Annotated in this window: 60 protein-coding genes (2 of these 60 only partly in view); 40 read left to right on the forward strand and 20 right to left on the reverse strand. The window is 68.8% G+C overall.

Going from position 1 to position 55815, the window contains the following annotated elements:
- A protein-coding gene (locus tag EV651_RS02895; RefSeq protein WP_238156612.1) for an NAD+ synthase crosses the window boundary here: on the reverse strand, window positions 1-797 show its 5' end (the start). 934 nt of this gene lie to the left of the window's left edge; only the first 797 of its 1731 coding nucleotides appear in the window; its start codon is at window positions 795-797; its stop codon lies off the left edge, out of view.
- Between the two features lie 94 nt (window positions 798-891).
- Entirely contained in the window at window positions 892-1413 is a 522-nt protein-coding gene (locus EV651_RS02900) for an AAA family ATPase (RefSeq protein WP_166658472.1), read from the reverse strand.
- 103 nt (window positions 1414-1516) lie between these two features.
- Between EV651_RS02900 and EV651_RS02905 the strand changes: the two genes are divergently transcribed.
- On the forward strand, window positions 1517-2704 hold the full coding sequence (locus EV651_RS02905) for a DUF418 domain-containing protein (RefSeq protein ID WP_133781631.1): 1188 nt from the start codon (window positions 1517-1519) through the stop codon (window positions 2702-2704).
- Here EV651_RS02905 and EV651_RS02910 read toward each other — a convergent pair.
- On the reverse strand, window positions 2650-3327 hold the full coding sequence (locus EV651_RS02910) for a peptidoglycan recognition family protein (RefSeq protein WP_133781633.1): 678 nt from the start codon (window positions 3325-3327) through the stop codon (window positions 2650-2652). The two genes, EV651_RS02905 and EV651_RS02910, sit on opposite strands and share 55 nt — an antisense overlap.
- A gap of 56 nt (window positions 3328-3383) precedes the next feature.
- Here EV651_RS02910 and EV651_RS02915 point away from each other — a divergent pair, with 56 nt between their 5' ends.
- Entirely contained in the window at window positions 3384-3854 is a 471-nt protein-coding gene (locus tag EV651_RS02915; RefSeq protein ID WP_238156613.1) for a hypothetical protein, read from the forward strand.
- Window positions 3855-3930: 76 nt separating this feature from the next.
- Window positions 3931-4857: an HTTM domain-containing protein gene (locus tag EV651_RS02920; protein ID WP_133781637.1), complete on the forward strand. Its 927-nt coding sequence runs from the start codon at window positions 3931-3933 to the stop codon at window positions 4855-4857.
- Here the strand turns inward: EV651_RS02920 and EV651_RS02925 are convergent.
- Window positions 4783-5190 carry a hypothetical protein gene (locus EV651_RS02925; protein WP_133781639.1) on the reverse strand — a complete coding sequence of 136 codons (408 nt, stop codon included), beginning with the start codon at window positions 5188-5190 and terminating at the stop codon, window positions 4783-4785. The genes EV651_RS02920 and EV651_RS02925 overlap by 75 nt on opposite strands.
- Window positions 5191-5507: 317 nt before the next feature.
- Here EV651_RS02925 and glnA point away from each other — a divergent pair, with 317 nt between their 5' ends.
- Window positions 5508-6848, forward strand: coding sequence for a type I glutamate--ammonia ligase (glnA, locus tag EV651_RS02935; RefSeq protein WP_133781641.1), 1341 nt, complete (start codon window positions 5508-5510; stop codon window positions 6846-6848).
- Between the two features lie 12 nt (window positions 6849-6860).
- Here the strand turns inward: glnA and EV651_RS02940 are convergent, their stop codons facing one another.
- From EV651_RS02940 to EV651_RS02950, 3 genes are all read right to left on the reverse strand, one after another.
- Window positions 6861-7409: a hypothetical protein gene (locus tag EV651_RS02940; RefSeq protein ID WP_133781643.1), complete on the reverse strand. Its 549-nt coding sequence runs from the start codon at window positions 7407-7409 to the stop codon at window positions 6861-6863.
- Window positions 7406-7903, reverse strand: coding sequence for an RNA polymerase sigma factor (locus EV651_RS02945; protein WP_133781645.1), 498 nt, complete (start codon window positions 7901-7903; stop codon window positions 7406-7408). The genes EV651_RS02940 and EV651_RS02945 overlap by 4 nt, the downstream gene beginning before the upstream one ends.
- Before the next feature lie 85 nt (window positions 7904-7988).
- Entirely contained in the window at window positions 7989-8483 is a 495-nt protein-coding gene (locus tag EV651_RS02950; RefSeq protein WP_133781647.1) for a hypothetical protein, read from the reverse strand.
- Window positions 8484-8726: 243 nt separating this feature from the next.
- Here EV651_RS02950 and EV651_RS02955 point away from each other — a divergent pair, with 243 nt between their 5' ends.
- From EV651_RS02955 to trmB, 4 genes are all read left to right on the forward strand, one after another.
- Window positions 8727-11633 carry a bifunctional [glutamine synthetase] adenylyltransferase/[glutamine synthetase]-adenylyl-L-tyrosine phosphorylase gene (locus tag EV651_RS02955; RefSeq protein ID WP_238156646.1) on the forward strand — a complete coding sequence of 969 codons (2907 nt, stop codon included), beginning with the start codon at window positions 8727-8729 and terminating at the stop codon, window positions 11631-11633.
- A gap of 134 nt (window positions 11634-11767) precedes the next feature.
- Complete coding sequence (locus tag EV651_RS42170; protein ID WP_133781651.1) at window positions 11768-12082, forward strand: helix-turn-helix transcriptional regulator; 315 nt, start codon at window positions 11768-11770, stop codon at window positions 12080-12082.
- The gene (locus EV651_RS42175; RefSeq protein WP_133781653.1) at window positions 12079-12525 is read left to right on the forward strand and encodes an SRPBCC family protein; all 447 of its coding nucleotides are present in this window, start codon (window positions 12079-12081) and stop codon (window positions 12523-12525) included. The genes EV651_RS42170 and EV651_RS42175 overlap by 4 nt, the downstream gene beginning before the upstream one ends.
- Before the next feature lie 176 nt (window positions 12526-12701).
- A complete protein-coding gene (gene trmB / locus EV651_RS02970; protein WP_202870126.1) occupies window positions 12702-13397 on the forward strand; it encodes a tRNA (guanosine(46)-N7)-methyltransferase TrmB in 696 nt (231 codons plus the stop codon).
- Here the strand turns inward: trmB and EV651_RS02975 are convergent.
- Entirely contained in the window at window positions 13394-15982 is a 2589-nt protein-coding gene (locus EV651_RS02975) for a family 78 glycoside hydrolase catalytic domain (protein ID WP_238156614.1), read from the reverse strand. The genes trmB and EV651_RS02975 overlap by 4 nt on opposite strands.
- Before the next feature lie 154 nt (window positions 15983-16136).
- Between EV651_RS02975 and EV651_RS43190 the strand changes: the two genes are divergently transcribed.
- The 6 genes from EV651_RS43190 to EV651_RS03000 all read left to right on the forward strand — a co-directional run bounded on the left by EV651_RS43190 (window position 16137) and on the right by EV651_RS03000 (window position 20509).
- Complete coding sequence (locus tag EV651_RS43190) at window positions 16137-16223, forward strand: putative leader peptide (RefSeq protein WP_370342797.1); 87 nt, start codon at window positions 16137-16139, stop codon at window positions 16221-16223.
- Between the two features lie 54 nt (window positions 16224-16277).
- The gene (locus EV651_RS02980) at window positions 16278-17186 is read left to right on the forward strand and encodes a sulfite exporter TauE/SafE family protein (protein ID WP_133781659.1); all 909 of its coding nucleotides are present in this window, start codon (window positions 16278-16280) and stop codon (window positions 17184-17186) included.
- A 32-nt stretch (window positions 17187-17218) separates the two neighbouring features.
- Window positions 17219-18292, forward strand: a complete 1074-nt coding sequence (locus EV651_RS02985; protein ID WP_133781661.1) for an ABC transporter substrate-binding protein — start codon at window positions 17219-17221, stop codon at window positions 18290-18292.
- Between the two features lie 135 nt (window positions 18293-18427).
- Complete coding sequence (locus tag EV651_RS02990; protein WP_133781663.1) at window positions 18428-19207, forward strand: ABC transporter ATP-binding protein; 780 nt, start codon at window positions 18428-18430, stop codon at window positions 19205-19207.
- Window positions 19197-20069: an ABC transporter permease gene (locus tag EV651_RS02995; protein ID WP_133781665.1), complete on the forward strand. Its 873-nt coding sequence runs from the start codon at window positions 19197-19199 to the stop codon at window positions 20067-20069. The genes EV651_RS02990 and EV651_RS02995 overlap by 11 nt, the downstream gene beginning before the upstream one ends.
- Window positions 20070-20095: 26 nt before the next feature.
- Window positions 20096-20509, forward strand: coding sequence for a PLD nuclease N-terminal domain-containing protein (locus EV651_RS03000; RefSeq protein ID WP_133781667.1), 414 nt, complete (start codon window positions 20096-20098; stop codon window positions 20507-20509).
- Between the two features lie 41 nt (window positions 20510-20550).
- Here the strand turns inward: EV651_RS03000 and EV651_RS03005 are convergent, their stop codons facing one another.
- From EV651_RS03005 to EV651_RS03015, 3 genes are all read right to left on the reverse strand, one after another.
- Complete coding sequence (locus EV651_RS03005) at window positions 20551-20844, reverse strand: WhiB family transcriptional regulator (RefSeq protein WP_130380423.1); 294 nt, start codon at window positions 20842-20844, stop codon at window positions 20551-20553.
- Between the two features lie 228 nt (window positions 20845-21072).
- Window positions 21073-21621, reverse strand: a complete 549-nt coding sequence (locus tag EV651_RS03010; RefSeq protein WP_133781669.1) for a histidine phosphatase family protein — start codon at window positions 21619-21621, stop codon at window positions 21073-21075.
- 9 nt (window positions 21622-21630) lie between these two features.
- Entirely contained in the window at window positions 21631-21987 is a 357-nt protein-coding gene (locus EV651_RS03015; RefSeq protein WP_370351947.1) for a hypothetical protein, read from the reverse strand.
- A 326-nt stretch (window positions 21988-22313) separates the two neighbouring features.
- On the opposite strand from EV651_RS03015, the gene EV651_RS03020 reads away from it, so the two are divergent.
- On the forward strand, window positions 22314-23402 hold the full coding sequence (locus EV651_RS03020) for a 3-deoxy-7-phosphoheptulonate synthase (protein ID WP_133781671.1): 1089 nt from the start codon (window positions 22314-22316) through the stop codon (window positions 23400-23402).
- 16 nt (window positions 23403-23418) lie between these two features.
- Here the strand turns inward: EV651_RS03020 and EV651_RS03025 are convergent, their stop codons facing one another.
- Window positions 23419-23847: an SRPBCC family protein gene (locus EV651_RS03025; RefSeq protein WP_133781673.1), complete on the reverse strand. Its 429-nt coding sequence runs from the start codon at window positions 23845-23847 to the stop codon at window positions 23419-23421.
- A gap of 132 nt (window positions 23848-23979) precedes the next feature.
- Between EV651_RS03025 and EV651_RS03030 the strand changes: the two genes are divergently transcribed.
- On the forward strand, window positions 23980-24786 hold the full coding sequence (locus EV651_RS03030; protein WP_133781675.1) for an AraC family transcriptional regulator: 807 nt from the start codon (window positions 23980-23982) through the stop codon (window positions 24784-24786).
- Between the two features lie 195 nt (window positions 24787-24981).
- Window positions 24982-27096: a phosphocholine-specific phospholipase C gene (locus EV651_RS03035; RefSeq protein ID WP_133781677.1), complete on the forward strand. Its 2115-nt coding sequence runs from the start codon at window positions 24982-24984 to the stop codon at window positions 27094-27096.
- Here the strand turns inward: EV651_RS03035 and EV651_RS03040 are convergent.
- On the reverse strand, window positions 27093-27755 hold the full coding sequence (locus tag EV651_RS03040) for a nucleoside/nucleotide kinase family protein (RefSeq protein WP_238156615.1): 663 nt from the start codon (window positions 27753-27755) through the stop codon (window positions 27093-27095). The genes EV651_RS03035 and EV651_RS03040 overlap by 4 nt on opposite strands.
- Window positions 27752-28798 carry a LacI family DNA-binding transcriptional regulator gene (locus EV651_RS03045; RefSeq protein ID WP_133781679.1) on the reverse strand — a complete coding sequence of 349 codons (1047 nt, stop codon included), beginning with the start codon at window positions 28796-28798 and terminating at the stop codon, window positions 27752-27754. The genes EV651_RS03040 and EV651_RS03045 overlap by 4 nt, the downstream gene beginning before the upstream one ends.
- 141 nt (window positions 28799-28939) lie before the next feature.
- Here EV651_RS03045 and EV651_RS03050 point away from each other — a divergent pair, with 141 nt between their 5' ends.
- The 3 genes from EV651_RS03050 to EV651_RS03060 are packed head-to-tail and all read left to right on the forward strand — an operon-like array spanning window position 28940 to window position 31778.
- Window positions 28940-29971, forward strand: coding sequence for a substrate-binding domain-containing protein (locus tag EV651_RS03050; protein ID WP_133781681.1), 1032 nt, complete (start codon window positions 28940-28942; stop codon window positions 29969-29971).
- Between the two features lie 5 nt (window positions 29972-29976).
- Window positions 29977-30987 (forward strand): ABC transporter permease, encoded by a 1011-nt coding sequence (locus tag EV651_RS03055; RefSeq protein ID WP_238156616.1) that lies wholly within the window; start codon window positions 29977-29979, stop codon window positions 30985-30987.
- On the forward strand, window positions 30984-31778 hold the full coding sequence (locus EV651_RS03060; protein WP_133781685.1) for an ATP-binding cassette domain-containing protein: 795 nt from the start codon (window positions 30984-30986) through the stop codon (window positions 31776-31778). Before EV651_RS03055 ends, EV651_RS03060 begins: the two co-directional genes overlap by 4 nt.
- On the opposite strand, the gene ybaK is transcribed toward EV651_RS03060, so the two are convergent.
- On the reverse strand, window positions 31779-32264 hold the full coding sequence (ybaK, locus tag EV651_RS03065; RefSeq protein WP_133781687.1) for a Cys-tRNA(Pro) deacylase: 486 nt from the start codon (window positions 32262-32264) through the stop codon (window positions 31779-31781).
- Between the two features lie 9 nt (window positions 32265-32273).
- Window positions 32274-32951, reverse strand: coding sequence for a metalloregulator ArsR/SmtB family transcription factor (locus tag EV651_RS03070; RefSeq protein WP_133781689.1), 678 nt, complete (start codon window positions 32949-32951; stop codon window positions 32274-32276).
- A 75-nt stretch (window positions 32952-33026) separates the two neighbouring features.
- Here EV651_RS03070 and folE point away from each other — a divergent pair, with 75 nt between their 5' ends.
- On the forward strand, window positions 33027-33638 hold the full coding sequence (folE, locus tag EV651_RS03075; RefSeq protein WP_133781691.1) for a GTP cyclohydrolase I FolE: 612 nt from the start codon (window positions 33027-33029) through the stop codon (window positions 33636-33638).
- Window positions 33639-33762: 124 nt separating this feature from the next.
- Here the strand turns inward: folE and EV651_RS03080 are convergent, their stop codons facing one another.
- A complete protein-coding gene (locus EV651_RS03080) occupies window positions 33763-34086 on the reverse strand; it encodes a hypothetical protein (protein WP_133781693.1) in 324 nt (107 codons plus the stop codon).
- A 217-nt stretch (window positions 34087-34303) separates the two neighbouring features.
- On the opposite strand from EV651_RS03080, the gene EV651_RS03085 reads away from it, so the two are divergent.
- From EV651_RS03085 to EV651_RS43075, 12 genes are all read left to right on the forward strand, one after another.
- Window positions 34304-35713, forward strand: a complete 1410-nt coding sequence (locus tag EV651_RS03085) for a 3' terminal RNA ribose 2'-O-methyltransferase Hen1 (RefSeq protein WP_133781695.1) — start codon at window positions 34304-34306, stop codon at window positions 35711-35713.
- A complete protein-coding gene (locus EV651_RS03090) occupies window positions 35710-38250 on the forward strand; it encodes a polynucleotide kinase-phosphatase (protein WP_133781697.1) in 2541 nt (846 codons plus the stop codon). The genes EV651_RS03085 and EV651_RS03090 overlap by 4 nt, the downstream gene beginning before the upstream one ends.
- Before the next feature lie 93 nt (window positions 38251-38343).
- Entirely contained in the window at window positions 38344-40281 is a 1938-nt protein-coding gene (locus EV651_RS03095) for a glycoside hydrolase family 127 protein (RefSeq protein WP_133781699.1), read from the forward strand.
- The gene (locus tag EV651_RS03100; RefSeq protein WP_238156617.1) at window positions 40281-41975 is read left to right on the forward strand and encodes an ABC transporter substrate-binding protein; all 1695 of its coding nucleotides are present in this window, start codon (window positions 40281-40283) and stop codon (window positions 41973-41975) included. Before EV651_RS03095 ends, EV651_RS03100 begins: the two co-directional genes overlap by 1 nt.
- Window positions 41972-42919 (forward strand): ABC transporter permease, encoded by a 948-nt coding sequence (locus tag EV651_RS03105; protein ID WP_133781701.1) that lies wholly within the window; start codon window positions 41972-41974, stop codon window positions 42917-42919. The genes EV651_RS03100 and EV651_RS03105 overlap by 4 nt, the downstream gene beginning before the upstream one ends.
- Window positions 42920-43037: 118 nt before the next feature.
- The gene (locus EV651_RS03110; RefSeq protein ID WP_133781703.1) at window positions 43038-44021 is read left to right on the forward strand and encodes an ABC transporter permease; all 984 of its coding nucleotides are present in this window, start codon (window positions 43038-43040) and stop codon (window positions 44019-44021) included.
- A complete protein-coding gene (locus EV651_RS03115; protein ID WP_133781705.1) occupies window positions 44018-44833 on the forward strand; it encodes an ABC transporter ATP-binding protein in 816 nt (271 codons plus the stop codon). The genes EV651_RS03110 and EV651_RS03115 overlap by 4 nt, the downstream gene beginning before the upstream one ends.
- A complete protein-coding gene (locus EV651_RS03120; RefSeq protein WP_202870127.1) occupies window positions 44830-45654 on the forward strand; it encodes an ATP-binding cassette domain-containing protein in 825 nt (274 codons plus the stop codon). The genes EV651_RS03115 and EV651_RS03120 overlap by 4 nt, the downstream gene beginning before the upstream one ends.
- Window positions 45655-45769: 115 nt before the next feature.
- A complete protein-coding gene (locus tag EV651_RS03125) occupies window positions 45770-47050 on the forward strand; it encodes an alpha/beta fold hydrolase (protein WP_133781707.1) in 1281 nt (426 codons plus the stop codon).
- Window positions 47051-47089: 39 nt separating this feature from the next.
- Complete coding sequence (locus tag EV651_RS03130) at window positions 47090-47779, forward strand: GntR family transcriptional regulator (RefSeq protein ID WP_133781709.1); 690 nt, start codon at window positions 47090-47092, stop codon at window positions 47777-47779.
- A 771-nt stretch (window positions 47780-48550) separates the two neighbouring features.
- On the forward strand, window positions 48551-48931 hold the full coding sequence (locus EV651_RS03135; RefSeq protein WP_133781711.1) for a hypothetical protein: 381 nt from the start codon (window positions 48551-48553) through the stop codon (window positions 48929-48931).
- A gap of 39 nt (window positions 48932-48970) precedes the next feature.
- Entirely contained in the window at window positions 48971-50731 is a 1761-nt protein-coding gene (locus EV651_RS43075; RefSeq protein WP_133781713.1) for an HNH endonuclease signature motif containing protein, read from the forward strand.
- Here the strand turns inward: EV651_RS43075 and EV651_RS41765 are convergent.
- The gene (locus EV651_RS41765; protein ID WP_133781715.1) at window positions 50705-51046 is read right to left on the reverse strand and encodes a hypothetical protein; all 342 of its coding nucleotides are present in this window, start codon (window positions 51044-51046) and stop codon (window positions 50705-50707) included. The two genes, EV651_RS43075 and EV651_RS41765, sit on opposite strands and share 27 nt — an antisense overlap.
- A 117-nt stretch (window positions 51047-51163) precedes the next feature.
- Here EV651_RS41765 and EV651_RS41175 point away from each other — a divergent pair, with 117 nt between their 5' ends.
- Window positions 51164-51361, forward strand: coding sequence for a hypothetical protein (locus tag EV651_RS41175; RefSeq protein WP_202870128.1), 198 nt, complete (start codon window positions 51164-51166; stop codon window positions 51359-51361).
- A 43-nt stretch (window positions 51362-51404) separates the two neighbouring features.
- Window positions 51405-51632 (forward strand): hypothetical protein, encoded by a 228-nt coding sequence (locus EV651_RS41770; RefSeq protein WP_202870129.1) that lies wholly within the window; start codon window positions 51405-51407, stop codon window positions 51630-51632.
- Between the two features lie 67 nt (window positions 51633-51699).
- Here the strand turns inward: EV651_RS41770 and EV651_RS03155 are convergent, their stop codons facing one another.
- Window positions 51700-52293: a TetR/AcrR family transcriptional regulator gene (locus tag EV651_RS03155; RefSeq protein ID WP_133781717.1), complete on the reverse strand. Its 594-nt coding sequence runs from the start codon at window positions 52291-52293 to the stop codon at window positions 51700-51702.
- Between the two features lie 75 nt (window positions 52294-52368).
- Here EV651_RS03155 and EV651_RS03160 point away from each other — a divergent pair, with 75 nt between their 5' ends.
- Both EV651_RS03160 and EV651_RS41775 read left to right on the forward strand, forming a co-directional pair.
- Window positions 52369-52788: an ester cyclase gene (locus EV651_RS03160; RefSeq protein WP_133781718.1), complete on the forward strand. Its 420-nt coding sequence runs from the start codon at window positions 52369-52371 to the stop codon at window positions 52786-52788.
- Window positions 52789-52864: 76 nt separating this feature from the next.
- Entirely contained in the window at window positions 52865-53353 is a 489-nt protein-coding gene (locus EV651_RS41775) for a hypothetical protein (RefSeq protein WP_202870130.1), read from the forward strand.
- Here EV651_RS41775 and EV651_RS03170 read toward each other — a convergent pair.
- Entirely contained in the window at window positions 53350-54333 is a 984-nt protein-coding gene (locus EV651_RS03170; RefSeq protein ID WP_133781720.1) for a carbohydrate kinase family protein, read from the reverse strand. The two genes, EV651_RS41775 and EV651_RS03170, sit on opposite strands and share 4 nt — an antisense overlap.
- 94 nt (window positions 54334-54427) lie before the next feature.
- On the opposite strand from EV651_RS03170, the gene EV651_RS03175 reads away from it, so the two are divergent.
- The 3 genes in view from EV651_RS03175 to EV651_RS03185 are tightly spaced (at most 10 nt apart) and all read left to right on the forward strand, a layout consistent with a single transcriptional unit that may run on beyond the window.
- Complete coding sequence (locus EV651_RS03175) at window positions 54428-55063, forward strand: O-methyltransferase (RefSeq protein WP_133781722.1); 636 nt, start codon at window positions 54428-54430, stop codon at window positions 55061-55063.
- Between the two features lie 10 nt (window positions 55064-55073).
- Window positions 55074-55718: an ABC transporter ATP-binding protein gene (locus EV651_RS03180; protein WP_133781724.1), complete on the forward strand. Its 645-nt coding sequence runs from the start codon at window positions 55074-55076 to the stop codon at window positions 55716-55718.
- Window positions 55715-55815 carry the start of a DUF6297 family protein gene (locus EV651_RS03185; RefSeq protein WP_133781726.1) on the forward strand. Its footprint extends 1507 nt past the window's final position, so the window shows 101 of its 1608 coding nt (coding positions 1-101); it begins with the start codon at window positions 55715-55717; its stop codon lies off the right edge, out of view. Before EV651_RS03180 ends, EV651_RS03185 begins: the two co-directional genes overlap by 4 nt.

Below are 55815 nucleotides of genomic sequence, written 5' to 3' on the forward strand. Positions count from 1 at the left end.
TGCACGATCTCGATGCCCTCGTGGGTGCCGGACGGCGTACCCGAGGCGGCCGGGAGGTCGAGGTCGACGACCATGCTGCCCTGCTCGAACTGCGGTGCACGGGCGAAGATCTCGCCGTCCGCGTCGGCGATCAGCGAGTCGCCGTCGAACACGAGTTCGTCCTGGCCGCCGACGAGGTTCACGTAGGCGAGCGCGCAGCCGGCCTCGCGGGCACGGCGCCGTACGAGATCACCGCGGACGTCGTCCTTGTTGGCCTCGTACGGCGAACTGTTGACGACGAGCAGGAGACCGGCACCGGCCTCGCGGGTGACCGCGACGGGGCCGCCGTCCTGCCAGAGGTCCTCGCAGATCACGAGGGCGACGTCGACGCCGTGGATGCGGACGACCTGCAACGTGTTGCCGGGGACGAAGTGCCGGAACTCGTCGAAGACGCCGTAGTTCGGCAGGTGGTGCTTCACGGCGCTCGTGACGACGCGGCCCTGGTGGATGACGGCGGCGGCGTTGGTGGGGGAGCCCTTCGGGCGGCCGAGGCGGTCGACGCCCATCGCCGTACCACCGGCCCGGTCGAGGTAGCCGCAGATCACCACGATGTCGCCGAGTCCTTCGTCGGCGAGCCGCTTCGCGAGCGAATGGATCCGGTGCTGCGAGGCGTCCACGAACGACGCGCGCAGCGCGAGGTCCTCCACCGGGTAACCGGTCAGCCCGAGCTCCGGGAACGCGACCACGTGCGCACCTCGCTCGACCGCGTTCCGGGTCCACGCGACGACCTTGTCGGTGTTCCCGTCGATGTCACCCACGGTCACATTGAGTTGAGCAAGCGCTACCCGAAGCTGAGGCACGAGAGCACATTACTGGTTCTCCCGGCCCGACCCCACGCCCGTCGCCAACCTCTTACGAATGCCGAAGGAAACTCCGCACCCGATCGAGGTTCCCGTCCACCGTCTCCATGGCGTCCACGGTCAGCCGCTCACCCTGCAACTGGGGGTACTCACTCCGCATCCGCAGCACGTGATCCCACCCCACCTCGTGCCATCCCGGAATGCCCCGTCGCCGTCCTTCCAGGCGCCGGCGGTGCTCACCTTCATCGCTGCAGACACACTCGACGATCCGCAACCGCGCGTCGTACCTCGCGGCCAGTTCGCACCACCGCTCCGCGATTTCGGAGTTGACCAAGCAGTCCACGATCGCAGACTGCCCGAGCATCAACTGCCGTTCGACGAGGGTCCCGAGAAGGTCGTAGCACATCGCCAGGAAGGCCGCACGGTCGAGGCCGCCGAGGACGCCGTGCGGTCTGAGAGCTCCGAGCAACCAGTCGCCGGCGAAAGCCGGGACTCCGGATTCGGTGGCCAGCTGTTCGGCCAGCGTCGACTTCCCGGTTCCCGGCAGGCCGGTGAACGCGATGATCTGCTGCACCGTGATGACGTTAGCCGTGCAGCCGTCGAACAGCGACGAAGGTTCACTCGGCAGGGACTTTCGTCGGATGTACCGTCGGCGCCGCATGGATTGACTGGGAACCATGACCACCCAAGGCGGACCGACCGGGCTCAGTGAACGCGCCTTGGGTCCCGACCTCGCGCGCGGTTTCATGCTGCTCTTCATCGCGTTGGCGAACTCGCACTACTTCGTCGGCGGCCACGCGTACTTCGGCGGATTCCCGACCGCAGGATCGCCCGTCGACCGCGGCCTCGGTCTGCTGATCGCGACCTTCGTCGACGGTCGCGCCTTCCCGATGTTCGGCGTGCTCTTCGGGTACGGCGTCGCGCAGATCGTCCGCCGGCAACGCGAGGCCGGCAAGGAGTGGTGGCCGATCCGCAGGTTGCTGTGGCGGCGCAGTCTCGTCCTGGTCGTGCTCGGGTTCCTGCACGCGATGCTGCTCTACATCGGCGACATCCTCGCGGCGTACGGCGTACTGCTGTTCCTCGGCGTCTGGGCGCTGCGCTGGAAGGACCGTTGGCTGTTCGTCGTCGCCACTGTCGTCCTCGTCCTCACCGCACTGCCCAGCGGCGACTCCCTCGCCGGCTCTGCCGAAGGTCCCGATCCGTCGATGCTCCCGGCAACCTTTCTCGGCCAGTTCCCCGACCGGTTGGTCGTGCAGCCGTTCATCGCCGGCCTCGGCTGGATCGGCTTCGTCACGCCGTTCCTGATCGGCCTGTGGGCAGGCCGCCGGCGCATCCTCGAACGCCCGGCCGAGCACCTCACCCTGCTCCGTACGACGGGCCTGCTCGGCCTCACGATCGCGATCCTCGGTGCGCTCCCGGTCTCGCTCGTCGTCGGCGGCGCCATCACCCGGCCGAGCGACCACGCGGTGACGATCTTCGGACCGTTGCACGACGCAACCGGCGTCTTCGGCGGATTCGGGTACGCCGCTCTCATCGTCCTGATCGCACACCGGATGGGCGATCGCCAGGGTCCTGTGACCGTGGCGATCGCCGCTGTCGGACAACGATCGTTGACGTGCTACCTCGCCCAGTCCGTCGTCTGGGCCGTCGTGTTCACGCCGTACCTGCTCGACCTGTCGGACGCACTCACCACGACCACGACAGCTCTGCTCGCGGTCGCGACCTGGCTGGCGACAGTAGTGCTCGCCGACCGGATGCGACGCGCCGGCTACCGCGGACCGTTCGAGCTCCTGATCCGACGGATCACGTATCAGCCCTGGACGATCTCGGACACGCGATCGCGCAACTCCGGGAGCCGTGCGTAGAACACGTCACCCGGGCACTGCGTCGTGTTGTAGTCCCGGTGCCCGACGATCGCGACCTGCGGGTCCAGGCCGTACTTCGTGCACAACCACGCGCACGTCAGCGCCGACATGTCGAACAGCGCGACCGGCACGTTCTCGCTCACGTAGATGCCTTCGTGCTCGATGCCGATCGTGTGGCTGTTGTTGTTCGCGGTCTGCGCGCCGAGCACGTTCTGCCCGTTGTTGATCGACGACAGTGACTTGCTGCGGCCCTCCATCAGGAACCCGCCGCGGCTGATCGTGAGCTGGTTGCCGATGTCGATCCAGCCGTTGGTGTCCATGTGCAGATCCTGGATCCAGTGCTGGACCTTGTACGCCGCGGCGAGCGAATAGTCGGTGACGTTCGGGCTCGCGGTGTGGTGGATGACGATGTGATCGGGCTTGGCGATCACCTGTGTCGGGGACTTGGGCGGGCGCGCCGACCATTCGGTGCGCGTGTAGCAGCGCGGCGCGGGGGCGGCATGCGCTGCTGTCGGGACGGTGATGCCGCCGAGCAGTACGCCGCCGGCGGTAGCGCCGAGGACGGTACGCCGGGACACCAGTGTCGATTTCTGTCCACGTTGGAAATTTTCTGGGGCGGTCATGTTATAGAAAATCCCCTACGAACGACGCCGCCAAACCGGAATGATCTAATGACGTGGTGACACAGAGTCAGGCGCCGGAAGTGGTGCGGGTCGGGCGGGTCGGTAAGGCGGTGCGGGTGCTCGTCGCGGTCGCCGGGATCGGCCTGCTGATCAACGGGTCGGTGCGCGCCAGCGACGACGCCTGGCCGTTCGGTCCGATGTCGCAGTACGCGATGTCGGTCCCGGACGACGCCAAGATCGACTACACCCGGATCAGTGCGGTCACGGACGCCGGCACGACGGTCGACGTACCGCTGAACATCGAAGGTGCCGGGGTGGCACGCGCCGAGATCGAGGCGCGGTCCGGAGAGATCGTCAAGGACCCGTCGTTGCTGCAGCAGGTCGCGGACGGGTGGGCCCGCAAGCATCCTGACCAGCCGAAGTACGTGAAGCTTGAACTGATCCGCGACACGACCCAGCTGGTGAAGGGCCGGGTCGAAGGACCGCCGACGTCCCAGGTGCTCGCGACCTGGGAGGTACGCCCATGAACGAGCGAAGCGAGCTCGTCATCAAGCACAGCGGGCCTCGTGTCTCAGCCGCGCCCGGAGCGAAGCGAGGACGTGGATGAGCATCGCGAACTGGTTCACGCCGGCGATCGCGCTGGCGCGGATCGCCTGGTTGCGGACGGTCCTGTACCTGTTCGTCATCCTCGACATGCACGCGTTCGTCCGCGACACCCGTGACAAGGGCGAGCACCCCGGGCTGTACCAGCCGTTGCTCCTCGCCCGCCTCCTCGACCTGCCCAAACCGTCGGTCGCGAACACGACGGTCCTGTACGTCGTCCTCATCGGCGCGTGCCTGATCGGGGCGACGAACTACTTCCCGCGGGTGGCCGGCTGGATCGTCGCGCCGGCGTTCACCTGGTGGGTCTTGATCGGGATGAGCGACGGCAAGGTCGACCACGATCACCTCGCGCTGGTGATCGCGCTCTGGGTTCTGCCTACCGTCAAGGCGGGCAGCCGGGGCATCACGTCGTACGGCGACCAAACTCGGTCGGAGGCGGCCGGGTGGGCGATTCGGTGCATCCAGATCTGCGTGATCGCGACGTACTTCCTGTCCGCGGTCGCGAAACTGCGCAGTGCCGGCTGGGCGCTGACGTGGCCCGGCAGCGCCGTACTGACCTGGGCGATCGTGCGGCGACCGCACCCGGTCGGGGAGTGGCTGCTGCACTATCCGTGGGTGCTGCACGTGATGCAGTGGGTCGGCATCATCGGGGAGTTCTGCTCGCCGGTGATCCTGTGGCTCAAGGGGCGCTGGCAGCTGTTCGGGGCGCTGTTCTTCCTCGGGTTCCATGCGGCGAACACCGCGATCCTGCTGATCCACTTCCTGCCGACGGTTGTCTGCTGGCTGGCGTTCGCGCCACTCGAACGCATCGCGCCGTGGTTCCAGGCGCGCCGTTCAGACCGTTCAGATCGCTCAGACCGCGATGCCGGAGAGGCCGAAGACGAGGCCGAACACGGCCGGCAGGCCGAGCAGCAGGCCGGCGCGTAGCTTGAACCGGCGCCCGCCGGGGCCCGGGGTCCGTACGACGCGGGACAGCACGGCGCCGGCGTACCCGAAGACCAGGGCGGCGAGCAGGATCTGGCGGGTCGGCAGGTTGTCGGCGTTGTGATGCGTCAGCCCGAGCGTGACCAGGCCCGGGCAGCAGAACGCGCACATCCCGAACCCGAGCTCCGGGATCGGCAGCCAGCGGCGCCCGAGCACGTCCCGCTCGGCAGGCCGCTTACGCCGCAGCGACTGCACGAAGCGGGCAGTACTGACGATCAGGTCGCTGAGGCAGAGGATCCCCGCCACGATCAGGGCGGCGTGAAAGATCGTCTGCACGAGGACACGCTAGGGCATGTCTCCCGATCCAGCGCCTACTGCGGGGCACTCGGCACGGCACCTCGCCGCACGGGTGCAAAGGCCACGATGCTCCGCATCGAGACCTTCGCCCCCGCACGCCGATGCGCCGCACCGAGCACCTCCTCGCGACGGCGCTGGATCGGGAGACATACCCTGGGCCCTGGATGCGGTCATGTCCGCCCAGCCACGTAACGTCTGCTTAACAAGGGCGGGGCACACTGTGAGAGACCCAGAGATGTGCCTGGGAGATGTGCCGAGAGATGTGCCCGAGAGATGTTCCGGTGAGAGGTGGACTGATGGACAAGCAGCAGGAGTTCGTACTGCGCGCGCTGGAGGAGCGCGACGTACGTTTCGTGCGGCTCTGGTTCACCGACGTGCTCGGGTTCCTGAAGTCGGTCGCCGTCGCGCCGGCGGAGCTGGAGAGCGCCTTCGCGGAAGGGCTCGGGTTCGACGGGTCGGCGATCGAGGGCTTCGCCCGGGTGACCGAGGCCGACATGCTGGCCAAGCCGGACCCGTCGACGTTCCAGATCCTGCCCTGGCGGGGCGAGACGATGGGCACCGCGCGAATGTTCTGCGACATCAACATGCCCGACGGCTCGGCGTCGTTCGCCGACCCGCGGCACGTCCTGAAGCGCACCCTGTCGAAGGCCGCCGATCTCGGGTTCACGTTCTACACGCACCCGGAGATCGAGTTCTACCTGTTCAAGTCGCTCACCGGCGCACCCGGTACGACGCCGGAACCGGTCGACTCGTCCGGGTACTTCGACCACACGCCGCAGGGCATCGGCAACGACTTCCGCCGCGAGGCGATCACGATGCTGGAGTCGATGGGGATCTCGGTCGAGTTCAGCCACCACGAGGGCGGCCCGGGGCAGCAGGAGATCGACCTGCGGTACGCCGACGCGCTGTCGACCGCCGACAACATCATGACGTTCCGCGTCGTGGTGAAGGAGGTGGCGCTCTCGCAGGGGATCTACGCGTCGTTCATGCCGAAGCCGTTGTCGGACCAGCCCGGGTCCGGGATGCACACCCACATGTCGCTGTTCGAGGGCGACCGCAACGCGTTCTTCGAGGGCGGCGCGCAGTACCAGCTGTCGAAGACCGGGCGGGCGTTCATCGCCGGCCTGCTGCAGCACGCGGCCGAGATCACCGCGGTGACGAACCAATGGGTGAACTCGTACAAGCGGCTCGCCGTCGGGGACGAGGCGCCGTCGTTCGTCTCGTGGGGTCACAACAACCGGTCCGCGCTCGTGCGGGTGCCGATGTACAAGCCGCACAAGGGGCAGTCGTCGCGGGTCGAGTTCCGGTCGCTCGACTCGGCCGCGAACCCGTACCTCGCCTTCGCCCTGATGCTCGCCGCCGGCCTGAAGGGCATCGAGGAAGGCTACGAACTCCCGGCCGAGGTCGAGGAAGATATCTGGTCCCTCACGCCGCGCGAACGCAAGGCGCTCGGCATCAAGCCTCTCCCCGGCAGCCTCGCCGAAGCGATCAGCGCGATGGAGGACAGCGAGTTGGTCGCCGAGACCCTCGGCGAACACGTCTTCGACTTCTTCCTCCGCAACAAACGCGCCGAATGGCAGGACTACCGCCGCCAGGTCACCCCCTTCGAGCTGAACAAACTCCTGCCCGTTCTGTAGTACGACGACGGCCTATCGCGTGGGTCCGACGTGACCGACCATCCAGACCGCGTGGCCGTTTCTACAGTCCCGCCCCGTCCAGGTGTCCTTGAAGCTGTCGGCGCCGCCGCCGCCGATGTCGAGGGGTACGCCTGACCGCGCGACGACGTTGTTCGCCGGGCCGAGGATCTCGAAGGACTTCGCATCGCCGCGCACGGTGTACCCGCGGGGCCACACGAGCGTTACCGCGGGATGGCCCGAGCCGGCTTGGACGCACCCGCTGGCGTCGACGGTCAAGGTGGTTCGCAAAAGTGCCTCCATTCCACTGGGATTGTCCACGTCGGACCTGACGATTCGAGGGGCCGGCCCACTTGCTGACGGCGGTTGTCCGTCGCCGGGGTGGACGATCCACGTGGTCCCGGCGATCACCGCAGCAGCGGTCAGCACCACGCCTCCGACAGCGAATCGCCTGTTGCGGATCCGGCGGTGCCGGATGCGCTCGACCACCAGGTCCTCGGCGAGGTCGACGGCGTCGCTGCCTTCGGCGGCGGTGGCGTGGAGCAGTTCTCGCAGGTCGGTCATGGGGTGCTCTCCTCGGTGATGGCGAGCTGCGTGGCGAGCTTGGTCCTGGCGTCGGCCAGGTGACGTTTCACGGTGCCCTCGGCACAGCCGAGCTCGGCCGCGACCTCGGCAACGGTCAGGTCTTCGTAGTAGCGCAGCACAACGCACGCCCGCTCCCTCGGCGACAAAGTGCTCAGCGCCCTGCGGACCTCGTCCGCGACCGCAACCCGGTCGTCGTCGTGGTGTGGCATGTCGACCAGTAGATGGCGGGTCGCGTTCCAGCGCGCGAGTCGACGGCGGCCGTCGACGTACTGGTTCAGCATCGCGCGGCGGACGTAGGCCTCGAGTTGATCGATGTCCTCGCCGATCCGGCGCCGGCCGAACACCCGCGTGAGCGCTTCCTGCACCAGGTCGCCGGCTGTCGCCGGGTCACCGGTCAACAGGTAGGCGTAACTACGCAGAGCACCGCCGCGCGTAGCCAGCAACGCCCGAAACGCATGTTCCCAGTCAGCCACCACACCACCATCCGTTCGCTTACCGGTATAGACGAACAACCGGTCGGCGACGTTGGGGGTCCGTCAGCACGAATCCAGGGAGTCTTCAGACTCCGGCGGGCTGGTTGGGGGTGGCGTCGGAGGCGTGCTGGGAGGTCCAGCGGGCGGCTGCGGTGGAGTGGCGGTACGGCGGGTCGGTGGGGAGCGGGGTGGCCTCGACAGTTGCTTCGAGGGACGGGGCGTTGGTGACCACCGGCGTACCGTCCGGGGCGAGTGCGTTGACCTCTTCGACGGTCAGCAGGCCGACGGGGCGGACGCCTTCGGTGATGATCACGATGCAGCCGGGGATCACCTGCTGGGCCCGGTTTCCCTTGGCAGGAACGAGAATCCCTTCGGCCGGCGTCCGCCAGGCGCCCGGCGAGAAGTGCCGTAGCGCGATGCCGGCCTGGCCGTCCTCGGGGGTGCGGGGCGGGAGGTAGGCGGTCGCCGTGTAGTCGTAGTCGTAGTCCGGCTCCGGCGGGCCGGAGACTCGTCCGCCCTGCTGGGGTGTCAACCACACCACCGTGCCGCGCACGGCGAGCGACCCCGTCATCATCACCATGGACAGCCATCATGCCCGACTACTGAGCGAGTTCGCTACACGACACCGTGTATTCCCCGCAACCAACCCGAGATCCATCCGCGACTTTGAGAAGCCACCAACCATTTCGCGAGCTCGAAACTGGCTGGTGGCTTCTCAAAGTGGGGGATTGGGTAGCCTGCGGGGGTGGCTGACGGGCGTAGGGGGTCTTGGGAGGGGCGGCTGGTTCGGCTGGGGTTCGAGGACCCGCGGCGGGCGGCCGGCATGCTCGAAGACCTGGACGCGCTGGACTCGCACAGTCCACTGGCCACCGAGCAGCTGATCACGACGCTCTCGGAATCGGCTGATCCCGATCTCGCCTTGCAGAGTCTCTGTGCGATGGCCGAGGCGCTGCACCGGAATCAGCACGACCTCGCCGCGTTCGCCCGCACCCTCGAGATGGACGAGGGTTTCCGCCGCCGGCTCGTCTACGTCCTCGGCGCGAGCGAGGCGCTCGGGCGGCATCTCGGCGTACATCCGCGGCACTGGTACGACCTCGCCGACCCCGCCCTCGCGGGTGCGCGGCCGTCGGTGGAGGATGTCGCGGCCAAGCTCGCGTCCGTCGTCGACGCGGAGAACCCGGTCGACGCGTTGCGGGTCGAGTACCGTCGCCTGCTGCTCCGGCTCGCGGCCCGGGATCTCGCCGAGGGGCTGCTCGTCGACGAGGTCGCCGCCGTACTCGCGGATCTCGCCGCGGGCGCGCTCGAGACGGCCCTGCACATCGCCCGCAACGACTACTTCGCCGCTCATCCCGGCGCCGCCGACTGCCGGCTCGCGATCATTGCCATGGGCAAATGCGGTGGCCGGGAACTCAACTACGTCAGCGATGTCGACGTCCTGTTCGTCGCCGAGCCGCTCGAGGGCGAACCGGAGCTGCCCGCCATCAAGACGGCGACCCAGCTCGCCGCGGCCGCGATGCGGATCTGCTCGGCGCACACCGGCGAGGGCACGCTCTGGCCGGTCGACGCCGCCCTCCGGCCGGAAGGTAAGTCGGGTCCGCTCGTCCGCACGCTCGACAGCCACTTCGCGTACTACCAGCGCTGGGCGAAGACCTGGGAGTTCCAGGCCCTCCTCAAGGCCCGCCCGGTCGCAGGCGACGCCGAGCTCGGTCGTGCGTACTCCGAGAAGATCGGTCAGCTCACGTGGTCCGCCGCCGACCGGGAAGGGTTCGTCTCCGATGTCCAGGCGATGCGCCGGCGCGTCATCGACCACATCCCGGCGGCGGACGTGGACCGCCAGCTGAAACTCGGTCCCGGTGGATTGCGCGACGTGGAGTTCGCCGTACAGCTCCTGCAGCTCGTGCACGGTCGCAGCGACGAGTCGGTCCGCAGCGGTACGACGCTGGTCGCGCTGGAAGCCCTGACGAGCAGCGGGTACGTCGGCCGCACGGACGGCGCCGTACTCGCGGACGCGTACCGCTTCCTGCGGTCGATGGAGCACCGCATCCAGCTGTTCCGCCTGCGCCGTACGCATCAGGTCCCGGACAACGAGGCCGATCTGCGACGGCTCGGCCGCTCGCTCGGCTTCACGAAGAACCCGGTCGCCGATCTCACCGCGGCCTGGAAGAAGCACGCCCTCGAGGTACGGCGCCTGCACGAGAAACTGTTCTACCGCCCGCTGCTCGCGGCGGTCGCGCGGATCCCGGGCGAGGAAGTACGCCTGACACCCGAGGCAGCCAAGCAGCGGTTGACGGCGCTCGGGTACACCGATCCGGCGTCGGCGCTGCGCCACATCGAGGCCCTGTCCGAAGGGGTCTCGCGGCGTTCGTCGATCCAGAAGGCACTGCTGCCCGCCATGCTCGGCTGGTTCGCCGAATCACCCGATCCGGACGCCGGTCTGCTCGCGTTCCGCACGATCTCCGACGCCCTCGGCTCGACGCCCTGGTACCTGCGCCAGCTGCGCGACGAGGGCGCGTCGGCCGAGCGGCTGGCCCACCTGCTGGCCAGCGGACGGTACGCCGTCGACCTGTTGCAGCGCGCCCCGGAAGCGACCGCGATGTTCGCCGACGAGCGAGAGCTGACGCCGCGCAGCCAGGAGTCCCTGCTCACCGAGATGTCCGCCGCCGCCCGGCGGCAGGATTCGCCGGAGGCCGCGGTCGCGGCGATCCGCGCCGTACGGCGCCGTGAACTGTTCCGGACCGCCGCCGCCGACCTGTCCGGCCTGCTGGACGTCGAGACCGTCGGCGACGGGCTGACCGACATCTCCGTGGGAACGCTGACGGCCGCGCTCGAAGTCGCGCGGAAGGCTGTCGCCAAGGGGGAGCCGGAACCGACCCGGATGTCGATCGTCGCGATGGGCCGGTTCGGCGGTCACGAGCTCGGGTACGGCAGTGACGCGGACGTGATGTTCGTGCACGACCCGCTCCCGGGCGCGGACGAGAAGAAGGCGACGGACTTCGCGACCCAGGCGGCGACCGAGCTGCGCCGGATGCTGTCTTTGCCCGGAGCCGATCCGGCCGTCGCGATCGACGCGGACCTGCGCCCCGAGGGCCGGCAAGGACCATTGGTCCGGACGCTGGCGTCGTACGCCTCCTACTACGCGCGCTGGTCGGCAGTGTGGGAAGCGCAGGCGTTGCTCCGCGCCGACCCGTTGTGCGGCGACGCCGACCTGTGCCGGTCGTTCCGCGAACTGATCGACCCGCTGCGCTATCCGGTGAACGGTGTGAGCGAACGCGACGTGATGGAGATCCGCCGGATCAAGGCGCGTGTCGACGCGGAGCGGTTGCCGCGCGGGGCCGACCGGAGCACGCACACCAAGCTGGGCCGCGGCGGTCTCGCCGACATCGAGTGGACCGTGCAGCTCCTGCAACTGCGCGAGGCGCACCGCGTTCCCAGTCTCCGTACGACGCGCACGCTGACCGCGCTCCGGGCCGGGGTGGAGGCCGGCCTCGTCGACCCCTCCGAGGCCGAGACGCTGCAAGCGGCCTGGGTGCTGGCCACCCGGATCCGCAACGCGATCATGCTCGTCCGCGCCCGCCCTGGCGACTCGCTCCCACGCGATCCGCGCGACCTGGCGGCCGTGGCGCAGATCTGCGGCTACCCGCCCGGCGAATCCGGCCGCTTCTCCGACGACTACCTGCGCACCACCCGCCGAGCCCACAACACCGTCGCCCGCCTTTTCTGGGACGACTAGGTTCTGTCTGGCAATCCAGCGCCTACTGCGGGGCACTCGGCACGGCACCTCCCCGAGCACCTCCTCGCGACGGCGCTGGATTGCCAGACAGAACCTACTTGACAGGCAACCTTTTGGTTGCCTATTGTCGAGGTGTGGAGTTGGTGTTCAAGGCGTTGGCCGATGAGGGCCGGCGGCGGTTGCTGGACGCCCTGCGGGAGCGCAACGGGCAGAGTTTGCAGGAGCTGTGCGAGCTGCTGCCGGACCTGACCCGGCAGGGTGTGACCAAACACCTGCGGATCCTCGAGGACGCGAACCTCGTGGTCACGGTCAAACGCGGACGCCACAAACTCCACTACCTGAACCCGGTGCCGATCAACGAGATCGCCGAACGGTGGCTGAGCAACTACGAACGCGACAAGCTGCGTGCGCTCAGTGCACTGAAGGCGGCTCTGGAGGAGGACAGATGAGCAAGCCGGCAATGATCCACGTGACCTACATCGAGACCACCCCGGAAAAGCTGTGGGAGGCGCTGACCTCGGGAGCGTTCACCCAGCTCTACTGGTTCGGCCGCCGCATCGAGTCGGACTGGACGGTCGGCTCGCCCGTGCGCTTCTACGACAGCGCGGACGACAGCCTGACCGACAGCGGCGAGGTCCTGGTGTACGACGAGCCGAAGACGCTGGCGTACACGTTCAAGAACGAGTTCCTCGAGGACCGCGCCGATGAGGCCCCGGGCCGGGTGACCTTCACGATCGAGCCCGCCGGGAAGAACGTGGTGAAGCTGCAGGTCGTGCACGACCAGATCGCCGAGGACACCGTCGAGGGCTGGCGGAACGGCTGGGCCCCGATCCTCGCCAACCTGAAGACCTACCTGGAGACCAACCGAACCCTGGAGATCACCTTCTCCTGAGGGGGTGTCTGACGGCTCCGCGCCTACTGCGGGGCACTCGGCGCGGCACCTCGCCGCACGGGTGCAAAGGCCACGATGCTCCGCATCGAGACCTTCGCCCCCGCACGCCGATGCACCGCACCGAGCACCTCCTCGCGACGGCGCGGAACCGTCAGACACCCCCTAGAATCGACCTGGTGGGAGCGACAGATCAGGTTCGGCAAGTCGGTGTCTTCAGTACCGTCCGCCGCAGCGTGCGGATGACGGTCGGGCAGAAGCGCGTCTGGGAGACACGGTGGCCGGAGCTCGGCCGGACCCAAGAGGATCTGCCGCCCGGCGAGCTGGACCTGGGCGATTGGTTCGGCCGTACGGCGCCGACCGTGCTGGAGATCGGCTCCGGGATGGGGGAGGCGACCGCGCAGCTCGCCGTCGCCGCGCCCGAGGTCAACCACGTGGCCGCGGAGGTCTATCCGGCCGGCCTCGGTCAGCTGATGCTGTGGGTGGAGAAGTACGACCTCGACAACGTCCGCGTGCTGCAGGGCGACGCGGTGGATTTCCTGCGTGATCACGTCGCTCCCGGCGCGCTGGCCGGCGTACGGATCTACTTCCCGGACCCGTGGCCGAAGAAGCGGCACCACAAACGCCGGCTCGTCACGGCGCCGTTCGTCGCGCTGATCGCAGACCGCCTGCAACCGGGCGGAACGTTGCACCTGGCAACGGACTGGACGGACTACGCCGACCGCATGCTCGAGGTCTGCGCGGCCGAACCCGCACTGCGCAACGAGTACGGCGGCTGGGCCCCGCGGCCCGAATGGCGCCCGGTCACCAAGTTCGAGTCCCGCGCCCTGGCCGAGGGTCGCGAGGTCCGCGACCTCATCTACACCAAGATCTAAGCCGACCGGCTCGTGAACGACCACAGCCCGGCGCCGACGGTGTAGACGGTGTAGCCCTCGTGGTACGTCGCCGAGCCGGCGAAGGCCTGCGGTACGGCTTCGACATCCGCGGCCCGCGCTGACGGCACGTGTACCTCGGCCGTCGTACCGACCGGAACCTGTACATCCAGCGACAGGACGCGTCCCGTCTTCTTCCACGAGACCGCCACCTGCCCGCGGATCGTCTCGGTGCGGATGCTCGCCGAGTCCACCTCGTCGCGGGCATCCGGCCGTACGACGATTCGCTCTGCGCCCGCGTCGACGACGCGCAGCCCGGCGACGTTCTCGAGGATCCACTGCACGACCGTGCCCTGGAAGTAGTGGTTGCGCGACCGCGAGTCGTCCTCCCACTTCTCCCACATGGTGTCCGCGCCGAGGTCGAACCAGTAGCCCCAGCTCGGGTAGCTCCGCTGCAGCGCGACCTTCGTTGCCACGTCGCCGTACCCGTGGGCGGTCAGCACCGGCAGCAGTACGCCGACGCCCAGGCAACCCGTGTTGAGATGGAACCCACGCGCCTCGACGTCGGCGGCCAACCCGGCCGCCACCCGCTCGACGAAATCGTCCGGCACGATCCCGAACGCCAGCGGCACAGCGTTCGAGGTCTGCCGATAGTCCGGGTCGTCAGCTGACCGGTACCGGCCTTCGGCGCGATCCAGGAATGTCCGGTTCAACCCGTCGGCGAGCTCCGCTGCCGCCTTCCGGTACTCGTTGGGTTGCCCAATCAGCTCGCCGATCTCGGCAGCGACCATGAGCGCCCGATAGAGGTACGCCGTACCCGTCAGCCGCCGGTCCTCCGGCGCCGGGCCGCTTCCGAACCCGGGCGGCAGCCAGTCGCCGAGCACGCTCACCGACAACCCGTCCTCGACCCGGTCGAGCTCCCACGCGAGGTAGCGCGTCAGCGAGTCCCAGTGCTCACGGAGCAGCCGCTCGTCGCCGTACCAGCGGTACATCTCGCGCAACAGGAACGGATAAACAGTCGGCCACTCGGTCGCGGGGGAGAGGTCCGTGAAGCCCCAGCCGCTGGTCGGCACGATCACCGGGAGCTGCCCGGAGTCCGCCTGGCTGTCCCGGATGTCGCCGAGCCACTTGGTGAAGAACCGCGCCAGGTCGAGCGTCGCGAGCATCGTCGGCGCACCGACCTGCGCGTCGCCGGTCCACCCGTTCTTCTCGAAGTACGGCGTGTCCGTCGGGATCCCGTGCAGGTTGCTCAGGATCGTGCGCCGCATCGCCCGCTCGAACTGCTCGTACGGCGCCTGCGTCGACGCGAACCGGGTCACCGACGGAACGTCCGAATTCACCACCCGCAGTTGCAGGTCGGCGGCCGCGCCCTCGACCTGCACGTACCGGAAGCCCTTGTAGGTGAACCGTGGCTCCCAGGTCTCCAGCCCGGTGCCGGCCGCGATGTACTCGTCACGCTGGATCCGGTCGCCGTCGACGTGCACGTTCCACGCCGCCACGTTGCCATCGGCAACCGTCTCGCCGTGCGTGAGGCTGATCGTCGTCCCGGCTGGCGCACTGGTCGACAGCCTGGTCCAGCCCGCCACGGTCCGCCCGAAGTCCACGATCCAAACCCCTGGCCGGACCTCGGTGACCTCGACCGGATCGACGGTTTCGACCACCCGGATCGGCTCGTGGGCCTGCGCGGTCAACTTCCCCTTGGGCGCTTCGACGGCCGATGCGGCGGACCAGGAGGAGTCGTCGAACCCGGCGACGTCCCAGCCGGGCAGCGCGCGGCGGGCGTCGTACGTCTCACCGGTGTAGAGCGAGTCCGACAGCGTCGGGCCGCCCGTGATGCGCCATGTCTCGTCCGTGACCACCTCGTCCACCCGGCCGTCGTCGTACTCGACGACCAGCCGGGCGATCAGCCGCGGGTCGGCGGTCCACGGGGCGTCGTGCCAGCGCCAGACGTTCACCGAGGTCAGTCCGAAGAAGCCACGCCCGAGTTCGGCACCGACCACGTTGTCGCCGGGCTGCAGCAGCTCGGTCACGTCGTGCGTGACGTAAAGAACCGTGCGGTCGTACGCGGTGAAGCCAGGATCGAGTACGGCGTCGCTCACCGCGTGCCCGTTGAGTCGCAGGTCGGCGTACCCGAGACCGCTCGCGTAGAGCCGGGCGCGCCGAACGATGCCGTCCACGGCGAACGCGCGCCGGAGGAGCGGTGCACTGTCGGTCACGCCACCGATCCACTGTGCGGTTCCGAATCCCTCGTCGAGCAGCCCGGTCTCGAACCATTCCGGCGCGGACCAGTCACCGACCTGATCGGAGCCGTCCCACAAGCGAACGGCCCAGTGGTACCGCGTCCGCGCCGCCGTCGGGCCGTCGTACTCGATCCCGAAGGTCCGCGGCGACTCGACCTTGCCCGAGTCCCACACGTCGGCGCGCTCCGGCGTCAGCAGCTCCGGCGCGGAGGCGACCAGGATCTGGTACGCCGTCTGCGTCGCGCCGTACCCGGGTGCGACGGCGACCCAGCTGAAGCGTGGCCCAGGGACGTCGACGCCGAGCGGCAGGACGGCGTACTCGGTCTTGAGAGATCGAGGGATCAGCACGCTCAGGACCGTAGGCAGCCGCCCGTCCGGCTTTCAACCGTCTGACCAGATCCGGCCGATGATCACCTTTGATCGCTTGTCTCGGTTAGTGATTGACAGGTCCAAATACTGAAACCTCAGCATCTTGCTCGACTTTGTCCGCTTTCATGGTCCTATGCAGCTCATCGCGAACGCGCCCGGAGACGCCCTCACCCGGCGCCGGCACGTCGATCTGCTGCGCGTGAACTCCTCGGGTTGTTGAACGACGGCGTACTTCTTCCCGCCCGTCTCCTTCCCGATCCGTAGGAGTACCCCCATGCGTCGCCTCGTCCTGATCGCGTTGCTCGGCTCGATCGCCCAGCTCGTCGACGGCACCCTCGGCATGGCGTACGGCGTCACCGCCAGTACCGCTCTGCTCATCACCGGGATCACCCCGGCGGTCGCCTCCGCCTCGGTGCACCTGGCCGAGGTCGGCACCACGCTGGCCTCCGGCCTGTCGCACTGGCGGTTCGGCAACGTCGACTGGCGCGTCGTCGCGCTGATCGGTGCACCCGGCGCGGTCGGGGCGTTCGCCGGTGCGACGTTCCTGTCCAGCCTCTCGACCGAGTCGGCGTCGCTGTGGGTCGCCGGCCTGCTGCTCCTGCTCGGCGTGTACATCCTGGTCCGGTTCGGCACCGGGAAGGTCCGCGCGGTGATCGAGGGCCGCCCGGCCGGGAAGTTCCTCGGCCCGCTCGGTCTGGTGGCCGGCTTCATCGACGCCACCGGCGGTGGCGGCTGGGGCCCGGTCGCGAACTCCGCGCTGCTGTCCAGCGGCAAGCTGGCGCCGCGCCGGGCCGTCGGTTCGGTGAACGCCGCCGAGTTCCTGGTCTCCGTCGCCGCCAGCATCGGGTTCCTGTTCGGGCTGGGCGGGAAGCACCTGCCGTTCGGCATCGTCGCCGCGCTGCTGATCGGCGGCGTGATCGCGGCGCCGCTCGCCGCCTGGCTGGTGTCCCGGCTGGCCACCCGCTGGCTCGGGGTCGGGGTCGGCCTGGTGCTGATCCTGACCAACGCCCGCACCGTGCTGAACGGCCTCGACGTCACCGCCGGCCCGCGGTACGCCGTCTACACGGCCCTCGTCCTCGGCTGGGCCGCGATCGTCACGTACGGCGTCCGCACCGCGGCCCGCCGTACCGTCCGCGAGGCCGAACGGCTGCTCGACGAAACCGAGCTCGAGCCCGCTTCCTGAGCTTCACCTTCCGCCAAGACAAAGGTCTTCCTGTGAGCATCTCCGCCACTCGTACGTTCCGCCTGCTCGCCGCCGCCCTGTCCCTCACTATCGCCGTCACCGCCGCGGGCTGCTCGCGCGCCGACAGCAACGAGACGGCCGCCGCGTCGAGCGACAAAGGTCCCGCCACCGAGCTGCGGCTCGGTTACTTCCCGAACGTCACCCACGCCGCCGCACTGGTCGGCCTCGGCAAGGGCCTGTTCACCAAGGAGCTCGGCAGCACGAAGCTGGTGCCGACCAAGTTCAACGCCGGCCCCGAGGCCGTCGGCGCGCTGCTCGGCGGCTCGCTCGACGCGTCCTTCATCGGCTCCGGCCCGGCGATCAACGCCTACGCGAAGTCGAACGGCGAGGCGGTCCGGCTGATCGCCGGCACCACGTCAGGCGGCGCGCAGCTGGTGGTCAAGCCGACCATCACCAAGGCGGCCGACCTGGTCGGCAAGACCGTCGTCACGCCGCAGCTCGGCAACACGCAGGACGTGTCGCTGAAGAAGTGGCTCGCCGAGAACCAGCTGACCGGCAAGGTCAAGGTGACCAACCTGGAGAACGCCCAGACGCTGGACGCGTTCAAGAAGGGCGACGTGGACGCGGCCTGGCTGCCCGAGCCCTGGTCGTCCCGGCTGGTCCTGGACGCGGGCGCGAAGGTGCTGCTCGACGAGGCGTCGTTGTGGCCGAACGGGCAGTTCCCGACGACTGTGCTGATCGTCCGGACGCAGTTCCTGAAGGAGCACCCGGCGACCGTGACGGCACTGTTGAAGGGCTTGAACGCGGCCATCGACTTCAGCACGTCGGACGCCGCACAGGCGAAGGCCGTGGTGAACGACCAGCTGAAGGCAGCGACCGGCAAGGCGCTGAAACCGGCGGTCATCGACCGGGCGTGGCGGCACATCAAGATCACCGCGGACCCGATTGCCGCCACCTTCCCGCAGCTCGCCAAGGACCAGGTCACCGCGGGGATCGCGAAGCAGGCGCCGAACGTGGCCGGCTTCGCGGACCTGGGCCCGCTGAACGAGGTCCTCACCCAGGCAGGCAAGCCGGCAGTAGACGCCGCCGGCCTGGACGCCAAGTAGCAGTAAGGAGAGCCCGATGACGGTGTTGAATTCCGCGCCTCCGGCGCGGGGGTCCCGGGGCTGTGACTCCCGGTCTTCCCTCGTCGCTCCAGTCGCTTCGCTCCCTGCGCTCCTCAGTCCAGACCGGGAGGCCCCGTGACCGCGACCGTCGACGCACCGCCGGACCAGCTCACTCCGGTGCGGTTTCATCAAGTAGGGAAGGCGTTCGGCAGCGGACGGAGGGCGGTGGTCGCGCTGGACGGCGTCGACCTCGAGGTCGGTGCCGGCGAGTTCGTCTGCCTGCTCGGCGCCTCCGGGTGCGGCAAGACCACGCTGCTCAACCTGGTCGCCGGCCTGGACCGGCCGACGAGCGGCCGCATCGAGCTGAACTCGTCCCGCCCGGCGGTCGTCTTCCAGGAGGCCGCGCTGATGCCGTGGCTGACGGCCGCCGGGAACGTCGAGCTTCCGCTGCGGATGGCCGGCGTACCGAAGGCGCAGCGGCGGGCCAAGGCCGCGGAGCTGCTGGAGCTGGTGCGGCTCGGCGGGCTCGGCGACAAGCGGCCGCACGAGTTGTCCGGTGGCATGCGGCAACGGGTCGCGCTCGCCCGCGCCTTGGCCTCGACGACCGACAGTGCTGATGCGGGGAAGCCGTCGTTGCTGCTGATGGACGAGCCGTTCTCGGCGCTCGACGCGATCACCCGCGACGTCCTCCAGGGCGAGTTGCTGCGGATCTGGCGTGCGACCGGTACGGCGATCCTGTTCGTCACGCACGACGTCCGCGAAGCGGTGCGGCTCGGGCAGCGCGTCGTACTGCTGTCGTCGCGTCCCGGGCGCGTCGTACAGCAGTGGGATGTGGACGATGCTCGCGACGTCAACAGCACGGCCGACGAGATCAACACCGCGCTGCGCAAGGTGATCAGCAGTCATGCCGCTTGACGTCCGGGAAGGATCCGTCGAGGCCGGCCTGGACGCCCTCGACACACCTGTCAACGCGCCCGAGGGTTCGCGGGTACGGCGGATCGCCGCGCGCGTCCTGCCGCCGGTCGGAGCGATTGTCGTCCTGGTCGCGATCTGGCAGGCGTTGTGGGCCGCGGCGTTCTGGCCCGAGTTCAAACTGCCTTCGCCGGCGGCCGTCTGGGGTCAGATCTGGCAGCTGGTGACGAGCGGCGACATCGTCGAGCTGTTCTGGGTGTCCGTGCACCGGGCCGTCATCGGGTTCGCGATCTCGCTGCTGATCGCCGTACCGCTGGGACTCGCGATCGCGAACCTCCGGGTCGTACGGCGGGGGATCGGGCCGCTCGTGTCGGGGCTGCAGAGCCTGCCCTCGGTGGCGTGGGTGCCGGCGGCGATCCTGTGGTTCGGGCTGAACGACCGCGCGATCTACTGGGTGGTGCTGCTCGGCGCGGTGCCGTCGATCGCGAACGGGCTGGTGTCCGGTCTCGACCAGGTGCCGCCGATCCTGCCGCGGGTCGGCAAGGCACTCGGCGCCGGCCGCTTCGGCGGAATCCGGTACATCCTGCTGCCCGCGGCGCTGCCCGGGTTCCTCGGCGGGCTCAAGCAGGGCTGGGCGTTCTCGTGGCGGTCGCTGATGGCGGCCGAGCTGATCGCGACCTCGCCGGAGCTCGGCGAGGGTCTCGGGCAGTTCCTGCACAACGGCATGTCGCTGTCGGACATCTCGATGGTGTTCGCCGGCATCGTGCTGATCTTCGCGGTCGGCGTCGGGATCGAACTGCTGGTGTTCCGCCCGCTCGAGAACTCGGTGCTCCGCGCCCGCGGACTCACCACCTCCGCCCGCTGAAACGGTTCGCGCCGTACTGTTGGAGCGTGGTCCGATTTCTGCCGTTCCTGATCAGCCTGGCGCTCACTGTCTACGCGCTGTTCTCCTGCATCCAGACACCCGATGAAGACGTGCCCCAGCTGCCGAAGCTGCTGTGGATCGTCCTGATCGTGTTCGTCCCGTTCGCCGGGCCGATCGTCTGGCTGCTGATGTCGCGGGCGCAGGCCAACCGCCAGGAGAGCGTCGTACGGCGGGAACCGTCGAAGCGGCCTGCGCGGCCGCTGGCGCCCGACGACGATCCGGACTTCCTCAAGTCACTGGACCGCTACCGGGACCCGCGCACGACCGTGAAACCGCCCGAGCCCGAGGGCCCGGCGGACGAGCCGAAGCCGCCGAAGAAACCGAAGGACACCAAGGGGTCCGAGGACACCCCGTCCGAGACCGACGACGGTAAGGCCTGAGTTTTCACCCAGGCCTTACGACGCGGTTCGCCGGCTGGGTCCTAGGCGGACTTCCGGTGTTCGGGCAGGAGGGTGTTGTCGCGCTCGGACTCCGTCGTGCCGCCCCAGACGCCGTACGGCTCGCCGACGGCGAGGGCGTGCTGGCGGCACTCGGGCTGGACCGGGCAGGTTCCGCACAGCGACTTGGCCACCATCTCGCGAGCGCGTTTGCGAACGCCACGCTCCGATTCGGGTGAGAAGAAGAGTTCCGGGTTGACGTCCCGGCATGCGGCTTGTGACTGCCAGTCCCACAGATCCATGAGCGGGCGGGGCAGACGAGGCATCCCTCTCGACATGGCAACCTCCTATGACTCACCGTGAGCGCGGACGGGCGCTCGGTGAAAACTATGCTCATCTCTTACGTAGTTCAACCCTTGTTGTCTCGAAGTTCGGGCCATTTGTTATCGCCGCGTGCCGTAGCGGCCCGTGATCGGCGCTTTTCAGGCGGCGGGCGTGTTCACGTCATCACCTGATGTGACATGAGTCACTTCAACGGTGCAAGTTCGTCTGCACGTGCAGATGCCTCAGGCACCGATCTCGGGGTCGAATCGGTAGTACTCGTGGGCTCCGTGGGGTGTGTTCCGTTCGCCGGTCAGGGCCCGGATCACTGTCGCGTGCGTGATCGCCAGCACCGGTCCGTCGGTACTGGCGGTGTGCCGGGCGAGGGCGGCGCGGGCGCGTTCGCGGACCCGGGAGAGCGGCTCCCAGGGTCGCGGGATGCCGTCCGGCCATTCGCCGTCGTACGCCTCGAACTCGGCCTGCGCCGCGCGGACGTCGGCGGCGCTGCGCCACAGGCCGGTGTGGTCCGGCAACCAGTCGCGGAGGTCGTAGTCGACCTTGACGCCGAGCGCGAGCCGGTGGCCGATGATCGCGGCGCTGTGCAGCGCCCGGGTGAACGGTGAGCTGACCAGGTACGTCGCGCGGATGCCGCCGAGCAGGTCGGCGAGCTCCTCGGCCTGTTTCATCCCGAGCGTGGTGAGCGGGGCGGAGTCGGCGGCCATTCCGGGCCAGCCGCGGGAATCGATCGGCTCGTAGTCCGGCTCCCCGTGCCGGACGAGGTAGATCTGCGTCACGGGCATGTTCTACCTGAGATGTCTGGCCCCCGCCCACCCACGGGTGTGGCCGGGCGGTGGCGAGTCGGTCAGGGACGCCGGCGGCCGCACCTGGTGCAGCTCGTCGAACAGGTTGTCGAGGCCGGCGCGTGGCGCCACCGGCGAGGTCTGCGCGTCGATCCAGCGGATCTCGGTCGCGCCATGATGGCCGTGCACGGCCAGGATCGCGTCGACGTTCGGCCAGACGGCCGTCGCGGGGTTGTCGCCGCGCCAGCGCAGGGCCACCGAGCCGTCGGTGAACTCGCACCCTTCCGCCACCACGCCGGTCCCGGACACGCCACTGGGATCTCGGTACCGAACCAACTCGAAGGTCCGTGGCCTCACCACCTGCTGCACTCCCCGATGTCTCGATCCGGTCTTGCAGCGATCAACGAGGCCACCGGTCAGGTGGTTACTGGCGAGCAACCGTCCGCCCCTGAAAACGCCCTCCGCGGTACGGATGTTCATGGGTGCTATTGTCGTTCTCGTGAAGCGCAGCTATTGGCGATTTTTTGAGTGGCCGGCCCTGGTGCCGGGCGACTCAGCCGATTGCTGACGCCCACCCGCAGACACCAGAGCCGGCACGAAGGCAAGGACAACCGTCCTTGCCTTTTCTCGTTCCCAGCCGGCTGACTGCGTCGCAACGCATGCGGACCGGCGGAAAGGTCCCCAGGATGAACACCCTCCCGAAACCGAGCGAACAGCAGTCTCGCGTCGTCGACCGACGTATCGAGAAGACCGTCCCGCTGGTCACCCCGCTTGCCCTGCACGACGAGTTCCCGCTCAGCGACGACGTCGCCCGGACCGTGGCCGACGGACGCCAGGCAGTGGCCGACGTACTGAACGGCGTCGACGACCGCCTGCTGGTTGTCGTCGGCCCGTGCTCGGTCCACGACGCCGACGCGGCGCTCGAGTACGCCGAACGCCTCCGCCCGGTCGCCGAGCGGCTGTCCGACGGCCTCCTCGTCGTTATGCGGGTGTACTTCGAGAAGCCGCGCTCGACCCTCGGCTGGAAGGGCCTCATCAACGACCCGGGCCTGGACGGCTCCGGTGACGTGAACCGCGGCCTGCGGATCGCCCGGCGCCTGCTCGTGCAGGTCAGTGAGCTGGGACTTCCGGTCGGCTGCGAGTTCCTCGACCCGATCACCCCGCAGTACATCGCGGACACCGTGGGCTGGGGTGCGATCGGTGCCCGGACCGTGGAGAGCCAGGTCCACCGGCAGCTGTCGTCCGGCCTGTCGATGCCGATCGGGATGAAGAACCGTCCGGACGGATCGATCGCCACCGCCGTCGACGCGATCAAGGCAGCCGCCGTACCGCATGTCTTCAGCGGTATCGACCACGACGGCGCGCCCGCGATCCTGCACACCCGCGGCAACCCGGACTGCCACCTGGTACTGCGTGGCTCGGACAGCGGCCCGAACTACGACGCGGAGTCCGTCGCGGGCGCGCAGGAGCTGCTGCGCAAGGCCGGGCTGGCCGAGCGGGTCGTCATCGATGCCAGCCACGGGAACAGCCGCAAGGACCACCGCCGGCAGCCGGTCGTCGCCGAGGAGATCGGCGCGCAGGTCGCGGCCGGCAACCAGGCGATCGTCGGCGTGATGCTGGAGTCGTTCCTGCAGGAGGGTCGCCAGGACCTCGACCCGACCCAGGAGCTGGTCTACGGCCAGTCGATCACCGACGCCTGCATGAGCTGGGAGACGACTGAGCAGACCCTCCAGAAGCTCCGCGACGCGGCGGTCGCACGGCGGGGCCAGAGCTAGACAGGGACGATGTCCATCATGCCCGCGATCCGTGCTGCGGATCGCGGGCTGCATCAAGGGTCCGTTTGATGACGCCCAAGCCGTGCGTCATCGCCTCGGCCATCGACGAGGCCAGCTCGTCGGGGAGCACGTCCCGGATCCACACCAGCCGGCACCGCCACTCGCCGTCGGCGACGACCTGCATGGAGGCGTTGTCGTGATCCGGTTGAATGTTGCCGCCGACGACCGCATAGACGATCCGGCGGGTGTGGTGGTCAACGCTGACCCGTCGTTCCCGGACCACCGTCCCGTCGGCGAAGGTGACGACCCGGCAGTCGGCATCGACCTGGGTGTCTTCCACGAACCCCGGCGCCATCCGCGAGGGACCCGTGGCGAAGTCGCCGATCACCTTCCACACCTCCTCGGCAGTGGACTCGATCACGATTTCCTTGCTGATAGACGCCATGTCTCCTACCTATGGTCTCTTTGCTGCAACAGGGGTTGAGGGTCAGTCGCGGAGACAAGCCTGTCCCGAAAGCCGCCCGCCGGTCTTGAAGATCCTTGCGGGACTGTCGCACCCACCGCATAGCATCCGGAGGTGCTCTCCTTCGTTGATCTGGCAACCAGCGCGGACTTCACCGTCGCCGCGGTGGACTGTCGAGACGATCACCGCGGCTGGTCGAGTGAGCAGCCGCGCGAGGACGTGCGGCTCGTGTTCGTGCGCCACGGCGGGTTCCGCCGACGGGTTCGCGGTGTCTGCGCGGACCTCGACCACACCGTCGGCTATCTCGGGATGCCCGGCGAGGAGGAGCACTTCGCGCATCCCGCCGGTAGTGACAGGTGCACCTCGATCAGCCTGACACCCGCGCTCTGGCACACCCTGGCCGGTGAGGCGCCACGGCTGGCCGGCTCGTCTGTGTACGTGGAGGGCAGGCTCGACCTCGCCCACCGACAACTCCTGGCCGCCACCTGCGCCGCCGACACCGACTACGCGGCGGCCGAAGAACTGCTCGGCCTGGTGAGCAAGGTCGTCCGGCAGGTCGTGGCCACTACCATCCCGGACAACGACCGCACACGCGCCGGTGACCGAGCGCTGGTAGCCCGGGCCCGCAGCGTGATCAGCGACGGTCATCCCGCCGCGGCCGGCCTGATTCCGCTCGCCGCACTGCTCGGCGTCTCGCCCTATCGGCTCAGCCGTGCCTTCACCCGCGAACTCGGGGTGTCTCTGACTCGCCACCGCAACCGAGTCCGCGTCGCCCGCGCACTGGATCGGCTGGAGGCCGGCGAACCGAGCCTTGCAGTCCTCGCCGCCGACCTCGGCTTTGCTGACCAGGCACACCTGTGCCGGACCATGCGCGAACACCTGGGACACACGCCGACCGCGCTGCGCAGACTGCTCGCCTGAGGCTGCTGTCCCGGCGCGCCTAGCTGTTCATCTCGCGGTTTCGCGTCGGCTACGGACCGCCCCTAAGGTCCCGACCATGACTGTGTTGATGCCACGCCTCCGGCGCGGCGAGTCCTGGGGCTGCTGCTCCCGGTCTTCCCTCGTCGCTCCGGTCGCTTCGCTCCCTCCACTCCTCGGTCCAGACCGGGAGGCCCCATGACTGAGATCTCCCGGCGTCTGGTGCTCGGTTCGGTGGCGGGTGGGGCAGCGGTGTCGCTGCTCCCACCGTCACTGCACACCGCGATGGCGCAACCTGTGAGGCGTGGTGGTCTGCGCGCGATCGAGCACGTGATCGTGCTGATGCAGGAGAACCGCTCGTTCGACCACTACTACGGAACGCTGCGCGGTGTCCGCGGGTACGGCGACCGGCAGCCGCTGCGGCTGCGCAACGGCAAGAGCATCTTCCACCAGCCGAGGACGGGTGGCGGCGAGGTTCTCCCGTTCTCGCTCCGGAAGGCCGCCGCCGACGCGGGCCGCAACCCGGACGACATCCAGTACCTCGGCGCCCTGGCCCACGGGTTCGGCGACGCCACGCAGGCCTGGGCGGACGGCTGGAACAACGACTGGGTGCAGGCCAAGACAGCCGCCACCATGACCTATTACGACCGCCGCGCCATCCCGCTGCAGTACGAGCTCGCCGAGACGTTCACGATCTGCGACGCGTACCACTGCTCGGTCAACGGTTCGACCAACCCGAACCGCAACTACCTGTGGTCGGGCACGGTCGGCTACGAGCCCGGTACGACGCAGCGCGCGGTGACGAACGCGGCGTACGACTACGACCACAAGGGCTACGACTGGACGACGTACCCGGAACGGCTGGAGCGGGCCGGTGTCTCCTGGCAGATCTACCAGGAGTGGGACAACTTCACGGACAACGCCGTCGAGTACTTCAAGACCTTCAAGGAGATCGGGCACCGGATCCTCGAGAACGTGCCGGGCGGCTACCGGACGACCGAGGAGTTCTACGACAAGCTGTTCGCGAAGACGGAGGCCGAGCGGACCGTCGCACTGCAGCAGCTGGACGCGGCGGTCGGGAAGCTCCCGGCCGCCGAGCAGGACCTGTTCCGCAAGGCGATGTACCGGTCCGAGCCGGAGTCGCTGGTGCCGCGGCTGCGCGCCGACATCAAGGCCGGCACGCTGCCGAAGGTGAGCTGGCTGGTCCCGTCCGCGGTCGACTCCGAGCACCCCGGTTCGTCCACCCCGGTCGGCAGCGCGAACCTGATCTACGACGTGCTCGACGCGATCGCTTCCGACCCGGAGACCTGGTCGAAGACCGTGTTGCTGATCAACTTCGACGAGAACGACGGGTACTTCGACCACGTCCCGCCGCCGGTCGCGCCGCGGCCGGCGGCAACTGACGGGGGCGAGGGCGACGAATGGTACGCCGGGAAGCCGATCGGTCTCGGCCCACGCGTCCCGATGACCGTGGTGTCGCCGTGGACGGTCGGCGGTCACGTGAACTCGCAGGTCTTCGACCACACCTCGGTACTGCGGTTCCTCGAACTCTGGACCGGTGTCCGCGAGCCGAACATCAGCTCCTGGCGACGGACGGTCTGCGGTGACCTGACCTCGACGTTCGACTTCGACCGCAGCTACCGGCAGCCGTCCGTCGACAAACCCGGCCCGGTCCCGGCACCCATCAATCGCTGGCACCCGGCCCCGCCCGTCGACCAGGCTGTCCCGGCGCAGGAGCCCGGTCGGCGTCCCGCGCGCGCACTCCCTTACGGGCCTGCGGTTTCGGGGTCAGTGGCCGACGGCAAGCTAATGCTTGCCCTTAGCAACCACGGCCCGCAGTCGGCGCATTTCGCTGTCTATCCGTACGGCGGTGAACTCCCGGCGCCGGCGCACTTCGACGTCCACCACACGCAGGCGGACGAGACTCCGGGGGACACCCCGACGGTGGTCGCGATCCCTGTCGACGGTCCGTTCGAACTCGCGGTCCAGGGCCCGAACCGGTTCTGGACGGAGATCGCCGGTTCGGCTGCCGGTCCTGCCGCGGGTCTCGACGTACGCATCGAGAACCGCGCCGGCGCGCTTGAGTTGCACCTCGTCAACGCCTCGAGGAAACCGCTGAGCGTCAAGCTGAAGGCTCGTGGTTACGGCACGAAGACCACGACGATCGAGCTCCGCGGCAAGCAGTCCCGCCCGATCTTCTGGCCGACCGACAGCGGCTGGTACGACGTCGAGGTCACGACCCCCGAGGACCCGACGTACCGCCGTCGCGTGTCCGGCCACCTGGAAGCGGGCAAACCGAGCATCACCGGCTAAGGCGATCCGATCGGTGCGAGCCGGAGGACGGCGTCGGCGTGCTGCCGGGTGGTATCGACGAGGCGTGCGTTCGCCTCGTCGCTCCCGGTGGTCCGCGCCAGCGCCTCCTTCGGATCGCGGCCGTGCCGGACATGCCGGGCGGCGAGTCGTTCCCGGCGGACGGCCGGATCCAGGTCGACGAACCAGCATTCGTCCAGCAGCGGGTGAATCATTGCCCATGGCCCCTGATCGAGCAGCAGGTAGTTTCCTTCAGTGACGACCAGCCGGACGTCGTCCGCGATCGCAAGCGCGGCGGCGATCGGCTCCTCGAGATCCCGGTCGAACCGCGGCGCCCAGACGGTCCGCCCGGAGGGTGCCCGCAGCCGGTTGAGAAGTGCGACGTACCCGTCGACGTCAAAGGTCTGCGGTGCTCCCTTGACCGGGACCAGGCCCAGCGCGTCCACCGCGGCGTGGGCCAGGTGGAATCCGTCCATCGGCACGAGTGCCACGCGATGACCTTCGGCCCGGAGGTCGCCGACCAGCTGTTCGGCGTACGTCGACTTGCCGGCTCCGGGAGGTCCCGCGAGACCGAGCAACGTCCGTCGCTCGCGCCGGACCAGCTCGACGGCCCGGGTGTGGGCGGCCGACTGGTTCAGCTGTGGGATGCACGGTGTTCTCACGCGGGTGTGCTCCGATCCGGGCGGCCTTCGGCTGTCCGGCAGCCGCAGCTCTCGCGGTGCTCGATCTCGGCAGGCAGCCGTTCGATTCGCCGCGGCGCGAACGGGTCGGCCAGTCGGCGCAGCAGGAGTTGCACCGCTCGGGCTCCCATCGCGTGGAACGGCTGCGCCGCGGCGGTGAGTGCCGGGGACATCGCACTCGCCCACTCGAAGTCGTCGAACGTGACCAGCGCCATGTCCTCCGGGATCCGGTGCCGGGTCTGTTTCAGCGCCAGCAACGCACCGATCGTCATCGCATTGTTCCCGCAGAACATCGCCGTTGGCGGGTCCGGCAGGTGCAGCAGCGAGATGACTGCGGCGCGCCCACCGGCCACCGTCGAGTGCGCGTCGACGATGAGGTCGTCGTCGACCGGGATCCCGGCGACGTCGTGCGCGCGCCGGTAGCCCTGCCGTCGCTCGTCCGTGGTGGACAGACCCGCGAGGCCGGCCAGCATCCCGATGCGGCGATGGCCGATCTCGATCAGATGCTCGACCAGAGCCGCGGCCACCGATTCGTTCTCGGTGCCGACCTGGTCGGTACGGACGTCACTCATCCGGTCGACCAGCACGAACGGCGTCTCGTGCTTGCGCAAGACCGGCAGGGTCGTTTCCTTCCAGCCCGGCGTCGGCGCGATGATCACGGCCTCGACGTTGTGGGCGAGCAGGGTGGCGACCGCGCTCGCCTCCAGTTGGGCGTCGTCGTGGGTGTCGCACAGCAGCAGCGCGAAACCGGCCCGGCTCGCCTCCGACTCCACGCCGGCGATGAGATCGCCGAAGTACGGGTTCGAGGCGCCGGTGATCGCCAGCCCGAGCGCGCGGCCGGAGCGCTTCGACACGATCGGCGCCGGCGGGGCGTAGTCGAGGGCGTCGAGGGCGTGCCGGACCCGCTCGCGGGTGTCCGGAGCGACGTACCGCGTGCCGTTCAGGACATGGGAGACGGTGCTGATCGACACCTCGGCCAGCTTGGCCACGTCGACCAGCCGTGCACCTCGACGCGGGCCGGCCATGCGGGCATCGTCTCCGGGCGGAAACTTCCGCGCAATCTTTTGCGCAAATCGTTCCGCGCTCATCTGAGCAGTCCTAGGTTGTGCAGCACCGCAGGCCACCCGGCCGCGGGAGCGGGACGATCAGCACAGCAGGAGGCTCCGATGAAGTCCACCGGAATCCGGCGGTCGACCGCCGCCTTGTCCGCACTCGCGTGCGTCGGCGCACTGGTGCTCAGCGCCTGTACGACGACGAAGAAGTCAGGGCCCGGATCCGACGCGGGCGACAGTTCGGGGCCGGTCAAGGTCGGACTCGTCACCAAGACCGAGACCAACCCGTACTTCGTCAAACTGCGGGAGTCCGCCAAGGCCGCCGCCGAGGCGAAGGGCGGCAGCCTGATCGCACTGGCCGGCAAGTTCGACGGTGACAACGAGGGCCAGGTCACCGCGATCGAGAACCTCGTCCAGCAAGGTGTCAAAGGCATCCTGATCACCCCGAGCAACTCGGCCGGGGTACTGGGCGCGATCAAGCAGGCGCAGGACAAGGGGGTCGTGGTGATCGCGCTGGACACTCAGACCGAGCCCGCGGATGCGGTCGCGGCGACGTACGCGACCGACAACGAGAACGCCGGCAAGCTGATCGGCCAGTACGTCAAGGCGCGGCTCGGCGACACCAAACCGCAGTTGGTGATGATGGACCTCGACCCGAGCGCCAGCGTCGGCAAGCAGCGGCACAACGGCTTCCTCGAGGGAATGGGGCTGCCGCTGAACACCCCGGACATCATCGGCAGCGCGCTCACCCAGGGCGACCAGACCAAGGCGCAGCAGGCGATGGAGAACCTGCTCCAGCGGGTCGGCGGCCAGGTGAACGCGGTCTACAACATCAACGAGCCGGCCGCCCGCGGTGCGTACCAGGCGCTGAAGGAGAAGGGCCTGACCGGCAAGGTGCTCGTCGGCGCCATCGACGGCGGTTGCCAGGGTGTCCAGAACGTGAAGGACGGCCTGTTCGTCGGCACCGTGATGCAGTTCCCGAAGAAGATGGCCGAAGACGGCGTGAACGCGATCGTCGACTACGCCCGGTCCGGCAAGAAGCCGTCCGGCTTCATCGACACCGGCGCGACCCTGATCACCGACAAGCCCGTCCCGGGGCTGGAGTCCAAGGACACCGCCTGGGGCGCGCAGAACTGCTGGGGCTGATGTCGATGTCCATGACGAAGTCCGGGACACCTGCCACCGTCGATACCGGCCGCCGGAGCGACTCGGTGCGGGCGCTGTTCGCCCGCAACCCGGTGCTCGGTCCGACCGCCGCGCTGCTCGTCGCGATCGTCTTCTTCTCGTTCGCCACGAGCACGTTCGCGAACGTCGACAACTTCTCCTTCATCGTCCAGCAGTCGATCGTCGTCGGCACTTTGGCACTCGGCCAGACCCTGGTGATCCTGACCAGCGGCATCGACCTGGCGAATGCGTCGATCGCCGTTTTCGGCACGCTGCTGATGACCCGGCTCGCCACCGGGCACCTGCCCGGCCCGGTGGCGATGATCGTGGCGATCGTCGCCTGCGCCGCGGTGGCGACGCTGTCCGGTCTCCTGGTGAGCCGGATCAAGCTGCCGCCGTTCATCGTCACCCTCGGCATGCTCGCGGTGATGACCGCGGTGACGAACCTCTACAGCAAAGGCACCACGTGGCCGGTGCCGGACGGTCTGCTGACCTGGCTCGGTACGTCGCTCTACTTGTTCGGCCGGGTCCAGTTCACGATGGGCATGGTGCTGGCCGCCGTGCTGTTCGCGGTGACCTGGTTCGTGCTGGCCAAGACCGGGTGGGGCCGTCATGTCTATGCCGTGGGCAACGAACCGGAGGCCGCCCGGCTGACCGGTATCCACATCGACCGCACCCTGGTGAGCGTGTACCTGGTCGCCGGTGTCATCTACGGTTTCGCGGCCTGGATGGCGCTCGGCCGCACCCCGACCGCCGACCCGAACGCCTACCAGACCGGCAACCTGGACAGCATCACCGCTGTCGTCATCGGCGGCACCAGCCTGTTCGGCGGCCGCGGCGGCGTTCTGGGCACGATCGTCGGCGCGCTGATCGTCGCGGTCCTTCGCAGTGGTCTGACCCAGATGGGCATCGACTCGAATTACCAGAACCTCGCGACCGGCGTCCTGGTGATCGCGGCGGTCGCGTTCGACCAGGCGACCCGGAGGAGGAGCGCATGAGCGCCACGACAGTTGAGCGTACGGCGATGCTGACCGGTCGCGGACTGGTCAAACGGTACGGACACGTCACCGCGATCAACGGCGCCGACTTCGACCTGTACCCGGGGGAGGTGCTGGCGATCGTCGGTGACAACGGCGCCGGTAAGTCCAGTCTGATCAAGGCACTCACCGGTGCGCTGCAGCCGGACGCCGGAACCATCGAGCTCGACGGCCGGCCGGTGCACTTCCACTCCCCGCTGGACGCGCGCCGAAGCGGTATCGAAACGGTGTACCAGACGCTGGCGGTGGCGCCCGCTCTCGACATCACGACCAACCTGTTCCTCGGCCGGGAGATCCGCAGGGACGGCCTGCTCGGCAAGCTCCGGATACTCGACCGCAAGGCGATGCGCGCCGAGGCCCGCAACCAGCTGGATGCCCTGGGCATCGCAACGATCCAGGACATCACCCAGCCGGTGGAGAGCCTGTCCGGCGGTCAGCGGCAGGCGGTCGCGGTGGCCCGGGCGGCGATGTTCGGCAGCAAGGTCGTGATCATGGACGAGCCGACCGCCGCCCTCGGTGTCCGCGAGACCGCACACGTCCTCGAGCTGATCAAGCGGATCAGCAACCGCGGCCTGCCGGTCGTGCTGATCTCGCACGACATGCCGGCGGTCTTCGAGGTGTCCGACCGCATCCACGTCCACCGGCTCGGTCGGCGGACCGGGGTGGTCGATCCGAAGAAGGTCTCGATGAGCGACGTGGTGTCGTTCATCACCGGCGCCGAGGAGATCCCGGACGAGGCGATCGCCTCGTGATCAGCGTGCGATGGCCGCCGTACGGGCCTTGGTCACGGTGATCAGGTCGGCGGGGGACAGGCCGATGTCGAGGCCGCGCCGGCCGCCCGACACGTAGACCGTCGGGTGGTCGGCGGCGGTGCTGTCGACGACTGTGGGTAGGGCGCGTTTCTGGCCGATCGGGCTGATGCCGCCGACGACGTACCCGGTGGTGCGCTCGGCGGCCGCCGGGTCGGCCATCACCGCCTTCTTCCCGCCGGCCGCGGCCGCGATCGCCTTCAGGTCGAGCTGCTTGTCGACCGGTACGACGCCGACCGTGAGCTTCCCGTCGACCTCGACGAGCAGCGTCTTGAACACCTGCTCCGGCGCCAGCCCGAGCGCCTCGGCGGCCTCCAGCCCGAAGGACTTCGCCGCCGGGTCGTGCTCGTAGGCATGCGTCGTGAACTCGACCTTCGCCTTCGTCAACGCAACCGTCGCCGGCGTCCCTTGACTCTGCTTCTTCGCCACAGGGCGAGCTTAGTGAGAACGGTTGATGATCCGGACGCAGCAGTGGCCCGGGGTGGGGGCCAGCTCGGCCTGGAGCGGGGCGTGGAGGCTGGTCAGGAGGCCGGCGACCAGGTGCAGGTTCATGCTGCAGACCAGTTGCGGGTGGTCCTTGGCCAGTCGCCGGAACGGGCAGTTGGCCAGCGCGATCCCGTCGTCCTCCGGCCGCGGCTCGAACCCGTGCGCCTCGAGCACCTGCACCAGCACGTCCCCCTCACCGCGCTCCTGAGCAGCTCGGCCCAGGGCCTCGCCGTACTCGTGGGCTCGGCGGTTGACTGCCTCGCGGGGTGTGAGGTCGGTCATTTCGGCGTCCTGGATCGCGGTGGCGAGCAGGTGGCCGACGACGGCGTACTGGCGTTCGGGGAGGCTGATCTCGATCTCGCGGTCGGAGCGGTGGTACAGCTTCGCGGGCCGTCCCGCGCCCGGGCCGGTGCGGCCGGTGCGGCGCTCGTAGCAGGTGTCGAGCAGACCCTCTTCGGTCAGCTTGTCGAGATGGAACGCGACCGTGGTCCGCGGGAGCCCGAGCGCACCTGCGGCGTCGTCACGGCTCACAGGCTCGGGCCGGCCGACGACGTACGCGTACAGCCGACGCCGGGTCGGCTCCTCGAGTACGGCGACCGCCTGAACGGCGGCGTCCCAGGACGTGTCCACGGAATGATTCTATCGACAACATCGGTTGGTAAAACAGTATGATGGCAGTTCGTTGATACCTCAGGGAGTGTGCAGATGGCGATCTCGGCCGATCTCGAGTCCGTCCCCCTCCATATCGTCGCGCGCCGGCAGGAGATCGACCTGCCCGCGGCGCAGCGGGCGGTCGCGGACCTGCTGACAGCGCTCGGGCGGGACCCGCAGAGCGCGCACCTGGCGGACACCCCGCGCCGGGTCGCGAACGCGTACGCCGAGATGCTGACGCCGCGGGAGTTCGAGCTGACCACCTTCCCGAACGACGAGGGGTACGACGAGCTCGTCCTGGCCAAGGACATCCCGGTGCAGTCGCTGTGCGAGCACCACCTGCTGCCGTTCCAGGGCGTCGCCCATGTCGGGTATCTGCCAGGCGACCGGATCCTCGGGCTCTCGAAGCTGGCCCGGGTGGTGGAGCTGTTCGCGCGCGACTTCCAGGTGCAGGAGCGGCTCACCAAGCAGGTCGCCGACTGGCTCAAGGACCACCTCGACCCGAAGGGGGTCGGCGTGGTGATCGAGGCCGAGCACCAGTGCATGTCGTTGCGCGGCGTCCGCGCGGTTGGTTCGCGCACGGTCACGTCCGCGCTGCACGGGGTCCTGCGCGACAGCCCCAGTTCGCGGCAGGAGTTCTTCGCCCTGACGGGCCTCACACCCTGAGCTTGCCCGCTCAGTCGGAGGGTTGCCCCCTCATGTTTTCAGTGGGCAACCCTCCAGCCTGAGGGATATCCACTGCGCTGGAGGGTTCGCCCGGAGGCGGCGGGTGCGGGCCGCGGCGGAGTTGTCAGGCTGACGCGGTGACCGTCGACGGGTGGTGCGACCGGCGACCGGTGGCCAGGATGTGCGTGAGCTCGCCGGGCAGGAGGTCGGTGCCCGGCACTGGTTCCATCTCGGAGACGTCCAGCCAGCGCACAACGGTGGCGCCGCAGTGGCCGTGAACGGCGAGGATGGAGTCCAGGTCCGGCCAGACGGCCGTCGACGGGTTCGCGCCGTGCCAGCGCAGGGCGACCGAGCCGTCGGTGAACACACAGCCTTCGGCGACGACGCCGGTTCCGGAAACCCCACTGATGTCGGTGTAGCGAACGAGTTCGAACGTCTGGGGTCTCACCGGTGACACCCCGTGTGGCGTGAGAGAGCTGCCATGATCCTTTCCCCGTAGCGGCGTGAATGGGCCTTCGCCACAAACCGGGGACATGTACCGACTGTCAGCGGGGAAGGACGGTCTGTAGCGACTCATCTTCTCAAAACAAGCTAGAACCAAACCCCCGAACACGCCAGACCTGAATCCGCGTGTCTCGATCCTCGACCCGTGATCGAATACCACGGTGTTCCTGACGATTGGCACCGATCTGGCCGGAGTAGACGCGCCGGCGAGCGATTTCGGGTTCCTGTTGCACAAGAACCCGGCCCGTCCGCAGGCGATCGACGTCACCGGGGGATCGGCCCACGTCTTCTACCCGGAGGCGACCGGCGAGCGCTGTACGGCGGCGGTCCTGCTCGAGATCGACCCGATCGGCCTGGTGAAGGCCGGCCGCGGCAAGGCGGCCGAAGGCTTCACTCTCGGGCAGTATGTGAACGACCGCCCGTACGCCGCCTCCAGCCTGCTCGCCGTCGCGCTCGGAAGACTCTTCCGTACGGCGATGAACGGCCGCTGCGACGCCCGCCCGGACCTCGCCGCGCGACCGATCCCGCTCGAGATCCACGTCCCGGCGCTCCCGTGCAACGGCGGTGCCGACGGTGACGACATGGCCGAGCGGTTCTTCGCGCCCCTCGGCTGGACGGTCGACGCCCGCCCGGTGCCGCTCGATCCGGAGATCCCGGCGTGGGGTGATTCGCGGTACGTCGACCTGCGGCTGACCGGTGTACTGCGGCTGGCCGACGCACTCAAGCACTTGTACGTGATGCTCCCGGTCCTCGACGACGCCAAGCACTACTGGGTCGGATCGGACGAGGTGGACAAACTCGTGCGCGCCGGCGAGGGCTGGCTGGCCGCGCATCCCGAGAAGGACCTGATCTCGCACCGCTACCTCGCGCACCGGCGCTACCTGGCCGACGCTGTCCTGGAGCGGCTGGCCGAGGCGGACGGGCTCGAGCTCGCGGAGGAGACGCCGGACGAAGGCTCGGTGTCGCTGGCGGTCGAACGACGTACGGCGGTGGCCGGCGTACTGCGGGAGCTCGGTGCGCGGCGGATCGCGGACATCGGATGTGGTGAGGGCGCGCTGGTCGGCGCGCTGCTGAAGGACCCGATGATCGGTGAGCTGATCGCGACCGATGTGTCGGCACGGGCGCTGATCGGGGCCAAGCGGCGGCTGCACTACGACGACCTGCCGGACCGCCAGCGGGACCGGCTGAAGTTCCTGCAGTCGTCGGTGACGTACGCCGACGAGCGGCTCGCCGGGCTCGACGCCGTCGTACTGATGGAGGTCGTCGAGCACGTCGACCCGCCACGCCTCCCGGCCCTCGCGGATTCGGTCTTCCGCGCGGCGCGCCCTGCCGCGGTCGTCGTCACCACCCCGAACAGCGAGTACAACGTGCGCTTCCCGTCGCTCCCGGCCGGCAAATTCCGCCACCCGGACCACCGCTTCGAGTGGACCCGCGCGGAGTTCCGGACCTGGTCCCAGCAGGTCGCGGACCGCTTCGGCTACACCGTGCAGTTCCGGCCTGTCGACGCCGAGGATCCTGAGGTGGGACCGCCGACCCAGCTCGCACTGTTCCGCCGGGAGGAGGCCCGATGACGATCGACGTACCAGCTCTCTGTCTGATCGTGCTGGTCGGTGCGAGCGGCTCCGGCAAGTCGACGTTCGCGCGCAAGCACTTCCTGGCCACCGAGGTGATCTCGAGCGATTTCTGCCGCGGGCTCGTCTCGGACGACGAGAACGACCAGGCTGCGACGAAGGACGCCTTCGAGGTGCTCAACTTCATCGCCGGGAAGCGGCTGGCCGCCGGGCGGTTGACGGTGATCGACGCCACCAACGTGCAGCCGGAGGCCCGCAAGGAGCTCGTGAACCTGGCCCGCGAGTACGACGTACTTCCGGTCGCGATCGTGCTCGACCCGCCTGAGCGTGTGTGTGTCGAGCGGAACGAGCAGCGGTCCGACCGGCAGTTCGAGTCCAAGGTGATCGCCCGGCAGCGCTCGCAGCTGAAGCGCGGCCTGCGCAGCCTGAAGCGTGAAGGCTTCCGGACGGTTCACGTGCTGGACAGCGTCGAGGAGATCGATGCCGTCAGCATCGAACGGACGCGGCTGTACAACGACCTGACCGATCAGCACGGCCCGTTCGACATCATCGGCGACGTGCACGGGTGCCGTCCCGAACTCGAGCGACTGCTCACCGAACTCGGTTACACCCTGGCCCGCGACGAGACCGGCCGACCGGTCGACGCGGTCCACCCGGATCGGCGGGCGGTCTTCGTCGGTGACCTCGTCGACCGCGGTCCCGATTCGCCCGGCGTGCTCCGGCTCGTGATGGGAATGGTTGCGAGCGGCAACGCCTATTGCGTGCCCGGCAACCACGAGGACAAGTTGCTGCGCGCGCTGCGGGGCAAGAACGTGAAGGTCAGCCACGGCCTCGAGACCACGCTGGAGCAACTGGCCGCTGAGCCTCCGGAGTTCCGCGCCGAGGTCATGGCGTTCATCGACGGACTGATCTCGCACTACGTGTTCGACGACGGCAAGCTCGTCGTGTCGCACGCCGGCCTGGTCGAACGGATGCAGGGTCGTACGTCGGGCCGTGTCCGCTCGTTCTGCCTGTACGGCGAGACGACGGGGGAGACCGACGAGTTCGGGCTGCCGGTGCGGTACCCGTGGGCGAACGACTACCGCGGTCGCGCGATGGTCGTCTACGGTCACACGCCGACGCCCGAGCCGGAGTGGATCAACAACACGATCTGCCTCGACACGGGCTGCGTCTTCGGCGGATCGCTGACCGCGCTGCGCTACCCGGAGCGCGAGCTGGTGGGGGTGGAAGCGGCCGAGGAGTACTACGCGCCGGCGAAGCCGTTGCATGTGGCAACGGCGCCGGCGCGCGAGCCCGACGTACTCGAGCTGACCGACGTGACCGGCCGCCGCGTGATCGAGACCGCTTCCCACGGACGGCTGAGCATCCGGGCCGAGCAGGCCGGCGCTGCGCTGGAGGTGATGAGCCGGTTCGCGATCGATCCGCGGTTCCTGCTGTACCTGCCGCCGACGATGAGCCCGGTCGCGACCTCGCCGGAGCCGGGGCTGCTGGAGCACCCGCGGCAGGCGTTCGAGACGTTCCGGGGCCAGGGTGTCACCGAGCTGGTGTGCGAGGAGAAGCACATGGGTTCGCGGGCGGTCGTGCTGCTGACACGGGACGACGACGTGGCCGAGAAGCGGTTCGGTCTGGCCGGCCGCGGTGCTATCCACACTCGCACCGGGCGGTCGTTCTTCGGCGCAGAGCTGACCGACGAGCTACTGCTCCGGCTGCGTGCGGTCGCGTCTGCTGCTGGTCTCTTCGATGAACTCGACACGTCGTGGCTGTTGCTCGACGCCGAGCTGCTGCCGTGGAGCGCGAAGGCCGAGGATCTTCTCCGGAACCAGTACGCCGCGGTCGGGGCGGCCGCCCGTACGTCGTTGCCCGCAGCAACCGCTGCGCTACGCTCCGCCCAGGCGACCGGTCTGGACGTTGGCGATCTGCTGGCGTCGGTTGAGCGGCGTACGGCGAATGCGGAGCGGTTCACCGCGGCGTACCGACGGTACTGCTGGCCGACCGATGGGCTCGACGGGGTGCGCATCGCGCCGTTCCAGGTGCTCGCGTCCGAAGGGGCGACGTACCAGGAGCAACCGCACGCATGGCACCTGGGTGTGGCGGACCGGATGGTTGCTGCAGGCCCGGAGTTGATCACGCAGACCCGGCGGCTGTTCGTGGACGCGGGCAATTGGGACGCCGGGATCGCGTGGTGGGAGGAGCTGACCGGGGCCGGGGGAGAGGGGCAGGGTGAGGGTGAAGGCATGGTGGTGAAGCCGGCCGCGAACCTGACCCGAACGGCCAAGGGTCTGGCTCAGCCGGGGCTGAAGGTCCGCGGGCAGGAGTACCTGCGGCTCATCTACGGCCCCGACTACACCGAGCCCGAGAACTTCACCCGCCTCCGCGACCGCAACCTCGGCCACAAACGCTCCCTGGCCCTCCGCGAGTACGCCCTCGGCCTGGAGTCCCTGGACCGCGCCGCCCGCGGGGAACCGCTGTGGCGCATCCACGAGTGCGTCTTCGCCGTGCTGGCCCTCGAATCCGAACCGATCGACCCCCGCCTCTGACGCCCTGCCGCTGGCGGGTCGGATCGTTTCCGGCGTGTAAACGTCTTGGGCTGGGGGTTGGCAAGGTGTGACATTGCACTTAGGGTCTGTGCAATGTCACACGGTACTGAGAACCTTGGGCTGAGCGTGGAGCTGACCGGCGGGTTGCTGCACGACTGGCAGCAGCGGAACCGGCGGGCGACGATCCCGCACGCGATCACCGAACTGCGCAAGGCCGGGAACCTGGAGAATCTCCGGCGGCTGGCCGACCCGTCGGTCGGGCCGTACCGCGGGCGGTACCCGTTCCTGGACACCGATCTCTACAAGACGCTGGAGGGTCTCGCCTACGAGGTCGATCGCGAGGGCGCAGTAGACGAGGCGCCGGCTGGTGCGCGGGAGTTCTTCGACGAGGTCGTCGAGCTGCTCGAGCAGGCGCAGGCCGAGGACGGCTACCTGAACTCGTACTTCCAGGACCCGGACCAGCCGAAACAGCCCTGGTCGGACCTCGGCTGGGGCCACGAGCTCTACAACCTCGGCCACCTCATCCAGGCGGCCGTCGCGGCGCAGCGTCGATTGTCCGATGGAAGATTGTTGACAATCGCCCGGCGCTTCGCGGATCTCGTCGTCGACAAGTACGGCGAACACGGCGAGGAGGTTGTCGACGGGCATCCCGAGGTCGAGATGGCGCTCGTCGAGCTTTATCGTGAAACCGGCGACGAGAGCTACCTGACCCAGGCGCGGCTGTTCGTCGACCGGCGTGGTCGGGGGAAGCTCGAGCACACGATTTTCCCGGGCGAGTACTTCCAGGACCACGTGCCGTTCCGTGAGCTTCCGTCCGTCACCGGTCACGCCGTACGGATGGCGTACCTCGCGGCCGGTGCCGCCGACGTACACCTGGAGACCGGCGATCCGACGCTGCTGGCCGCACTGGAGCGCCTGTGGGACGACATGGTCGCGACCAAGCTGTACCTCACCGGCGGGCTCGGCAGCCGGCACTCCGACGAAGCGATCGGCGACCGGTACGAGTTGCCGTCCGAGCGCGCGTACGCCGAGACGTGTGCGGCGATCGCGACGATGCAGTGGGCGTGGCGGATGTTCCGCGCCACCGGCAAGGCGTCGTACCTCGACGTGTACGAGACCGTGCTCTACAACGCTTATGCCGTAGGGCTTTCGGCCGACGGTACGGCGTTCTTCTACGACAACCCGCTGCAGCGCCGGCCGGACCACGAGCAGCGCTCCGGGATGGAGGACGGCGGGGAACTGCTCCGGCGCGCCTGGTTCGGCTGCCCGTGCTGCCCGCCGAACATCATCCGCTGGATGTCCGAACTCCAGGACCACATCGCGCTCCACCGCGACAACACGTTGTACGTCGGCATCTACGCCGACGCCCGCATCACCGTGGGTGATCTCAGCGTCAAGGTCGGCACCGACTACCCGTGGGACGGCGAGATCACGCTGACCGTCGAAGATGCACCGGCGGAGGAGCGGGCGATCGCCCTACGCATCCCGTGGTGGGCAGCAGGCGCCGAGCTGACCGCGCCCGCTGCGGCCGGCGGCGCTGAAGCAGGCGAGGTCGGCGAAGAACGGATTGCGGCGGTGGACGGCTGGGCCGTGGTCCGGCGGACGTTCGCCGCCGGCGACGTACTGCGGCTGACGTTGCCGATGGCACCCAGAGCGCACGGATCGCACCCGTACGTCGACGCGACCCGAGGCGCGATCGCCGTCGCCCGCGGACCGCTGGTCTATTGCGTCGAGCAACAAGATGCCGCCGCGCCGGTCGACGACCTGCTGCTCACGCCGGCCGCTGTGGCCAAGGCGATCGCGCGGCAGCAGGACGACCATCTCGTCCTCGAACTGACCGCCGGTGTCGCGCCGGCGCCGCCTCCCGAGCTCTACCCCGTGCTCCCTCCCGTGCTCCCTCCCGTGCTCACAGAACAGACCCCAGGATCCGCCATCGACGAGGTACCGGTGACATTCGTGCCGTACTTCCTCTGGGGAAACCGTCAGGCCCTGGCCATGCGTGTGTGGCTGCGAACCGAAAGAGACAACTGATGAAGAGAACTTCCATGCTGGTGGGGCTCGTGGCATCCGCCGCGCTCGCACTGACCGCGTGCGGCGGCGGTGCGTCCGGCGCCAAAGGTGAATCCGCCGGGCCCGGCGCCAAGGCCGCGCAGGGCGGCACGCTCCAGGTGCTGGCGAACGCGGCCTTCTCGCACCTCGACCCGGCCCGCGGTTTCGACGGCGGCGTCAACAACTTCTACCGGCTGATCTACCGCACGCTCACCACCCAGGGCGCCGCACCGGGGGCCGACGGCACCAAGATCGTGCCGGACCTCGCCACCGACACGGGCAAGCCTTCCGACGGCGGCAAGACCTGGACGTTCACGCTGAAGGACGGCCTGTTCTTCGAGACCGGTGCGCCGATCACGAGTGCCGACGTGAAGTGGGGTGTCTCGCGTGCGTGGGACCCGGAGATCGGCATCGGCTCGCCGTACGCGAAGCAGCTGATCGAGGCGCCCGCTTCGTACCAGGGGCCCTACAAGTCGGGTGACCTGGCGACGATCGCGACGCCGGACGCGAAGACGATCGTGTTCCACCTGAAGAAGCCGTACGCCGACTTCGGCAGCGTGGTCGCGCAGAACACGTTCACGCCGGTTCCGAAGGGGCAGGGCGCGGGCAACGCGCTGGACAGCAAGCCGATCGCCTCCGGGCCGTACAAGGTGTCCGAGTACAAGCCGGGCGCGTCGCTCAAGGTGGTCCGCAACGACAAGTGGGACAAGAAGACCGACGACGTACGGTCGGCGAATCCGGACGCGTTCCAGTGGACGTTCGGGCTCGACCCGGCGACGATCGACGAGCGGATGATCGCCGGTCAGGGCACGGACGCCGACGCGATCGCCGGCACCATCCAGGCCGCTTCGGTCGCGCGCATCCAGACGCCGCAGCTCAAGGAGCGCACGATGAGCGGTCTCGGCGGCTGCACGACGTACATGGGGCTGAACACCACGAAGAAGCCGCTGGACAACGTCAAGGTCCGGCAGGCGATCAACCTCGCGGTGAACAAGCAGACCGTCCGCGACGCGGTCGGCGGATCGACCCTCGCCGAGATCGCCACCAGCATCCAGCCGCCGACCATCGCCGGCCGGGTGGACTACGACCCGTACCCGAGCCCGGACCACAAGGGTGACGTCGACGGCGCCCGTAAGCTGCTCACCGAGGCCGGATTCGCCAATGGCTTCACGATGACGCTCGACACCCGCGCGCAACCGAAGATGCAGGCGATGGCGGTCGCGATCCAGCAGGCGCTCGAGCCGCTGAAGATCACCGTGAAGATCAACACCATCGACACCGCGACGTACTACGAGGTCATCGGTACGACCTCGCAGCAGCACGACGCGGCGATCACCGGCTGGTGCCCGGACTGGCCGTCCGGCGCGACCTTCCTGCCGCCGCTGTTCGACGGCCGCAACATCACCCCGAAGGGCAACAGCAACCTGGCGCAGCTGAACGACCCGGGCGTGAACGCGAAGATCGACGAGATCTCCAAGCTGACCGATGTGAAGGCTGCGAATGCGGCGTACGGCGAACTGGACAAGCAGATCATGGCGCTGGCGCCGGTCGTCCCGCTGCTGTACGAGAAGGTCCTGATGCTTGTCGGCAGCAACATCGGCGGCGCCTACCTGCACGACGGGTTCTCGGGCGGTATCGACCTGGTGTCGGTCGGATTGAAGGACGCCGGGAAGTGACAACCAGCCCGACTCTCGTCGAGGTCGAGGAGGCGGTGCCGTCGTCGGCACCGCCCACCTCGGGCCGGCGGATCCTCACCGCGGTCACGCGCGACAAGGGCGCGCTCGCTTGCCTGGTGTTCCTCGCGATCGTGGTCCTGATGGCGGTGGCCGCGCCGCTGATCACCAAGCTCAGCGGCTGGGGTCCGTACCAGTTCGACTCGGCCGCGATCAACTCCGACCTCGGCGGCGTACCGCACGGTTCGCTCGGCGGGATCAGCGGCTCGCACTGGTTCGGCGTCGAGCCGCAGAACGGCCGCGACCTGTTCGCGCGAATCGTGTACGGCGCGCGTGTGTCGATCACGATCTCGCTGTCGGCGACCCTGCTGACCGGGATCCTCGGCGTCGTGCTCGGCATGCTCGCCGGGTTCTACCGCGGCTGGGTCGACCAGGTGATCTCTCGGCTGATGGACTTCCTGATGGCGTTCCCCGCGCTGATCTTCATGATCGCGATCCTGTCGTCGCTGCCGTCCGGGAACCGGCCGGTGCTGCTGGTCGTGGTGATCAGCGCGTTCGGCTGGCCGTACCTCGCGCGGGTGATCCGCGGCCAGACGATGACGCTGGCGAACCGTGAGTTCGTCGAGGCGGCGCGGGCGTCCGGGGCGAAGGACTCCCAGGTGGTGTTCCGCGAGATCCTGCCCAACCTGCGCGGCTCGATCGTCGTGATGACGACGCTCGCGATCCCCGGCTACATCGGCACCGAGGCCGGCCTGTCCTTCCTCGGCGTCGGTGTCTCGCCGCCGACCGCGTCCTGGGGCCAGATGATCTCGAGCTCGGTCAGCTGGTACTCGGTGGACCCGATGTTCTTCGCGATCCCCGGCCTGTTCCTGTTCCTCACGGTGCTGTCGCTCACCGTCCTCGGCGACAAGATCCGCACCCTCATCGACCAAGGAGAAGCCGCATGACTGTGCACATTGCCGGGCCTCCGGCGCCGGCGGGGTCATGGGGCTGTGACTCCCGGTCTTCCCTCGTCGCTCCGGTCGCTTCGCTCCCTACGCTCCTCAGTCCAGACCGGGAGGCCCCATGACCCGCTACGTCCTGGGCCGGCTGGGTGGCGTCGTACTGATTTTGGTGGCCGTGTGTTTGTTCACGTACCTGATCTTCTTCAAGCTCTCGCCGGATCCCGCGGTGATGATCTGCGGGAAGACGTGTACGCCGGAGCGCATCGACTCGATCCGTGACGTGCTCGGGCTCAACCAGCCGCTCCTGACGCAGTTCTGGGACTTCCTGAGCGGGATCTTCGCGGGTCGCGACTACGGCTCGGTGCACTGCTCGGCGCCGTGTCTCGGGTACAGCTTCCAGACCAACGAGTCGGTGTGGAGCATGATCACCGCGCGGCTCCCGGTCAGCATCACGGTCGCGGTCGGTGCCGCCGTACTGTGGCTGCTCGTCGGCGTGATCGGTGGTCTGGTCAGCGCGGTCAAGCAGGGCACATGGTGGGACCGTTCCGCGATGGGCCTCGCACTCGGCGGAGTGAGCGTGCCGAACTACGTACTCGCGCTGGTGCTGCAGTACGTGCTCGTCGTGAAGCTGCAGTTGCTGCCGTTCCCCTCGGCCGTGCCGTTCGCGGACGACCCGCTGCTGTGGCTCGAGTCGTACCTGATGCCGTGGGTCGTGCTCGCTGTCGGCTACGCCTGTCTGTACGCACGGCTGACCCGGAGCAACGTCATCGACACGCTGGCCGAGAACTACTACCGGACCGCGCGGGCCAAGGGATTGAGCGGCGCGCTCATCATGCGCCGGCACGCGTTGCGGCCTGCGCTGACCCCGATCACCACGATCTTCGGGATGGACTTCGCCGGACTCCTCGGCGGCGCGCTGATCACCGAGACCGTGTTCGGGCTGAACGGCATCGGCAAGATGGCCGCCGACTCGATCGCGAAGAACGACCAGCCGGTGATCATGGCGGTCACCCTGCTCGCCGCCTTCTTCGTTGTCATCGGCAACGTTGTGGTCGACCTGCTGTACACGGCTCTGGATCCACGGGTACGGGTGGTGTCATCGTGAGTGGCGAATTGTTCGTTGTCGACAATCTGACTGTCACTTTGCCGACCAGTCGTGGGCCGGTCGACGTGGTGAAGAACGTGTCGTTCACGGTCGGCCGGGACGAGACGGTCGGGATCGTCGGCGAGTCCGGGTCGGGCAAGTCGATGACCGCCCTCGCCGTACTCGGGCTGTTGCCGCGCGGCGCCCGTACGTCGGGCAGCGTCCGGCTGGACGGCGCCGAGTTGCTCGGGCGCTCGGACCGCGACCTCAGATCCGTGCGTGGCAACGCGATCTCGATGGTGTTCCAGGACCCGCTGTCGTCGCTGAATCCCTACTACACCGTGGGTCTGCAGATCTCCGAGATGTACCGGACGCACCGCGGTGGGTCGCGGACCGCGGCCCGGAAGGTCGCGATCGAGGCGCTGGAGCGGGTGCACATCCCGGATGCGGCGCGGCGGGTCGACCACTACCCGCACCAGTTCTCCGGCGGCATGTGGCAGCGGGTGATGATCGCGATGGCGCTGTGCTGTTCGCCGTCGTTGCTGATCGCGGACGAGCCGACGACCGCGCTCGACGTGACCGTCCAGGCGCAGATCCTGGAGCTGCTCGCCGAACTGCAGTCGACGACCGGGACCGGGATGATGTTCATCACCCACGACCTCGCAGTGATCAGTTCGATCGCCCAGCGGGTGCTGGTGATGCAGGCGGGTGATCCGGTCGAGTACGGGACCGCGGAGCAGGTGTTCTCGGATCCGCGGCACGAGTACACGCGGATGCTGCTGGACGCCGTACCCAGGATCGACGACAGCATCGATGACGAGGTGACACTGTGACTTTGCTCGAGGTGAAGGGCGTGACCAAGGAGTTCGTCACCCGCGGCGAAGGGACGATGGCCCGCAAGTCGACGTTCACCGCCGTCGACGACGTGAGTTTCGAGGTCGAGCTCGGCGAGACGCTCGCGATCGTGGGGGAGTCGGGCAGCGGGAAGTCCACGACCGCGCGGATCGCGGCCCGGTTGCTCGAGCCGACCGCCGGTACGGTCGTGTTCGACGGGCAGGACGTGACGAAGGCCAAGGGCAACGAGCTGGCGTCGTTCCGGAACAACGTGCAGGTGGTGTTCCAGGATCCGTTCTCGTCGCTGAATCCGCGGTACACGGTCGAGCGGATCGTCACCGCGCCGCTGACGTACCAGGGGATCATGCCGAAGGGCGGGCGGCGGGCGTTCACGCAGGAGCTGATGGAGCGGGTCGGTCTGAACCCGGACCACTGCCGGCGGTACCCGGCGCAGTTCTCCGGCGGCCAGGCGCAGCGGATCGGGATCGCCCGGGCGCTCGCGGTGAACCCGAAGCTGGTGATCTGCGACGAGGCGGTGTCGGCGCTCGACGTGTCGATCCAGGCGCAGGTGCTGGAGCTGCTCATGCGGCTGCAACGGGAGAGCGGGTTCAGCTACGTCTTCATCGCGCACGACCTGGCCGTCGTACGGCAGATCTCGCAGCGGGTCGCGGTGATGAACCGGGGCAGAATCGTCGAGGTGGGGACACGGGACCAGGTGTTCGGGGATCCTCAGGACGAGTACACGAAGACGCTGCTGGCCGCCGTACCGCGGATCAACCCGGAATGGGACGCCAGACGCAGGGGGAAGAGAGCTTCATGACTGTGCACATGCCGCGACTCCGTCGCGGCGGGTCATGGGGCTGTGACTCCCGGCCTTCCCTCGTCGCTCCGGTCGCTCCGCTCCCTCCACTCCTCAGTCCAGGCCGGGAGGCCCCATGACCAGCTACACCATTCCTGGCATGTACGTCCGTGAGCACGAGCTTTCCGTTCCGCTCGACTGGTCGAACCCGGGGGAGTCGATCACCGTGTTCGCGCGGGAGCTGGTCGATCCGACGCGGAAGGACGAGGAGCTGCCGTGCCTGCTGTTCCTGCAGGGCGGGCCTGGCGGGAAGGGGCCGCGGCCGACCGGGGTGTCGGGGTGGATCGAGCATGCGCTGAAGAACTACCGGATCGTGCTGATGGACCAGCGCGGCACGGGCCGGAGTACGCCGGTCAGCGGGCGGCGGATGGCGTCGATGTCAGCCGAGGAAGGCGCCGACTACCTGGCGTGTTTCCGGGCGGACTCGATCATCGCGGACGCGGAGCAGCTGCGGAACAAGGTCTTCGGCGGCCGCCGCTGGTCGACGCTCGGCCAGAGCTACGGCGGTTTCCTCACGCTCACCTACTTGTCCAAGGCGCCGGATGCCTTGACCGCGTGCTACGTGACCGGTGGGCTCGCGTCGGTCGACCCGTCGGCGGCCGAGGTGTACCGGCGGACCTATCCGCGGGTGGCGGCCAAGAACCGGGAGTTCTACCGGCGGTACCCGCACAACGTGGAGCGGATCGGCCGGATCGCGGACCGGCTGGCAGAGTCCGACGTACGGCTCCCGGACGGGGATCGGCTGACGGTACGGCGGTTGCAGTCGCTCGGGATCGACTTCGGGATGAAACCCGGATACGAGCGCATCCACTGGCTGATCGACGAGGCCTTCGACGGCGACGAGCTGTCCGACGGCTTCCTCGGCCAGGTGCTGGGACTGTCGTCGTACCTCGCGGAACCGCTGTTCGCCGCGCTGCAGGAGAGCATCTACGGGTCCGGTGACGGGGCGACCGGGTGGGCCGCGCAGGCGGAGCGGGCGCGGCATCCGGAGTTCGCCGAGGACGCGCGGCCGCTGCTGTTCACCGGCGAGATGATGTACCCCTGGATGTTCGAGGAGATCCGCGGGCTGCGCCCGTTCCAGGGCGCGGTCGAAGTGCTGGCACAGCGGCCGCGGTGGCCGGAGCTGTACGACCTGGAGCGGCTCGCCGCGAACGACGTACCGGTGGCGGCCGCGGTGTATTTCGACGACATGTACGTCGACTCCGGGCTGCAGCTGGACACCGCGCACCGGGTCGGCAACGTGCAGGCTTGGGTGACGAACGAGTACGAGCACGACGGGCTGAGTACGCAGCGGGTCTTCGAGCGGCTCACGGAGCTGGTCGCCTCCATCGGGGGTGGCATCCCCAATCCCGGATGACCGGTGTTTCACAATAGGCGGCGACCCAGGAGGTGAACCATGGCTGCCGATTCGATCGGGCCGCTGCCGAGCGTACGGCGGCTGGCGCAACGCGAGAACCTGCGCGACAGCGTCGCCAACGCACTGCGGGCGGCGGTGATCTCCGGCGAGCTGAAGCCGGGGGAGGTATACTCGGCGCCGACGCTCGGCGCGCGGTTCGGTGTCTCCGCGACACCGGTCCGCGAGGCGATGCTGGACCTGGTCCGCGAGGGCCTGGTGATCTCGCTGCGCAACAAGGGCTTCCGGGTCACCGACGTGTCCGACGAGGACCTCGACAACCTGGCGGCGCTACGCCAGCTGATCGAGCCGCCGACGATCCGGGACGTCGTACCGACGATCCCCGCGAAGGACTACCCGCGGCTGCGGCGGCTGGCCGAGGACATCGTGGTGGCGGCCCAGGCCGGCGACCTGATCGCGTACATCGAGGCCGACCGGGTCTTCCACGTGACGCTGCTCGCGTACTCCGGCAACCAGAAGCTCGTCGACGTCGTGTCGGACCTGCGCTCGCAGACGCGCCTGCTCGGCCTGACCCCGCTGGTCGAGAGCGGCCGCCTGGTCACGTCGGCTGCCGAACACCACGAACTACTGGACCTCGTAGAGGCCGGCGACGCCGAAGGCGCCGAGCAACTGATGCGCCGCCACATCGGCCACGTCCGAGGCCTATGGGCCCGCAACTCCACCACCGAGTAGACGCAACGCCGCCGTCCAAGCATCTAGTGCCTCGGAGATTCGATTGCTATCAGCAACGATTCGACCGACGGCCTGACCTGCAATGTTTCGAGGCATCTGTGGAAGACATATTGTTATGACGCAGGACATGGGTGACAGTCTGCATCAGGGCATCGGTGACACTGCAAGGATTCTTGGTGGTGACATGCCCAGGTCGAGGCGTTCGACCACATCTACAACACCCAGCGGTCCCACCAGGGCTTGGCCGGTCGCGTCACACCCCTGACCGCCTGGGAAGCCACCGCGAAGGCCGAGGCTCCCCGCTCCCATCCGTGAGCAGATTTCCCGCTCCCGCATCCAGCACCCTCGCACCCACCGGCCGAGGCCCGCACCACTACCAGCCGATCTGCCACCCGACACCGTCATCAGAAACTGTCCAGCGCCGGCGCGTTCTACCTGAACAATGTCCAATACCTGGTCGGCGCCCAGTACGGCTTCCAGCAGATCCTCGTCATCACCAACGGCAACAAGATCGGCGACACGATCACCCGTCACGGACCTCGAAGGGCGAAATCCTCGTCGAGCACACCCGACTCGCACCCGGCATCGCTTCGTCGGCAACGCCAAACCACCCGGACCAAGCACCGACAAGCCGCGAATGTTACCGATGTCCTGAGACATCAACCGTTACCGATGTCCTGATGCACAACTGTCACCGATGTCCCGAAACGGGACTTCTGCCGGAGTGACATTCGATTTGGTTCAATCGAACAAGTGTTCTAATATAGGTGCATGAGAGGGATGTCGATCACCCAACTCGGCGGCGACCACCAGGTCCCCGCCGAACCGGCCGCGCCCTCTGTGGCGGGGATCGTCTCCGCGCCGAGTCCGTCCGGGTCGGCTCCTGGCCAGTGGGCCACGCTCGCCTCCACCCCGGGCCAGGAGGCCACGATCGCGGCTGCTTCTGGTGGGGTGGTCGCGCGGTCTGCGTGGAGCGTGTGGGATGACGCGCCGCCGGAGGCCGATTACGTGCCGGACGACCTGGTCTACCCGACCGATCCCGAGCCTCCCGATGGCCCGGCGGTGATCAGCGAGCAGGACCAGTTGGACGCGGAGCTGGAGGAGTTGCTGGGCGGGAGGCGGTACTCGCGGGTGGATGAGTTGGAGTGGTAGGAGTGGGACGGTGTCGAGCAGGACGCCGCGGAGCGGGAGATGCTGCGCCGGGAGGCGCCGGCGTGGGTGTTCTTGCCGCCCGGTGGTGCGTTGGCGGCGGCGTTGGAGGGGACGCGGCCGGAGGCGATGTCGCCGATGGCGTTGATCGAGTTGATGAAGGCGGCGGACCGGTTGATCGGTTTTGGTGAGGCGATCAAGACCGGTGCGACGGCGTCGTTCGTGCGGCAGCGGCGCGCCGAGCATCGCGAGTCGCCGCGCCCGACCCAGCTCGATTCCAGGGGGCGCCCGGTCGATCCGGAGCGGTCCTGGTACGGCGAGATCGCGCTGGCCCTCGGTCTGTCGCTCAACACGGTGGGGCGGCGGGTGGAGACCGCGTTACGCCTGACGTCGTCGCTGTCGGCCACCTATTCGGGGTTGCGGTGCGGCGCGTTGACGTGGGGTAAGGCGCTGGCCATCTGCGAAGCGACCAGCGCGCTGCCGGATGAGGCGGCCCGGGCGGTGGAGGCGCATGTGCTGAAACGTGCCGCGAAGCAGACCCACCGCAACCTGTTGGAGTCGTTGCGCCGCCAGGTCGCCAAACACACCGCCCCGCGCGCGGCCGAGGATCACCGCGCCGCGGTGGCCGAGCGGACCTGCAAGATCGTCGCGCTGGCCAACGGCATGGCCGGGTTGTGGATCGTGCACACCGCCGACAACATCCAGCGAATGTGGGTCACCATCCAAGCCCTGGCCACCCTCGCCAAACGCGCCACCGCCACCACCAACCCCACCGCAAACCCCACCGCAAACCCCACCGCCACCGTTGCCGCCGACTCCACCGCCGACTCCACCGCCGGCGCGGAGCCCGCTGCCTCGCTCGGCGCGCCCGTGGATCCCGGGCTGCCGGCCCCCGCAGCCGCCGGTCCAGGATCCCCGGCCGCCAGACCCGATCCGGATCCGGGCAGCATGTCCGCCGGCATCGCCGGCACCCCCGCCAGTGCGGATACCGGTGCGGATACCGGTGCGGGTGCCGGTGCGGGTGCCGGTGTGGGTGCCGGTGTGGGTGCCGGTGTGGGTGCCGGTGTGGGTGCCAGTGTGGATGCTGGTGTGAGTGCTACTGCGGATGCCGGGGCGAGTGCTGGTGCTGGCGCGGTTGCGGAGAAGGATGTTCGGACCGCCGAGCAGCGGCGTGCGGATGTGGCCGCGGATCTGTTCGGGCACATCTTGCGCAACGGGCTGGACTGGCTCGGCCGGCGGCTGCCCGACCAGCACCGCCGCCGCCCGCACATCGAGGTCGTCGTCCCCGCCTCGACACTGCTCGGCCTCGACGACGACCCTGCCGAGCTCACCGGCTACGGACCCATCCCCGCCGAACTGGCCCGCCGCATCGCCGCCGACGGCACCTGGCGCCGGCTCCTCACCGACCCCGCCAACGGCACCGTGCTCGAGGCCTCCACCACCCGCCACGATCCCGGTGCGCTGGTCACCGAAACCCTGCTCGCCCGCGACCCCGTGTGCGCCTGGCCCGGCTGCAACCGCACCTCCCGCGAATGCGACCGCGACCACCTCACCCCCTTCGCCCAATCCAGACGCACGAGTCTGTCCGGGATGGCGCCGTACTGCGAATACCACCACGTCGTGAAGGACACCCGCGCGTGGGGCTGGACCACCACCAGCCACCCCGACGGGTCGATCACACTGACCACGCCCACCGGGCACCGCTACACCACCGTTCCACCCGCCCGCGGACCCATCACCCAACCCGACGCAAATCTCACCGCCGGCCCCCGGCAGTCAGCTCACGACCCGCCACCGTTCTGAAGGCAGACGGCACACCATCACCGGCACCATCACCGGCACCATCGCCCGCGCCACCACCTGCGCCACCACCCGCGCCATCACGGTCAACGCCGTCGCCAGCACCACCGCCTTCGCCGCCATCACCACTGCCACCGGGCTGGGCACGGGCGTCCGCAGTCGTGACCGCAGTCGTGACCGCAGGCGGCCGCTGACTGCGTCGCATCGGACGGCGTCCGGTGATCCGCGACCCTTCTGACCGGTAGCGCCAGCCAGTACGTCGGTGGCGGCAGCACGGCGGGCAGCGAACCGCGGCGCGTCCCGGGCAGGATCGCGCACCTCCGCGTCTGGTCTGTTGCTTATGGTGCACGTTCGGCGCATTGAGCCGTACCGCGAGCCGCTCCTCAGCGGAGCGCTAGCCTGAGGTGGGCTCCGGACACGATGGCGGAGTGAACTGTGGCCGACGATGTTCTGACGCTGTTCCTCGGTGGCGACGTGATGCTCGGTCGAGGGGTCGACCAGATTTTGCCGCACCCGGGTGATCCAGAGTTGTGGGAGGAGTCGGTACGGGACGCGCGGACCTATGTCAGCCTGGCCGAGGCGATCAACGGGGCCCATCCCGGCGCCGGTTGCCTTCGATTGGCCATGGGGTGATGCGCTCGCCCTGTTCGATTGCTTCACGCCGGACGTGCGGCTGGTGAACCTGGAGACCAGTGTGACGGCGCGCGGCCATGCGGTCCCGGGCAAAGCCGTGCACTACCGGCTTGCTGACGTTCGCATGGGCGTCATGCAGACCCATCGGATCCGGCTGCGCCCCGCCGGCCCCAGCGACCGCGAGTGGTCGTGCCGGACGCTCGATCGGGTGAGCCGCGGATATGGCACCCGCATCCGCGTCGGTCAGGACGGACTGCTCCGGCTCACGTGAGCTCGAAGGGCTGGGGGCATCTCTGGTGGGTCGGCGTCCAGCTTCCCGGCGGTCGACGGATCCAGGCTCAGAGCAGCTGTCGTTCGAGAGAGTCGGCAACGAAGCGCTCGAACTCTGCCGGCGTCCAGCCGGACTCGTCCACGAGTTCCTGGTAGACACCGGGTGCCGCGAGCGCGCGGTAGACAGCCTGTGCCTGCTTGAGCGGGATGCGCAGCTCGCTCTCCAACGATGCGATGATCGCGTCCATCACTTGGTTGCGGCCGGCAAGTTTCGAACGCAGCAGCGCCCTGGTCTCGGGGCTCTCGTCGGTGGCCGCCTCGAAGATCAGGACGACGTCGAAGCCGGCGGCGTACAGGTTCGTGAGCCAGCCCGCGGCGCCGCGGAGGCGCTCGGCCGGGCCCTCGATCGCCAACACCTGCCCGGCCCGCTCGATCGCGCCGGCCGCGCTCAGCCACTGGTCGCAGATCAGCGACAGGATCTCCCGCTTGGTGCCGAACGCCGAGTACACGGTCCGGGTCGCCACCCCGACCTCCTTGGCGATCGCGTCGATGGAGGTGGCGCCGTACCCCTGCGCGGCGAACAGCCGGCGCGCCGCCTGCGCGATCCGGATCCGTGTCTCCTCCGCCTGCACCTGGCGGTAGGTCTTGACAGGGTCGGCCATGTCGGCACACTATCACTGTGTTCAATGCAGTGACACTGCATCGAGTGCACTGCTAGTGCAATTCAAGGGGGAGTCATGGGAACACCACTCGACGTTCTGGAGCGGATCCTGCATGAGGGATTCGCAACGGGGAACGAGGCGATCGTCGACGAGCTGTGCGCGCCGGACCTGATCGAGCACCAGTTCGGCTTGGCCGGACGGGGTGAGGAGGCCCGCGCGCAGGTCAAGGCCGCGATCCGGCAGGTGCACGAGCTGATGCCGGACATCGTCTACACGCTGGAGGATTCGGTCGTCGTCGGCGACCTGGTCTGGGCTCGTGGCCGCGCCCGGGGTACGGCGACCGGATCGTTCTTCGGGCCGCCGAGCAACGCCCCGATCGACATCGTGCTGTTCGAGCAGGCGCGAGTCGTCGACGGCCGGATCGTCGAACACTGGGGCTCCCCGGACCGCTTCGCCCTACTGGCCCAAACGGGCGTCCTCGCGCGCCTCAGCTGAGCAACAGGGCGAGCCGGGCGTGACAGGTTGCGGACATCCGGACGCCTGACCGCCGGGGTGTTGGGACGCTGGCGGTATGGGTGAGCTGCGGTGGGTCGGCGTGGTGGGTGTGGTGGGCGCGGTGTTGGTGCTGGCGGGGTGCAGTGGCGGGTCAGGGACCTGGTCGGCAGGTGGGTCCACAGCTGCGAGCAGTACGCCGCCGCCCATCGTCACGCCGACACCGATCCCGCGACCCACACCGAAACCCACACCGAAACCGACTCCGAAGCCGACGGTGAAGCCCAAGCCGGTTGTGCCGGAGGCGGACTGCACGGGGTCGTTCAAGGACGGCAGGTTCGACTTCTCGGGCAGCAACATCTTCATCTCCGACCAGGGCTTCACCTGCAACGGCGGGCAGATGGTCGGGTACGAGCGGCACAAGACCGCCATCACGTTCTACGTCGGCAACAAGCACGTCACGCTCGGGCCGAAGAAGTCCGCGGCGATCGGCGGCTACCGGATCCGGGTCGGTATCGCGAACAGCAAACAGGCCACGTTCACGATCGACCGGATCACCTCGACCTAAGCGATGACCCGCAGCGCCTGCTTCGCGGTGGCGGCAGCGTCGGCGCCGTACGTGCTGGTGAGCCGGTCGAGGAAGGTCGGGTGGTCCAGGCTGTACTCCTGGGTGCCGACCGTCTCGAGCACCGTGGTCGCCAGCGTGCAGCCGAGGTGGGCGGCCGCTTCGTGGTCGAGGCCGGCGGCGCGGCCGGTGAGGTAGCCGGCCCGGAAGGCGTCGCCGCCACCGGTCGGGTCGACCAGGTTCGGCGCGGGCACCGCGGGAACCTTCGCGAGGATCCCGGTGGAGTCCTCGATCACGACGCCGTCGCCGCCGTGGGTCGTGACGCGTACGCCGACCCGCTCGAGGATCTCGTCGTGGCTCCAGCCGGTCTTCTGCACCATCAGGCCGGCCTCGTACTCGTTGCTGAACAGGTACGCCGCGCCGTCGACGAGCGTCCGGATGTCCTCGCCGTCCATCCGCGCCATCTGCTGCGACGGGTCGGCCGCGACCGCGATCCCGTGCTGCTTGGCCAGCTCGGTGTGCTTGAGCATCGCCGCCGGGTCGTCGGCGCCGATCAGGACCAGGTCGACACCGCCCGCGGCCTGATGGATCGCGCCCAGATCGAGCTCGCGCGCCTCGGCCATCGCGCCGGTGTAGAACGAGGCGATCTGGTTCGCGTCCAGGTCCGTCGTACAGGTGAACCGCGCGGTGTGTACGTTCTCGCAGACGCGGACATGCGAGATGTCGACGCCGGCCTCCGTCAGCGCCGCGCCGTACTCGACGAAGTCGGCGCCGACCGAGCCGACGAGCAGCGACGGGAACCCGAGCTGGGCCATGCCGTAGCAGATGTTGGCGCCGACGCCGCCGCGGTGGACGACCAGCTCGTCGACCAGGAACGAGAGGGAGACCTTGTGCATCTGCTCCTCGAGGAACTGGTCCTTGAACCGGCCCGGGAACGTCATCAGGATGTCGGTCGCGATCGAGCCGGCGACGGCGATGCGCATACGGGGTGCTCCTCAGGTGGGGTGGTTGCGAGGCGTTCGAGCAACCCATAGAGACTACAGGCGACCGATCTAATACACGGAGGGGTGGATTTCCATGGGCCATCAGGTACCGGTGACCGAGGAACTGCACGACTACATGCTCGCCCACGGCATGCCGCTGGACGAGATCGCGACCGAGTTGCGCGCCGAGACCGAGAAGCTCGGCAACCCCGCCGGGATGCTGACCACCGCGGACCAGGCCGGTCTGCTGACCACGCTGACCCGCCTGATCGGCGCCCGCCGGGCGGTCGAGATCGGCACCTTCACCGGCTTCTCCGCGCTGGCGATCTCTCGTGGGCTGCCCGACGACGGTGAGCTGATCTGCCTGGACGTGAGCGACGAGTGGACGTCGATCGGGCGCAAGTACTGGGAGCGGGCCGGGGTCGCGGGCAGGATCGACCTGCGGATCGGCGACGCGCACGAGTCGGTGACCAAGCTCGACGGCGAGTTCGACCTGGCCTTCGTCGACGCCGACAAGGGCTGGTACGTCCAGTACTACGAGGCGGTGCTGCCGCTGATCCGGCCGAACGGGCTGCTGCTGTTCGACAACACGCTGGCCGGCGGCCGGGTGGTGGACGCGGACGGTCCGGCGGATCGCAAGGAGTTCAACGCGCACGTCGCCCAGGACGACCGCGTCGACGTGATCATGCTCGGGATCGGCGACGGGCTGACGCTGGTCCGGAAGAAGTGAGCCGCACCCTATGAGCAAGAAGGCGGCGCCGCGGCTGGCGGTGACGGATCTGCAGCACAAGTACGGCGACCGTCCGGTGATCGAGGGCCTCACGTTCACACTGCGGGCCGGCCAGGCGATCGCCCTGGTCGGTCCGAACGGCGCGGGCAAGACGACCGTGCTGAAGTGCATCGTCGGCGCGGCCGAACCGGCGGCCGGGAAGATCCTGCTCGACGGTCTGCCGATCGACGAGCGCGCAGAAGCGGTACGCCGGGACGTCGCCACCCTGCTGGACGACCTGGACTTCTTCCCGGACCTCACCGCGGCCGAGCATCTCGACCTGCTCGCCCGCGCGCACGGCAACTCGTCGCCGGAAGACCTGGTGGACACGACGCTGCACGACATCGGCCTGCTGCCGGCCGCCGACCAGCTGCCCGGCTCGCTGTCGTCCGGCCAACGCCGCCGGCTCGCGCTGGCCACGGCGCTGGTCCGGCCGCGCAAGCTGATGGTCCTCGACGAGCCTGAGGCCCGCTTGGACACCGGCGGCGTGCAGTGGCTGTCCGAGCGGCTCGTCGAGGAGAAGAAGTCCGGTACGGCGATCCTCTTCGCGAGCCACGACCCGGCCCTGGTCGAGACGGTCGCGGACTCCGTCGTCACCCTCACTCCGCTCCCATGAGCGCTGCCGACGAGCCGGTGCGGTTCGATCCTTCGGACTTCGGCACGATCCCGTCGTCGCGGGCGCTGCGGTCGTGGATGCGCACGACGCGGCGGCA

Source organism: Kribbella sp. VKM Ac-2571 (assembly GCF_004362255.1).
GTDB lineage: Bacteria > Actinomycetota > Actinomycetes > Propionibacteriales > Kribbellaceae > Kribbella > Kribbella pratensis.

What these genes read in the sequence shown, in the direction of transcription:
- EV651_RS02905 (WP_133781631.1), top strand. Translation starts at nt 1,517, where the DNA reads ATGACCACCCAAGGCGGACCGACCGGGCTCAGTGAACGCGCCTTGGGT.
- EV651_RS02910 (WP_133781633.1), bottom strand. Translation starts at nt 3,327, where the DNA reads ATGACCGCCCCAGAAAATTTCCAACGTGGACAGAAATCGACACTGGTG.
- EV651_RS02920 (WP_133781637.1), top strand. Translation starts at nt 3,931, where the DNA reads ATGAGCATCGCGAACTGGTTCACGCCGGCGATCGCGCTGGCGCGGATC.
- glnA (WP_133781641.1), top strand. Translation starts at nt 5,508, where the DNA reads ATGGACAAGCAGCAGGAGTTCGTACTGCGCGCGCTGGAGGAGCGCGAC.
- EV651_RS02940 (WP_133781643.1), bottom strand. Translation starts at nt 7,409, where the DNA reads ATGACCGACCTGCGAGAACTGCTCCACGCCACCGCCGCCGAAGGCAGC.
- EV651_RS02950 (WP_133781647.1), bottom strand. Translation starts at nt 8,483, where the DNA reads ATGGTGATGATGACGGGGTCGCTCGCCGTGCGCGGCACGGTGGTGTGG.
- EV651_RS02955 (WP_238156646.1), top strand. Translation starts at nt 8,727, where the DNA reads ATGCTCGAAGACCTGGACGCGCTGGACTCGCACAGTCCACTGGCCACC.
- EV651_RS42175 (WP_133781653.1), top strand. Translation starts at nt 12,079, where the DNA reads ATGAGCAAGCCGGCAATGATCCACGTGACCTACATCGAGACCACCCCG.
- EV651_RS43190 (WP_370342797.1), top strand. Translation starts at nt 16,137, where the DNA reads ATGCAGCTCATCGCGAACGCGCCCGGAGACGCCCTCACCCGGCGCCGG.
- EV651_RS02980 (WP_133781659.1), top strand. Translation starts at nt 16,278, where the DNA reads ATGCGTCGCCTCGTCCTGATCGCGTTGCTCGGCTCGATCGCCCAGCTC.
- EV651_RS02995 (WP_133781665.1), top strand. Translation starts at nt 19,197, where the DNA reads ATGCCGCTTGACGTCCGGGAAGGATCCGTCGAGGCCGGCCTGGACGCC.
- EV651_RS03005 (WP_130380423.1), bottom strand. Translation starts at nt 20,844, where the DNA reads ATGTCGAGAGGGATGCCTCGTCTGCCCCGCCCGCTCATGGATCTGTGG.
- EV651_RS03020 (WP_133781671.1), top strand. Translation starts at nt 22,314, where the DNA reads ATGAACACCCTCCCGAAACCGAGCGAACAGCAGTCTCGCGTCGTCGAC.
- EV651_RS03025 (WP_133781673.1), bottom strand. Translation starts at nt 23,847, where the DNA reads ATGGCGTCTATCAGCAAGGAAATCGTGATCGAGTCCACTGCCGAGGAG.
- EV651_RS03035 (WP_133781677.1), top strand. Translation starts at nt 24,982, where the DNA reads ATGACTGAGATCTCCCGGCGTCTGGTGCTCGGTTCGGTGGCGGGTGGG.
- EV651_RS03045 (WP_133781679.1), bottom strand. Translation starts at nt 28,798, where the DNA reads ATGGCCGGCCCGCGTCGAGGTGCACGGCTGGTCGACGTGGCCAAGCTG.
- EV651_RS03050 (WP_133781681.1), top strand. Translation starts at nt 28,940, where the DNA reads ATGAAGTCCACCGGAATCCGGCGGTCGACCGCCGCCTTGTCCGCACTC.
- EV651_RS03055 (WP_238156616.1), top strand. Translation starts at nt 29,977, where the DNA reads ATGTCCATGACGAAGTCCGGGACACCTGCCACCGTCGATACCGGCCGC.
- EV651_RS03060 (WP_133781685.1), top strand. Translation starts at nt 30,984, where the DNA reads ATGAGCGCCACGACAGTTGAGCGTACGGCGATGCTGACCGGTCGCGGA.
- folE (WP_133781691.1), top strand. Translation starts at nt 33,027, where the DNA reads ATGGCGATCTCGGCCGATCTCGAGTCCGTCCCCCTCCATATCGTCGCG.
- EV651_RS03090 (WP_133781697.1), top strand. Translation starts at nt 35,710, where the DNA reads ATGACGATCGACGTACCAGCTCTCTGTCTGATCGTGCTGGTCGGTGCG.
- EV651_RS03095 (WP_133781699.1), top strand. Translation starts at nt 38,344, where the DNA reads ATGTCACACGGTACTGAGAACCTTGGGCTGAGCGTGGAGCTGACCGGC.
- EV651_RS03100 (WP_238156617.1), top strand. Translation starts at nt 40,281, where the DNA reads ATGAAGAGAACTTCCATGCTGGTGGGGCTCGTGGCATCCGCCGCGCTC.
- EV651_RS03110 (WP_133781703.1), top strand. Translation starts at nt 43,038, where the DNA reads ATGACCCGCTACGTCCTGGGCCGGCTGGGTGGCGTCGTACTGATTTTG.
- EV651_RS03125 (WP_133781707.1), top strand. Translation starts at nt 45,770, where the DNA reads ATGACCAGCTACACCATTCCTGGCATGTACGTCCGTGAGCACGAGCTT.
- EV651_RS03130 (WP_133781709.1), top strand. Translation starts at nt 47,090, where the DNA reads ATGGCTGCCGATTCGATCGGGCCGCTGCCGAGCGTACGGCGGCTGGCG.
- EV651_RS03135 (WP_133781711.1), top strand. Translation starts at nt 48,551, where the DNA reads ATGAGAGGGATGTCGATCACCCAACTCGGCGGCGACCACCAGGTCCCC.
- EV651_RS43075 (WP_133781713.1), top strand. Translation starts at nt 48,971, where the DNA reads ATGCTGCGCCGGGAGGCGCCGGCGTGGGTGTTCTTGCCGCCCGGTGGT.
- EV651_RS03155 (WP_133781717.1), bottom strand. Translation starts at nt 52,293, where the DNA reads ATGGCCGACCCTGTCAAGACCTACCGCCAGGTGCAGGCGGAGGAGACA.
- EV651_RS03160 (WP_133781718.1), top strand. Translation starts at nt 52,369, where the DNA reads ATGGGAACACCACTCGACGTTCTGGAGCGGATCCTGCATGAGGGATTC.
- EV651_RS41775 (WP_202870130.1), top strand. Translation starts at nt 52,865, where the DNA reads ATGGGTGAGCTGCGGTGGGTCGGCGTGGTGGGTGTGGTGGGCGCGGTG.
- EV651_RS03170 (WP_133781720.1), bottom strand. Translation starts at nt 54,333, where the DNA reads ATGCGCATCGCCGTCGCCGGCTCGATCGCGACCGACATCCTGATGACG.
- EV651_RS03175 (WP_133781722.1), top strand. Translation starts at nt 54,428, where the DNA reads ATGGGCCATCAGGTACCGGTGACCGAGGAACTGCACGACTACATGCTC.
- EV651_RS03180 (WP_133781724.1), top strand. Translation starts at nt 55,074, where the DNA reads ATGAGCAAGAAGGCGGCGCCGCGGCTGGCGGTGACGGATCTGCAGCAC.